At 40.3% G+C, this 57,671-nt stretch carries 50 protein-coding genes, 2 tRNA genes, 1 riboswitch and 1 other annotated feature (1 of these 54 only partly in view); of the genes, 2 read left to right on the plus strand and 50 right to left on the minus strand.

Annotated elements, in window-relative coordinates:
* From ysxE to hemA, 9 genes are all read right to left on the minus strand, one after another.
* On the minus strand, positions 1–874 hold the 5' portion of the coding sequence (gene ysxE / locus IHV09_RS16235) for a spore coat protein YsxE (RefSeq protein WP_197264969.1). It extends 200 nt beyond the left edge of the window; the window shows 874 of its 1,074 coding nt (coding positions 1–874); the start codon lies at positions 872–874; the stop codon falls past the left edge of the window.
* Entirely contained in the window at positions 871–1,788 is a 918-nt protein-coding gene (locus tag IHV09_RS16240) for a hypothetical protein (protein WP_197264970.1), read from the minus strand. The genes ysxE and IHV09_RS16240 overlap by 4 nt, the downstream gene beginning before the upstream one ends.
* Positions 1,789–1,802: 14 nt before the next feature.
* Positions 1,803–3,401 carry a LysM peptidoglycan-binding domain-containing protein gene (locus IHV09_RS16245; RefSeq protein WP_197264971.1) on the minus strand — a complete coding sequence of 533 codons (1,599 nt, stop codon included), beginning with the start codon at positions 3,399–3,401 and terminating at the stop codon, positions 1,803–1,805.
* 145 nt (positions 3,402–3,546) lie between these two features.
* The gene (gene hemL, locus IHV09_RS16250; protein ID WP_197264972.1) at positions 3,547–4,833 is read right to left on the minus strand and encodes a glutamate-1-semialdehyde 2,1-aminomutase; all 1,287 of its coding nucleotides are present in this window, start codon (positions 4,831–4,833) and stop codon (positions 3,547–3,549) included.
* A gap of 16 nt (positions 4,834–4,849) precedes the next feature.
* Entirely contained in the window at positions 4,850–5,821 is a 972-nt protein-coding gene (gene hemB / locus IHV09_RS16255; RefSeq protein WP_197131356.1) for a porphobilinogen synthase, read from the minus strand.
* Position 5,822: 1 nt separating this feature from the next.
* Positions 5,823–6,575, minus strand: a complete 753-nt coding sequence (locus IHV09_RS16260; protein ID WP_197131358.1) for a uroporphyrinogen-III synthase — start codon at positions 6,573–6,575, stop codon at positions 5,823–5,825.
* A complete protein-coding gene (gene hemC, locus IHV09_RS16265; RefSeq protein WP_197131360.1) occupies positions 6,575–7,507 on the minus strand; it encodes a hydroxymethylbilane synthase in 933 nt (310 codons plus the stop codon). Before hemC ends, IHV09_RS16260 begins: the two co-directional genes overlap by 1 nt.
* Positions 7,508–7,526: 19 nt before the next feature.
* Positions 7,527–8,345, minus strand: a complete 819-nt coding sequence (locus IHV09_RS16270; RefSeq protein ID WP_197131374.1) for a cytochrome C assembly family protein — start codon at positions 8,343–8,345, stop codon at positions 7,527–7,529.
* Positions 8,346–8,383: 38 nt separating this feature from the next.
* Entirely contained in the window at positions 8,384–9,751 is a 1,368-nt protein-coding gene (gene hemA / locus IHV09_RS16275) for a glutamyl-tRNA reductase (RefSeq protein WP_197264973.1), read from the minus strand.
* Positions 9,752–9,985: 234 nt separating this feature from the next.
* On the opposite strand from hemA, the gene IHV09_RS16280 reads away from it, so the two are divergent.
* Positions 9,986–10,462: a LiaI-LiaF-like domain-containing protein gene (locus IHV09_RS16280; RefSeq protein ID WP_197131380.1), complete on the plus strand. Its 477-nt coding sequence runs from the start codon at positions 9,986–9,988 to the stop codon at positions 10,460–10,462.
* Between the two features lie 299 nt (positions 10,463–10,761).
* Here IHV09_RS16280 and yihA read toward each other — a convergent pair whose 3' ends face one another.
* The 32 genes from yihA to IHV09_RS16440 all read right to left on the minus strand — a co-directional run bounded on the left by yihA (position 10,762) and on the right by IHV09_RS16440 (position 46,575).
* Positions 10,762–11,349: a ribosome biogenesis GTP-binding protein YihA/YsxC gene (gene yihA, locus IHV09_RS16285; protein ID WP_197131383.1), complete on the minus strand. Its 588-nt coding sequence runs from the start codon at positions 11,347–11,349 to the stop codon at positions 10,762–10,764.
* On the minus strand, positions 11,346–13,664 hold the full coding sequence (lon, locus tag IHV09_RS16290; RefSeq protein WP_197189533.1) for an endopeptidase La: 2,319 nt from the start codon (positions 13,662–13,664) through the stop codon (positions 11,346–11,348). Before lon ends, yihA begins: the two co-directional genes overlap by 4 nt.
* Positions 13,665–13,858: 194 nt before the next feature.
* Positions 13,859–15,526 carry an ATP-dependent protease LonB gene (gene lonB / locus IHV09_RS16295; RefSeq protein ID WP_197131389.1) on the minus strand — a complete coding sequence of 556 codons (1,668 nt, stop codon included), beginning with the start codon at positions 15,524–15,526 and terminating at the stop codon, positions 13,859–13,861.
* Between the two features lie 452 nt (positions 15,527–15,978).
* Positions 15,979–16,125 carry a hypothetical protein gene (locus IHV09_RS16300; protein ID WP_197131392.1) on the minus strand — a complete coding sequence of 49 codons (147 nt, stop codon included), beginning with the start codon at positions 16,123–16,125 and terminating at the stop codon, positions 15,979–15,981.
* A gap of 366 nt (positions 16,126–16,491) precedes the next feature.
* The gene (gene clpX / locus IHV09_RS16305; protein ID WP_191751861.1) at positions 16,492–17,766 is read right to left on the minus strand and encodes an ATP-dependent protease ATP-binding subunit ClpX; all 1,275 of its coding nucleotides are present in this window, start codon (positions 17,764–17,766) and stop codon (positions 16,492–16,494) included.
* 331 nt (positions 17,767–18,097) lie between these two features.
* Positions 18,098–19,390: a trigger factor gene (gene tig / locus IHV09_RS16310; RefSeq protein ID WP_197264974.1), complete on the minus strand. Its 1,293-nt coding sequence runs from the start codon at positions 19,388–19,390 to the stop codon at positions 18,098–18,100.
* A 106-nt stretch (positions 19,391–19,496) separates the two neighbouring features.
* Positions 19,497–20,516, minus strand: coding sequence for a tetratricopeptide repeat protein (locus IHV09_RS16315; protein WP_197131397.1), 1,020 nt, complete (start codon positions 20,514–20,516; stop codon positions 19,497–19,499).
* 235 nt (positions 20,517–20,751) lie between these two features.
* A complete protein-coding gene (gene ilvA, locus IHV09_RS16320; RefSeq protein ID WP_197131401.1) occupies positions 20,752–21,705 on the minus strand; it encodes a threonine ammonia-lyase in 954 nt (317 codons plus the stop codon).
* A gap of 43 nt (positions 21,706–21,748) precedes the next feature.
* Positions 21,749–22,342, minus strand: coding sequence for a 3-isopropylmalate dehydratase small subunit (leuD, locus tag IHV09_RS16325; RefSeq protein WP_197131404.1), 594 nt, complete (start codon positions 22,340–22,342; stop codon positions 21,749–21,751).
* Entirely contained in the window at positions 22,329–23,765 is a 1,437-nt protein-coding gene (gene leuC, locus IHV09_RS16330) for a 3-isopropylmalate dehydratase large subunit (protein ID WP_197264975.1), read from the minus strand. Before leuC ends, leuD begins: the two co-directional genes overlap by 14 nt.
* A 14-nt stretch (positions 23,766–23,779) precedes the next feature.
* Entirely contained in the window at positions 23,780–24,874 is a 1,095-nt protein-coding gene (gene leuB / locus IHV09_RS16335; RefSeq protein WP_197264976.1) for a 3-isopropylmalate dehydrogenase, read from the minus strand.
* Positions 24,875–24,892: 18 nt separating this feature from the next.
* Positions 24,893–26,434, minus strand: a complete 1,542-nt coding sequence (locus IHV09_RS16340; protein WP_197131413.1) for a 2-isopropylmalate synthase — start codon at positions 26,432–26,434, stop codon at positions 24,893–24,895.
* Positions 26,421–27,446, minus strand: coding sequence for a ketol-acid reductoisomerase (gene ilvC, locus IHV09_RS16345; protein ID WP_197264977.1), 1,026 nt, complete (start codon positions 27,444–27,446; stop codon positions 26,421–26,423). Before ilvC ends, IHV09_RS16340 begins: the two co-directional genes overlap by 14 nt.
* Before the next feature lie 15 nt (positions 27,447–27,461).
* The gene (gene ilvN / locus IHV09_RS16350; protein WP_066396617.1) at positions 27,462–27,980 is read right to left on the minus strand and encodes an acetolactate synthase small subunit; all 519 of its coding nucleotides are present in this window, start codon (positions 27,978–27,980) and stop codon (positions 27,462–27,464) included.
* Positions 27,977–29,695, minus strand: a complete 1,719-nt coding sequence (gene ilvB / locus IHV09_RS16355; protein ID WP_197131420.1) for an acetolactate synthase large subunit — start codon at positions 29,693–29,695, stop codon at positions 27,977–27,979. The genes ilvN and ilvB overlap by 4 nt, the downstream gene beginning before the upstream one ends.
* Positions 29,696–29,844: 149 nt before the next feature.
* Positions 29,845–30,109, minus strand: a binding site (T-box leader).
* Positions 30,110–30,112: 3 nt separating this feature from the next.
* Positions 30,113–31,780, minus strand: a complete 1,668-nt coding sequence (gene ilvD / locus IHV09_RS16360) for a dihydroxy-acid dehydratase (RefSeq protein ID WP_197264978.1) — start codon at positions 31,778–31,780, stop codon at positions 30,113–30,115.
* 24 nt (positions 31,781–31,804) lie between these two features.
* Complete coding sequence (ilvE, locus tag IHV09_RS16365; protein ID WP_153237714.1) at positions 31,805–32,707, minus strand: branched-chain-amino-acid transaminase; 903 nt, start codon at positions 32,705–32,707, stop codon at positions 31,805–31,807.
* Positions 32,708–33,011: 304 nt separating this feature from the next.
* Positions 33,012–33,088: transfer RNA gene (locus tag IHV09_RS16370), tRNA-Arg, on the minus strand.
* Between the two features lie 188 nt (positions 33,089–33,276).
* Positions 33,277–33,350, minus strand: a tRNA-Gly gene (locus tag IHV09_RS16375).
* Positions 33,351–33,431: 81 nt separating this feature from the next.
* Positions 33,432–33,962 carry a metallophosphoesterase family protein gene (locus tag IHV09_RS16380; protein ID WP_197189543.1) on the minus strand — a complete coding sequence of 177 codons (531 nt, stop codon included), beginning with the start codon at positions 33,960–33,962 and terminating at the stop codon, positions 33,432–33,434.
* Positions 33,947–34,555 carry an XTP/dITP diphosphatase gene (locus IHV09_RS16385; RefSeq protein WP_231618363.1) on the minus strand — a complete coding sequence of 203 codons (609 nt, stop codon included), beginning with the start codon at positions 34,553–34,555 and terminating at the stop codon, positions 33,947–33,949. Before IHV09_RS16385 ends, IHV09_RS16380 begins: the two co-directional genes overlap by 16 nt.
* A 422-nt stretch (positions 34,556–34,977) precedes the next feature.
* Positions 34,978–36,015 carry a GerMN domain-containing protein gene (locus IHV09_RS16390; RefSeq protein WP_137790655.1) on the minus strand — a complete coding sequence of 346 codons (1,038 nt, stop codon included), beginning with the start codon at positions 36,013–36,015 and terminating at the stop codon, positions 34,978–34,980.
* 196 nt (positions 36,016–36,211) lie between these two features.
* Positions 36,212–37,006: a glutamate racemase gene (gene racE, locus IHV09_RS16395; protein WP_305069432.1), complete on the minus strand. Its 795-nt coding sequence runs from the start codon at positions 37,004–37,006 to the stop codon at positions 36,212–36,214.
* 212 nt (positions 37,007–37,218) lie between these two features.
* Positions 37,219–38,931: a phosphoenolpyruvate--protein phosphotransferase gene (gene ptsP, locus IHV09_RS16400; protein WP_197131435.1), complete on the minus strand. Its 1,713-nt coding sequence runs from the start codon at positions 38,929–38,931 to the stop codon at positions 37,219–37,221.
* Positions 38,931–39,197 (minus strand): phosphocarrier protein HPr, encoded by a 267-nt coding sequence (locus tag IHV09_RS16405; RefSeq protein ID WP_066396644.1) that lies wholly within the window; start codon positions 39,195–39,197, stop codon positions 38,931–38,933. The genes ptsP and IHV09_RS16405 overlap by 1 nt, the downstream gene beginning before the upstream one ends.
* Positions 39,198–39,210: 13 nt before the next feature.
* A complete protein-coding gene (gene ptsG, locus IHV09_RS16410; RefSeq protein ID WP_197131438.1) occupies positions 39,211–41,283 on the minus strand; it encodes a glucose-specific PTS transporter subunit IIBC in 2,073 nt (690 codons plus the stop codon).
* Positions 41,284–41,478: 195 nt separating this feature from the next.
* Positions 41,479–42,333, minus strand: a complete 855-nt coding sequence (glcT, locus tag IHV09_RS16415) for a glucose PTS transporter transcription antiterminator GlcT (protein WP_197264980.1) — start codon at positions 42,331–42,333, stop codon at positions 41,479–41,481.
* Between the two features lie 149 nt (positions 42,334–42,482).
* Complete coding sequence (locus IHV09_RS16420; RefSeq protein ID WP_066243534.1) at positions 42,483–42,707, minus strand: helix-turn-helix domain-containing protein; 225 nt, start codon at positions 42,705–42,707, stop codon at positions 42,483–42,485.
* 155 nt (positions 42,708–42,862) lie between these two features.
* Positions 42,863–43,330 carry an acyl-CoA thioesterase gene (locus tag IHV09_RS16425; RefSeq protein WP_197131454.1) on the minus strand — a complete coding sequence of 156 codons (468 nt, stop codon included), beginning with the start codon at positions 43,328–43,330 and terminating at the stop codon, positions 42,863–42,865.
* 102 nt (positions 43,331–43,432) lie between these two features.
* The gene (sdhB, locus tag IHV09_RS16430) at positions 43,433–44,188 is read right to left on the minus strand and encodes a succinate dehydrogenase iron-sulfur subunit (RefSeq protein ID WP_144698733.1); all 756 of its coding nucleotides are present in this window, start codon (positions 44,186–44,188) and stop codon (positions 43,433–43,435) included.
* 2 nt (positions 44,189–44,190) lie between these two features.
* Positions 44,191–45,951: a succinate dehydrogenase flavoprotein subunit gene (gene sdhA / locus IHV09_RS16435; protein WP_066396656.1), complete on the minus strand. Its 1,761-nt coding sequence runs from the start codon at positions 45,949–45,951 to the stop codon at positions 44,191–44,193.
* Between the two features lie 15 nt (positions 45,952–45,966).
* On the minus strand, positions 45,967–46,575 hold the full coding sequence (locus IHV09_RS16440; RefSeq protein WP_197131456.1) for a succinate dehydrogenase cytochrome b558 subunit: 609 nt from the start codon (positions 46,573–46,575) through the stop codon (positions 45,967–45,969).
* Between the two features lie 304 nt (positions 46,576–46,879).
* Here IHV09_RS16440 and IHV09_RS16445 point away from each other — a divergent pair, with 304 nt between their 5' ends.
* Positions 46,880–47,326 carry a YslB family protein gene (locus IHV09_RS16445; RefSeq protein ID WP_197131458.1) on the plus strand — a complete coding sequence of 149 codons (447 nt, stop codon included), beginning with the start codon at positions 46,880–46,882 and terminating at the stop codon, positions 47,324–47,326.
* A gap of 40 nt (positions 47,327–47,366) precedes the next feature.
* Here IHV09_RS16445 and IHV09_RS16450 read toward each other — a convergent pair whose 3' ends face one another.
* From IHV09_RS16450 to IHV09_RS16490, 9 genes are all read right to left on the minus strand, one after another.
* Positions 47,367–48,605, minus strand: coding sequence for an aspartate kinase (locus IHV09_RS16450; protein WP_197132112.1), 1,239 nt, complete (start codon positions 48,603–48,605; stop codon positions 47,367–47,369).
* A 162-nt stretch (positions 48,606–48,767) separates the two neighbouring features.
* Positions 48,768–48,956: riboswitch (Lysine riboswitch) on the minus strand.
* Positions 48,957–49,021: 65 nt separating this feature from the next.
* The gene (gene uvrC / locus IHV09_RS16455) at positions 49,022–50,773 is read right to left on the minus strand and encodes an excinuclease ABC subunit UvrC (protein WP_231618375.1); all 1,752 of its coding nucleotides are present in this window, start codon (positions 50,771–50,773) and stop codon (positions 49,022–49,024) included.
* Positions 50,774–50,987: 214 nt separating this feature from the next.
* Positions 50,988–51,299 (minus strand): thioredoxin, encoded by a 312-nt coding sequence (trxA, locus tag IHV09_RS16460; RefSeq protein ID WP_137788705.1) that lies wholly within the window; start codon positions 51,297–51,299, stop codon positions 50,988–50,990.
* Between the two features lie 114 nt (positions 51,300–51,413).
* Positions 51,414–52,010, minus strand: a complete 597-nt coding sequence (locus IHV09_RS16465; protein ID WP_231618364.1) for a histidine phosphatase family protein — start codon at positions 52,008–52,010, stop codon at positions 51,414–51,416.
* A 68-nt stretch (positions 52,011–52,078) separates the two neighbouring features.
* The gene (locus IHV09_RS16470; protein ID WP_197189547.1) at positions 52,079–53,050 is read right to left on the minus strand and encodes an electron transfer flavoprotein subunit alpha/FixB family protein; all 972 of its coding nucleotides are present in this window, start codon (positions 53,048–53,050) and stop codon (positions 52,079–52,081) included.
* A 12-nt stretch (positions 53,051–53,062) separates the two neighbouring features.
* Entirely contained in the window at positions 53,063–53,833 is a 771-nt protein-coding gene (locus tag IHV09_RS16475) for an electron transfer flavoprotein subunit beta/FixA family protein (RefSeq protein ID WP_197131463.1), read from the minus strand.
* A 14-nt stretch (positions 53,834–53,847) separates the two neighbouring features.
* Positions 53,848–54,621, minus strand: a complete 774-nt coding sequence (locus tag IHV09_RS16480) for an enoyl-CoA hydratase (RefSeq protein WP_197131465.1) — start codon at positions 54,619–54,621, stop codon at positions 53,848–53,850.
* A 26-nt stretch (positions 54,622–54,647) separates the two neighbouring features.
* Positions 54,648–55,250 (minus strand): TetR/AcrR family transcriptional regulator, encoded by a 603-nt coding sequence (locus IHV09_RS16485; protein WP_197131467.1) that lies wholly within the window; start codon positions 55,248–55,250, stop codon positions 54,648–54,650.
* Positions 55,251–55,454: 204 nt separating this feature from the next.
* Positions 55,455–57,146, minus strand: a complete 1,692-nt coding sequence (locus tag IHV09_RS16490) for a long-chain-fatty-acid--CoA ligase (protein ID WP_197131469.1) — start codon at positions 57,144–57,146, stop codon at positions 55,455–55,457.
* Positions 57,147–57,671 lie beyond the last annotated feature (525 nt).

Genomic DNA, 57,671 nt, shown 5'->3' on the forward strand with positions numbered 1-57,671 from the left:
CATTAAAAACAGGTTCAGGATAAGATAAATAACTAATTAATAATCCTCTTTCTTCGTTTAGCAAGGGTACGTGTTTTTCATAAAGGTCTAATAATGATTTTCCTTCTTCTGCAGACCATTCCTTTTGATGAGCTGCTCTTCTAAAATAAACGGCTAAGTCTCTGATTGGTGTATCCAGAACGGCCTTTTCAAAATTGAGTAGATGGCCTTCACCTGTTGGGTTAAAGATCAAGTGATTCCTTGAAACCTTACCGTGACAAAGTACGCTCCGGTAGCGTTTTTCTCTTTGACACGTTTCATACCATTCTTTCAATCTTCTTTTCGCTTCTTCTGTCATTCTCATGATCTGATGAAAGTGACTAAGGTACGTTAGTTCAAAGGGAGACATATACGTTTTCTGTTCTGCTTCTTCCGTAAATCTCTCCATTTCATATTGCCGATTTTCCCATCTGTTCATGAGATACTGATACGAATGTTCTACCACTTCATTTGAAAAGTCTTGCTCCTTCAGTGTTAACGCATGAATCTTTCCTAAGTGATCGATAAGAACTTCATCTTTCGCTCTCTCATTTCTTTCATCAGACGCAAACCATGGCATTAAATAATACGTTCTTGATCCTAATTGAACCGTATAATCACCAAACTTTGTAGGATACAGAGGAACGACCTGATGAAAACCTATCTCAGAAAGACGTTGGATCACATGCGTAAACCAGCTTCTTTCATCCTCTGACATCTCTGCTTCTTTCAGTGCAAATGTACCCCTTTTCGTTACGACCTTCTTAACTCTCCCATGCTGCTCTAACTTCTCGGGAAATAGATCATAATGAAAAAGGACGGGCCCGTAATTTAATGTATCTTTTTCCGTTGTCATAGGGCCACCTTCCTTCTTTTTTCATCAAACCATTCGGTTACTGTTTTGACCAATGTTCGATTTTTTTCCCAGCAATCTTCATATCTTTTCAAGCCATCTATCATTCTTTCTAAGGAGCTGTTATCTAATTGATCTAAGCAATCATACAGTTCCCAAGGCATAACGACCTCAGCTAAAAGTAACAACCCATGCTCTTGTTCCAAAGAAAAATGCTTATTCACCTCCGTTAACAGCCGTTTTAAAGAAGAAGGTGAGGTTTGTTCCAGCCACTCTACCATAAACTTACGAAGTGGCAGATACCCCTTTACTGGTAAAGATTCACCACCCTGATAAAATAAGAAGTGAAAGATTTTCTTCCCATTTTTTACGCTTAGCTCTTTATCAAGAACAGGTAATGCATGATTTCTCATTCTATTTTTTATAGCACGAGAAAATTCCAATCTTTGCTTACTCTCTTTTATACTCGTAACCATACATTGAAAGTTAGCTTCTAAATACTTTTGAGCAAGCGTCATACAATGATTCAAATCAAAGACAGGAGGTTCGATCTGTTTCATGAACACCTCTTGATTTTTCACAGACACTGCCGCATTTAGTAATGTGCCGATGAACTGCCCCCAACGTTCAACATCTTCACATCCATACAATGTTTCTGTATGATCATGAACAGTGAGCCACCTGTTTCCATATTTTATGGCAGGTTCACCCGATTTAGTACGAATCATACGATCTGGCACAGCGCCTGAGCCCTTAGAGGACTCATCGCGCCAACTTATGTGCCACCTCATACTCTCGCTCTCACTCCAATAACGGATACGCTTCTCTCCATAATCAGTCAGGATGATATGAGGTTTCTCTTTCCATCGCATCCCATAAAGTTCATATTCCTTTTCTAAGGCGTTGATCAGCTCCATAATAGCACCTCGACCTAACGTGAACTTACTGGGATATATATGATCTGTCCTTCGGTTACTTCCCCTTGCTGCAGTTGGTTCATACGCATGAGAGTGTTCAATGAAATATCATATCTCTCACAAATGTGTTCTAGTGAATCTCCACGCTGAAGAATGTACATTTTCATTTTAGAGAAACGATCTTCTTTAGCAGAAAGCATCTTCGTTAAATAAAGAGCGTTCTCGTCTCTAGGCTCTTCACGTTCTTTATGCATTTCCATAGACTCTGCTTCTGACTCATATTCATCGTAACTCGTATCGTAGGATTCATAAGCTGCTTCCTGTTCTTCTGCTCCGTTGTAACTTGCATTCTCGTATTCTTGTTCAGCTTCATAAGATTGTTCACCATACTCGTATGAAGGACGCTGTGAAGCATTCTGCTGATATTGATAATTTCCGTATTGATTGGATTGCTGTTGATAAGCATCATACTGTTGATACGTTTCTTGCTGCTGGTAAGCATCATGTTGTTGATTTGTTTCTTCTTGCTGGTAAGCATCTTCCTGCTGCTGATACCCACCTTGATTTTGGTACGAAGCTTGTTGCTGATATTCTTCCTGCTGCTGATATGGGTTGTATGAATAAGGTCTATTCGCATCTTGTTGGTAAGATTGCTCATATTGAGGATGGTTTGTTTGGGTGCTAGCTTCATCTTCTTGATATGAAGCATCATAGCTCTCATAGTCACCTTCTACGTGATCATAGGCATCTGAGTTATTATTTTCTTCCATCTCCTCTACCTCTCCATAAAGCTGTGAATTCTCTTCATCAGAATCCGCCAGTTCATCCATAGATGCAGCATCATTGTTTCTTGTATCGTTCATCGAGAACGCAATAGCTTTTAACGAATCGAATGTAGCTTCCATCGTCCGATCATCTTGTGCTTCAAAATGCGGTTTAAATTCAAACGGTGTTGTCTTTTCAGCACGAGCGTCAGCTTCGTTCTCATTAAACCTAGCTGCAAATTCATTAAGGTGTGAAGATTGTGAAGGTACGCCGCCACTTTGACGTGCTTCAAACTGAAAAGGAGTAAAAATATCTTGTTTTTCTTCTTTTTGTACAGACCTTTCTTCTGTGGCACTCGTTCTAACCGCTTCTTTCGGAAGATCGTATGATTGACTTTCCTGACGCTGTTTCTCATCTTTAATCCCGTAAATACAGATCGATGCCGAAAGTTCAAAGCATGTAGAGTTCGGAAGTTCATATTCAAACGATTCGACTTCCACTTTTACCTCATTAGAATCCTCTACACGATAAGATGGGATGGTAATATCGACTGGAAAACGATGCACAAGATCTGTCATCCCATCTTCTGCAACGTTCAGTTGTGTAAGAGAGCGGTAAGACATACTCTCAGAGAGCGTATTATGATCTGATACTCCCTCAGTCTGTTCTTGTTTCTCTGACCGGTATCTGCCATTTAAAATTAGGGCTCCCTTGATATAAACCTGTCCGGCTTCCTCTGTAATACGAATCTCAGGATCTAGTGACATCGACAAAACTTCAGCTACTTCCTGTCCCTTCTTTAGCCAAACAGACTCCTCAATGGAGAAACGCAGCTTCGATTGACTCATGCCCTTCTCCTCCTTTCAGGTTGCATATAGTTATACAATATAGGTGTATGAGGGAACAGGACGAAATATGATTTTTATTAGGTAACAGCTTTCTTAAAAAACAAAAATAGCGTCCGCTGAAGTTAGCGGACGCTACAAAAAATGACTATTTTAATTGTGAGAAAGCCTTTCTGAACGCTGCAACTGTTTTATCAATATCTTCTTCTGTATGAGCTGTAGATAAGAATAATCCTTCAAATTGTGAAGGAGGCAACGAGATACCTTCTTGTAGCATCGTTTTGAAGCAAGCGTTAAAGTGATCCAAATTGGATTGCTTAGCAGTGTCGTAGTTAATCACATCTTGATTCGTGAAGAAAAAGCCGATCATGCTGCCTGCACGGTTAATCGTATGTGCCACACCATAATGTTCAGCGGCTTCAGAAATTCCGGAAGCTAGTCGATCTCCTAGTTTTTGAAAATATGTGTAACTTTCTTTCGTAAGTTGAGAAAGGGTAGCATACCCGGCAGCCATCGCAAGAGGATTTCCTGATAACGTTCCTGCTTGATAGATCGGCCCGCTCGGCGCGATTTGTTCCATGATCTCTCGTTTTCCACCATAGGCTCCAACAGGTAGACCCCCACCAATTACTTTACCTAGACATGTTAGGTCTGGTGTTACTCCAAAATAACCTTGTGCACATTCATAATCCACTCGGAAGCCTGTCATTACTTCGTCAAAGATTAATAAAGAGCCGTGTTGTTCAGTTATTTTACGAATACCTTCTAAAAATCCTTTTTGTGGAGGGACTACACCCATGTTACCTGCGACTGGTTCTACAATCACACAAGCAATATCTTCTCCAAATTGATTAAATGCAACTTGCAAACTCTCAAGGTCATTGTATGGAACAGTGATCGTGTTCTGTGCGATACCTTCTGGAACCCCAGGAGAATCCGGCAGTCCAAGTGTTGCTACACCAGAGCCCGCTTTGATCAATAAGGAGTCACCGTGTCCGTGGTAGCAGCCTTCAAATTTAACGATCTTACTTCGTCCTGTGTATCCTCGCGCTAAACGAAGTGCACTCATCGTAGCTTCTGTACCTGAGTTAACCATACGTACAACTTCGATCGATGGAACACGATCGATTACAAGCTTCGCAAGCTTCGTTTCCATTTCATTCGGAGCACCAAAACTTGTTCCGAGCTCAGCAGTTTGCTTAAGTGCCTCCACTACTTGATCGTCAGCATGTCCAAGAATTAAGGGTCCCCATGACAATACATAATCGATATATTCGTTACCATCGATATCATAAATCTTTGATCCTTTTCCACGTTCCATAAATACAGGATCCATTTTTACAGATTTAAATGCACGTACAGGACTGTTAACGCCTCCAGGCATAACTTCTTTCGCTTCTTGAAAAGCAGCTATCGATTTTTCAAAGCTTCTCATACCAACACCTCTTTCCTTATTTTTCATTCAGCCATCTTGCAGCATCTTTGGCAAAGTACGTAATAATTAAGTCTGCTCCTGCTCGTTTCATAGAGATCAGTTTCTCAAGTACGATGCTTTTCTCATCTACCCATCCGTTCATAGCAGCTGCTTTAATCATGGAATATTCTCCACTCACGTTGTAAGCCACTAGTGGAAGAGGGTACCTGTCTTTTAACTCTCTTAGAATATCTAGGTAAGAAAGAGCTGGTTTTACCATTAAGAAGTCAGCGCCTTCAGCGACGTCTGATTCTGCCTCTCTGAGAGCTTCAAGTCGGTTCGCCGGATCCATCTGATACGTTTTTCTATCACCGAATTGTGGTGTGCTATGAGCTGCATCACGGAACGGACCATAAAAGGATGATGCATATTTAACGGCGTAAGACATGATCGGAACATCATAGAAACCTGCTTCATCAAGCCCTTGTCTGATCGCAGCAACAAAACCATCCATCATGTTTGAAGGTGCGATGATATCTGCTCCAGCTTTCGCCTGTGAGACAGCTGTTTTTGCAAGAAGCGTCAAGGTTTCATCATTCAATACTTCACCATTTTCAATCACACCGCAGTGTCCATGATCTGTAAATTGGCATAAACATGTGTCTGCTATCACAGTAAGTGATGGGGCAACTTCTTTAATTTGTGAGATTGCTTTCTGTACAATTCCATTATGATCATAAGCTGAGCTTCCGCATTCGTCTTTTTCAGCAGGTACTCCAAAAACGATAATAGACTGAATACCAAGACTTTCAATTTCTTTTACCTCTTCTTGAAGAAGGTCCAATGATAGATGATACACACCTGGCATGGAAGGGACTTCTTTTTTGACGTTCTCTCCTTCAACAAAGAACAATGGATAGATAAAGTCAGAGACATGAAGATGCGTTTCACGCACTAGTGAACGCATGGATGCTGATTTTCTTAAACGGCGATGACGCTGAAAATTCATATTAACTTCCTCCTTGAAAATAAGAGATGGCACAGTTCACCATATCTTCTGCGGTAAATTGTTTAGGCATTAATACTTGATGAAACCCGCATTTTTCTGCAGCACTTTTCGTTGTCGGCCCAACACAGATCACAGGCTTCTTATAGACTTCCTCTGTGTTTAACCCTTTACTTAAGAAGGTTACGGCAGAAGGGCTCATAAAAAACAGGCAATCAGCTTGATACACGAGCGACCAATCTAAATGGTCTTCTGATTCAGTTTTGTAAACAACTAATTCTTCAACAAATGCTGTTTCTTTCAACTCTTCTTTAATAAAAGATGGAGCTAGATTTCCTTTTGGAAATAGAACTCTTTCATGAGCTAAGACGTGGTTTTTTAACGTCTTCACTAAGCTTTCTGCATGATAATGTTCAGGCACAAGAATAGTTGTGATTCCTCTGTCTCTTAATGATTCAGCTGTTTTTTCACCAACTGCTGCAAACTTAACACTATTTAGTGAAACGTTATAATCATGAATCAATTGAAAAAAGTAGTCTACTCCATTTTTGCTCGTAAAAACAATCCATTGAAAAGACGACAGATTTTTCAACGTAGACTGTGAATCATCGTTTCTTACACCATTAATAGATACAATAGGAAAAGAAAGAGGGACGCCAGCGTTCTCTTGAATAAGTGAGATTAATGGCTCTGCCTGCTCTTTCGGCCGTGTAACAAGTATTCGCTTACCTGCTAATGGTCCTATAGAAGTATTCATTACGTATTTAAATCCTTTTTCACTGCATCTAGTATTGTTTTCGCACCTAATACCTTTAATTCTTCGGCTAACTCTACACCCACACGGTGCGGGTCCTTGCCTGATTTCATTTCTTTTAACACCGTTTTTCCTTCAGGATCTGCAACAAGACCCGTTAAAGAAACTTCTTGGTTCTCATCCATCGTAGCAAATGCCGCGATTGGAACTTGGCAACCGCCTTCTAACGTGTTCAGGAAAGAGCGTTCTGCTAAAACTGTGTCAAACGTATAAGCATCGTTCAGTGTAGCTAATAATTCTTTTACTTCAAGATCTTCACTTCTGCACTCAATAGCTAATGAGCCTTGTCCTACAGCAGGGAGACACAGGTCGATGTCCAAGTATTCGGTTACAACATCTGTAGACCAACCCATTCTTTCAAGTCCTGCAGCTGCTAGGATGATCGCATCGAACTCACCGGACTTTAATTTGTTAAGACGAGTATCAATATTACCTCGAATAGATTTAATCGTTAGATCTGGACGTCTGTTTAAAACCTGTGCAGCTCTTCTTAGTGAGCTTGTCCCAACAATTGCACCTGCAGGGAGCTCTCTTAACGACGAATACTTTTCAGATATTAGAGCATCTCTCGGATCAACACGTTTAGGAGTACAGCCGATCTCGAGCCCCTCAGGAAGTTCAGAAGGCATATCTTTCATGCTGTGAACGGCAATATCAATCTCTTTATCTAACATCGCTTGTTCGATTTCTTTGACGAATAAACCTTTTCCGCCTACTTTTGAGAGCGTAACATCAAGAATGATATCCCCTTTTGTTACGATCTCTTTTACTTCAAATTCAAAAGGCATTCCTGATTTTTTTAATTGATCGATCACCCAATTTGTTTGTGTGATCGCTAATTTACTTCTTCTTGAACCTACTATAATTTTTCTCATGATATGAATCTCCTATTCTTTACTTATACCAAAGGTGAAATTCAGTGAAAGTCGACGCTAAAAAGTAGTTGATCAAAACGACTAGGAAGGCAGCAGCGTTCCAAAGCGCTAACGTTTTACCTTGCACACCTCTTCCAACCTTTTGATAGAGGTAAGTACTGTAAACCAAAAGGACAATAAATGACGAGATGACTTTGGCATCAAGAAGTGTAAAGTCACTTATTTTCCAGAATGCCCATACGACTCCCAATATTAGACTAAGCAAGAGCAGCGGCACTCCGATCGTATTCAATCGAAAAGAAAGTTTCTCTAAGTATGATAGACTCCCAAAACGCTGCAGCCTTTTGCTCCATTTCTTTCGCTTCAACATGCCATGCTGTAGCAGGTACATGAACGAGAATATGAAGGAGAGTGAGAATGCTCCATAAGAGATAAAAGCCATCGTTATATGAATGATTAATAATTCTGAGATCAGCTGCTTCTCAATCACTGCACTAGCTTGCCCTGTTGGAGCAAACAAGTGGATCGAGACGAGCAAGAAACCAAGAATGTTCGTAAAAAACACGAGAAAATCAACACGGAAAAACCTGCTCATGACAACTGAGAACGTCACGAGGATCCATGCATAAAAAAACAGGCCTTCCGAGGGTGTTAATATTGGAAACCGTTGATCTTTCAGCATCCTTAACACAAAAAAGACCGTTTGAAGTACCCAGACAATAGAAAGCAACCAGAAAGCAAATCGGTTCGCTTTCCGGTTGTTTTGAAGAAAATCTATAAAATAGCCTATGATGCTAAGTGCATATAGAACGATAGTAAGATCATATATCCAATTCATTTTTGCTCACACTCCATGAGCTCGAGGGAAACGAGAGCTTAAGTTCTTACTACAGCCGAAGGAACCACTTCATCTGTTAGTGAAGACTTCTCTTCGACGTTTGCAGCAAATGCTGTTTCCAACTGCTTCTGTTTATCCAAGTATTCTTCGAGTCCGAAAATTTCGGTAAATAATTGCAACTGTTCTTCAGCTCCTGGTTCACCAGCCATCTCTTTGGCTCTAGTCACAGGATCACGAAGCAATTGATTCACGATACTCTTCGTATGTTTGCTTAAAATTTTTCTTTCCCGATCTGTAAGATCCGGCAGCTTGCGCTCGATGCTTTGCATGGTTTCAGCTTGAATGTTTAATGCCTTTTCTCGTAGTGCAGAAATTAACGGTACTACACCCAGCATTGAAATCCAAGATTGGAAAGCTACAATTTCAGCTTCGATCATAATCTCAATCTTTTCCGCTTCTTTCATTCGTTCAGCAAGATTAGACTCTACGATCCCTTCTAAGTCATCGATATCATAAAGAAAAACACTTTCTAAATCATGAAGCTCAGGATCTAGGTCACGAGGTACTGCAATATCTACCATGAACAATGGAAGACCTTTGCGTTTCTTAACTGCTGGTGCAGCCATTTTCTTTGTAATGACAAATTCACTAGCACCAGTGGAAGAAATCACGATATCTGCCTTAATGAGCAAACTTTCAAGATCTTCAAAAGGATGTGCTGTACCATGAAACTTTTTAGCTACCTCTTGTGCCTTTTCAAAAGTTCGGTTAATAACAAGTACTTCATTTCCTCCACTCGCATGCAGATGTTTCGCTGTAAGCTCACCCATCTTACCCGCACCAACGATCAAGATGGTTTTATTTTGCAAACCACCAAAGATTTTTTTAGCGAGTTCGACAGCTGCATAGCTAACCGATACCGCATTTTCACCGATATCCGTCTCTGAATGACATCTCTTCGCAAATGTGATCGCTTGTTTCATGAGTTTATTAAATATGGTCCCTGTTGCATCAAGTTTTTGTGATTCTAAGAACCCATCCCTTACTTGACCAAGGATTTGTGTTTCACCGATCACCATAGAATCCAAGCCAGCAGCTACACGAAAAAGATGCTCGACAGCTGCTTCTCCGTCTCTGATGCTCAAGAATGGTGAAAGTTCTTCTTTATCAATTGAAAACCAGTCCGCCAAAAAAGATTTGATGTAGTATCTTCCGGTATGAAGCTGATCGGCAACAGCATAGATCTCAGTACGGTTGCACGTTGAAACGATTACACATTCAAGTATACTTTTTTGTTTTCGGAGTGTAGAGATCGCATCCGTTAATTCAGCGGGCTGAAAAGAAACTTTTTCCCGAATTTCTACGGGTGCCGTTTTGTAATTAAGTCCAACCACTAGAATATGCATGCGCTCACCTCCCTTAATTATGTATGTTCTTTACTAATTATAACATGTCCCAAAATACGGAATATCCAATAATGTGAACAGAATTTAAACGTTTATGCTATGATGTATTTATTATCTTTTTGGTGCGTGTATAGCAGTTTTAGGATAACCATAATTACTAAAACTTAGCACCAATATTAAAAATAACAAAAATCGACCAATTTAGCAAAGGTTTACGTTTAAGATGGAGGCATTATGAAACAAAGAAACACATTCAGCGGCATCATTTTACTCGGAATTGGATTATTCTATTTTGCTAATAGAATGAACATTGAACTGCTACAACCGTATCTCACATGGCCAAGTATACTAATCATCATTGGGTTAGCTCTTCTTTTCCAATCTGGATCCGGAAAAGATTCTTCAAGTATGTTCTCAGGTGTATTCTTGACTGGGCTAGGCGTACATTTTCATGCTGCTACAAAAGTTGCGACATGGCCTGAACCACTTCCTGTTATCGTTTTACTAGCAGGTGTATCATTTCTGATTCAGTATCGAAAAACAAAAGAAGGGCTTATCCCCGGGTTATTGTTATCGCTTTTAGCTCTATGGTTGCTCTTCTTTAAGAGTAATACCCCTTCTGTAGAAAATATATTTGTTAAAGCTGAAGATTTTTGGCCGATTATTTTAATGGTCATCGGGGCTTATCTTATGTTCTTTAAAAAGAAATAGAAACACAAAACCCTCTATGTTTAAAAAACATAGAGGGTTTTGTGTTATGGCTGTTTTCGTAACACCGATGCTCGCCTGAAGTAGTTGATTTCCATTCCAGGTTGCTCGCTTTCCGCGGGGCAGGCGGTGAGCCACATTCGTACGCTACACGTTTAAGTGTCTCACCTGCCGGCCTGTCCCGCAGGAGTCTCGCACCTTCCACTCCAATCAACAATCAAAGAAGTAAATAAAAAGATTTAAAACCCTAAAACTATAATCTATTAGCAAAGAGACGTCATGCTAAAATTTTATAACAGTCATTATTTAGATAGATAAGAATTCAGTACGCCCCACGCTTCATCTTTTCCTTGTCCGGTTTCAGATGAGAAGAGTACGATCTTATCGCTCTTGTCCATGTTTAATGTTTCCTTGACTACTTTTTTATGCTTATCCCATTTTCCTTTTGGGATCTTGTCACTTTTCGTAGCGACTACAATAACTGGAAGCTCATGATATTTTAACCAATCGTACATTAAAACATCATCTTTTGATGGAGCATGTCTAAGGTCAACAAGTTGAACAACTGCTTTTAACTGATCGCGTTCAACGAGATACTGCTCGATCATCTTGCCCCAAGCTTCTCTTTCTGTTTTTGACACTTTAGCAAAACCATAGCCAGGTACATCTACAAAATAAAAACTTTCATTTAGGATATAAAAGTTTAACGTCTGAGTTTTCCCAGGTTTTGAAGACGTACGTGCTAAATTTTTTCTGTGAATCATCTTATTAATAAAAGACGATTTCCCTACATTCGAGCGTCCTGCCAAAGCAATCTCCGGAAGATTGCCTTCCGGATATTGTTTTGGTCCGACTGCCGATATTACGATTTCCGCTGTATTTACTTTCACTTTCTATCACCTGCTAATGCAACTTTTAATACCTCATCTAAATGAGATACGGTTATAAAAGATAATCCCTCTTTAACCGATTGTGGAATATCTTCAATGTCTTTCTCGTTTTCTTTCGGAAGGATGATGGTTTTGATTCCTGCTCGATGCGCACTTAATGATTTTTCTTTCAAACCACCAATAGGCAACACACGTCCTCTGAGCGTAATCTCCCCGGTCATCCCCACATCTTTTCTAACTGGCTTTTTGGTTAGTGCTGATACTAACGCTGTAGCAATGGTTATTCCTGCCGAAGGACCATCCTTTGGTGTTGCTCCTTCAGGAACATGTATATGAATATCTGTTTTTTCATAGAAATCATGGTCGATTCCCAGCTCTTCCACTTTCGTGCGAACGTAGCTTAACGCAGCTTGAGCAGATTCTTTCATAACATCACCTAACTTACCCGTTAAGATCAGTTTGCCCTTACCAGGTGATAGTGCTACCTCGATGGAGAGAGTATCTCCGCCTGCTGTCGTATAAGCTAATCCCGTCGCTGCACCAATTTGGTCTTCAAGTTCTGCTTGACCATATCGGAAACGGGGTTTACCAAGATAATCTTCAAGGTTTTTAGCAGAAAGTACAACCTTTTTCTTTTCAGATGATACAATTTGCTTCGCTGCTTTTCTGCATAATCCTGCAATTTGCCGTTCAAGATTACGCACACCCGCTTCACGTGTATAATTACGAACCAGCTTTAGAATAGAATCATCCTTGAACTGAATCTGGCTTTTCTTTAATCCATGTTCTTTCAACTGTTTTGGAATCAAGTGATTTTTAGAAATATGCAGCTTTTCAACCTCTGTATAACCAGCGATCGAAATAACTTCCATTCTATCTAATAACGGACCTGGAATTGTTGAAAGCGAGTTTGCTGTCGTAACGAACATGACTTTAGATAGATCGTACGGCTCTTCGATATAATGATCGCTGAAGGTACTATTCTGTTCAGGATCCAGCACTTCGAGCATCGCAGAGGAAGGATCTCCTCTAAAATCACTCGACATCTTATCGATCTCATCAAGCAAGAACACAGGATTGATCGTTCCCGCTTTCTTCATACCTTGAATCAATCGGCCTGGCATCGCACCAACATATGTTCTTCGATGTCCTCTAATCTCAGCTTCGTCTCTTACACCGCCAAGAGAAATTCTTACAAAATTCCTGCCGATTGCACGTGCGATCGACCTTGCTAACGATGTCTTACCAACCCCTGGAGGTCCAACTAAACAAAGGATCGGCCCTTTTAGTGAATTTGTCAGCTTCTGAACAGCAAGATATTCTAAGACTCTATCCTTCACTTTTTCAAGACCATAATGATCTTCATTAAGAACTGTTTCCGCATGTGGAATATCCAGATTATCAATCGTTTCTTGTTTCCAAGGTAGATTAACAAGCCACTCGATATATGTTCTGATAACAGAGCTCTCAGCTGAAGAATTAGGCATCTTTTCATAGCGGTCAAGTTCTTTTTTTGCAAGTTCCATGACCGTCTCAGGCATATCAGAAGATTCAATACGTTCTTTGAGCGTACTCACTTCACCAACTTTGCCTTCTTTATCACCTAGCTCTTTTTGGATCGCTTTCATCTGTTCGCGCAAATAATATTCTTTTTGCGTTTTTTCCATCGCCTTTTTAACGCGTTGACCGATTTTCTTTTCTAGACCTAGCACTTCTTTTTCATTGTTTAAAAGGTCCAGTAAGTGTTCAAGTCTTTCTTTCACATCAAAGATCTCTAGGATTTTTTGCTTTTCTTTGATCTTTAAAGAAAGATGTGAAGAAATAACATCAGCCAAGCGTCCAGGTTCGGTAATATCTTGAACTGAGGCAAGGGTTTCAGGCGTTACTTTTTTCGATAGGTTTATGTATTGTTCGAATTGAGCCAGAACAGCTCTCATAAGAGCTTCCGTTTCGGCTTCTTTCACTTCAATATCATCTGTTAGTTCAACTTCTACTTCTACATGGGTCTTCTCGTCCGTGAACGAAGTAATTTCTCCGCGTTTAATACCTTCAACAAGTACTCTGATCGTGCCATTAGGCAGTTTGAGCATCTGATTTACTTTTGACAACGTTCCTACATGATAAATTTCCTCTTGTGCTGGATCTTCAATAGAAACTTCTTTTTGAGTAGATAGAAAGATCATCTGATCATCAAGCATCACTTTTTCAAGTGCTTGAATAGATTTTTCTCTTCCTACATCTAAATGAAGTACCATTGTTGGATAGACCAACAATCCGCGAAGAGGGAGGAGCGGAAGAACTCGTTTTTCCCCCATTAAAAACACCTCCGAAAACTGCTATGTAATCATTAATTATATGCTTAGTCTTTGTACAATTCTACCGATAATGCTTAACTTTGTCTAATGTAAGCTTCGGATTGTTAGAAAACTCCTAATAAAACGTTCTCCTAGCCTGATAGAAATTTTTTATCATCCTATTTTCCGAATAAAAAGAAACTCCCTACTTCTCCTTATACAGAAGAAGGAGGGGAGTTTAAGGCAGCAGACGCAGGAATAGATTGCTCTTCACCGTCATCTAAAAATGCGTGTTGAAATACTTCTGAAAGTTTTTTTACTGGAATGATCTCTACGTCTTCAATCGTATCGAAAATCTTTTGGTTATTCTCAAACGGGATAAGAACACGTTTTGCACCTGCATCTTTCGCAGCTAGTATCTTTGCCATCACTCCACCGACTGGTTTCACTTTACCATGTATGCTGATCTCACCTGTCATTGCGATTTCATGATCTATTTTAATGTTATGAATAGCTGAGTAGATGGAAGATGCGATCGCTATACCTGCTGATGGACCGTCTACCGGGCCACCACCTGGAAAGTTCACGTGGATATCATACATGGATGCATCTACTCCCATGTAACGAAGTACTGTAATAACGTTCTCCACTGAACCTTTTGCCATACTTTTTCTTCGAATAGACTTCGATTGATTACCGATACTCTCTTCTTCTGCTATTCCTGTTATCGTTATGGAACCTTGTTTCTTTGCAGGAAGTACGGTTGTTTCAATCTCAAGCAACGCTCCGCTTGTTGGACCGTATACAGCAAGACCATTCACTAAGCCAATCTTTGGTTTGACTCCAATTTTCCTTTCTGGTCTTGGAGCCATTCTACTTGAGTGAGTTACCCACTCTACATCGCTCTTTGTGATGTTTTTTCGTTGTTCGGTGATCGCTAACCCTGCTGCAATTTGAATCATATTAACTGCTTCTCGACCGTTTCTAGCATATTGGGCCATGTATGATAATGATTCATCATCAATCCCTAACTGAATCTTATCAGCTGCTCTTTTAGCGATCTGTTCAATTTCAGCTGGCTGCAATTCTCTAAAGAACACTTCTAGACACCTAGAACGAATTGCAGGAGGTATTTCTTCCGGCATACGAGTAGTAGCACCAATCATTCGGAAATCTGCAGGCAGACCATTTTGGAAGATATCATGAATATGATGAGGTATGTTCGCATTCTCTTCCGAATAATAAGCACTTTCTAAAAAAACCTTACGATCCTCTAGAACTTTGAGTAACTTGTTCATTTGTATAGGATGAAGTTCACCGATCTCATCTATAAAAAGAACACCGCCATGCGCATTCGTAACAGCCCCTTGCTTCGGCTGAGGAATTCCCGCCTGTCCCATAGCTCCAGCACCTTGGTAGATCGGATCATGCACAGAGCCAATCAATGGATCCGCAATGCCTCGCTCGTCAAAACGAGCAGTTGTAGCATCCAATTCTACAAAAACTGCTGTAGAACGAAAAGGAGATGACTGATTTCGCTTCGCTTCTTCTAATACTAATCGTGCTGCTGCTGTCTTCCCCACTCCTGGAGGGCCGTAAACGATAACATGCTGAGGATTCGGTCCACATAAAGCAGCTTTCAACGCTTTTATTCCATCTTCTTGTCCGATGATATCTTCAAACTTTCCAGGTCGAACACGTTCAGACAGAGGTTCTGATAGGGAGATCGAACGCATTCTTCTAAGCTGCTCCATCTCTTTTCTCGATTCTTTATCCACACTTACTTTTTGAGAACGCTGGTTACGCAGCAAGTTCCAAAAATATAGCCCGATAACAATCCCAAAGAATAATTGAATAAGTAATGCTATGCCAGTCCAGTTCATTGTTTTTCCTCCCGGTACCTATGTAGTGATAATCATAGTATCTCCGAGGAGGTGGTGAACTAAACGGTCAACCTTTTAAAAAGACAATTTTCACATAGGTCACAATATGTAATGAAGATCTGTTTACATTATTGAACATGACAAATCAGAAATTCTGATTTTAATCCTATTGGATATCACCGCTTCATTTACTTTTATTGCTGTTTGACCCAAAGGGTGTCCATTTTGACCCATAGATCTATGAATTTGACCCATAGATTATGGTTTGACTCATAGACCTCTCTTTTTGACCCATAGAAGTCTTCGTTTGACTCATAGGTGTCTAGTTACGACCCATAGAGATCATACTTTGACTCATAGGGATCGGCTCACTCGCAATCAGGCTATAAAATGAAATAGGGCTTACCCTCCAAAGATCAGGTGAAGTGCTTTTTGGGGTCAGCCCTATCTTTTTAATAACTTAACTTCATCAATACGCTCTTAATCTCTTCATCATTCATAATCAGTTCGGAATTTTTCTCCGTAATTTTAGCCAGTGCGACCACATCATAAAAGAACTCAATAAAAACTTTAATAAATGGCCGCGGTTTCGCCTTCAACGCTTGCCAGCTTTATCTTTCCATCCCTGCAAAGATGACTTCCGTATCATCGACGACCACTAAACGAAAGCGCCTAGCGAGTGATGTTCTTGTGCAGGAATCAACGATGTGCGCATGAGAAAGCGCGGACTCCAATGCATCCACTCCCTGCTTTTCCTTTTCCCGCAGAATCAGTATGATCTCTTAAATATCGTCTTGCCAGCCAGATACGCGAATGGATTTGAATTTATTTAATAACACTACTTTTGTACTTTTTTTAGTCATACTGTTCCCCCAAAAATGATACGAACATTTTACCGAACAACTATCACAGGTCTAGTTTTTAATTTCCCAAACAAAAAAGACCAGCATAAGCTGGTCTCAAAATTAAGCACTCTCTTTTGGAGTCTCTTTTGATTGTTCAATAACCGTACCGTCTTCTAACTCAAGAGTTGGTGGTACTTTATCAGAGATCGTTTCTTTCGTCACGATACATTTAACAACATCTTCACGAGAAGGCAACTCAAACATTACGTCAAGCATAACTCCTTCAATGATCGAACGAAGTCCACGCGCACCTGTTTTACGTTCAATGGCTTGAGCAGAAATTTCTCGAAGAGCTTCATCGGTAAATTCTAGCTCGACACCGTCAATATCCAATAACTTTTGATATTGTTTTACAAGTGCGTTTTTAGGTTTTGTTAAGATTTCAATCAACGCTTCTTCATCAAGAGGGTTTAAGTTTGAAATAACCGGTAAACGACCGATAAATTCAGGAATTAAACCAAAGCGAAGTAAATCTTCAGGAAGAACTTTAGACAAGTATTCTCCCGCTTTTAAATCAGCTTGTTTCGTTTCAGAACTGAAACCGATCACTTTCTTACCAAGTCGGCGTTTGATGATTTGTTCGATACCATCAAAGGCTCCACCACAAATGAACAGAATGTTTGTAGTGTCAATTTGGATGAACTCTTGGTGAGGATGCTTTCTTCCTCCTTGTGGCGGTACACTAGCTACTGTACCTTCAAGGATTTTAAGAAGAGCCTGCTGAACGCCTTCACCAGAAACATCTCTTGTGATAGAAGGATTTTCAGATTTACGTGCAATCTTATCGATTTCATCAATATAGATGATTCCCTTTTCTGCTTTTTCTACATCGTAGTCAGCAGACTGGATTAATTTGAGTAGAATGTTCTCTACATCCTCACCAACATATCCAGCTTCTGTTAAAGATGTAGCATCGGCAATAGCAAAAGGTACGTTTAAGATACGAGCCAACGTTTGAGCAAGTAGTGTCTTACCACTTCCTGTTGGTCCGATCATTGCGATATTACTTTTCGCCAATTCTACTTCATCTGATTTTTGAGTTGAATTGATACGTTTGTAATGATTGTAAACGGCTACAGAAAGAGATTTCTTAGCCTGACCTTGACCGATTACGTACTCGTCAAGAATTTTACGAATTTCTACTGGTTTTGGTACTTCTTTTAGTTCTACATCCTCTTCTGTACCTAATTCTTCTTCTACGATTTCTGTACAGAGTTCGATACATTCATCACAAATATATACACCTGGTCCAGCAACCAGTTTTCTTACTTGATCTTGTGTTTTACCACAGAAAGAACATTTTAATTGCCCTTTTTCATCATTAAACTTAAACAATGATATCACCCCTAAAACGAGAATATGGATGAAACGCTTGACTAAAATTCAGATATGTTCTGAAGGAAAGTCTGATTATCTTTTCTACTACTTAAGCATTCCGTTGATTATAATGGATTGTATCACACTTCCATATTAAAACGGAAATAATAACGCTTAATAAATATGTATGGTAACGCTCTATATAAGTATGAACAATACCGTAAGATTTAAAACCTATTTTTCAAATAGGATGTGTATTTTAATAGAAATTTAATATGTATGGCAAAACAAGGCACGATACATAAGGATCGCGCCTTGCTTAAGTTTTATGAACTTATTTAATTAATGATTAAACAGTCTTGCTGTTTTCCAAAAGGAAATCAATTGCTTTACGTACTTTCAAGTCAGCTGCTACTGCATCATTTCCACCTTGCATAGCAAGCATTTGCTTGATTTGTTCTACTTCCATTTGGTACATTTCAGCCATCTTGCTAAGTTCAGCATCGATTTCTTCTTCAGAAACTTCGATGTTTTCAGCTTCAACGATTGCTTCAAGTACTAGGTTAGTACGAACACGCTTCCCAGCATCTTCTTTCATTTGCTCACGAAGTGCTTCTTCGCTTGTACCAGAGAACTGGTAGTAAAGCTCAAGGTTCATACCTTGCATTTGAAGACGTTGGCCAAATTCTTGAACCATACGGTCAAGCTCTGTGTTTACCATTGCTCCAGGGATATCGATTTCTGCATTCTCAGAAGCTTTTTCGATAACTGTTTCACGAGTTTTGTTTTCAGCTTCTTGCTTTTTGCTCTCTTCAAGCTTTGTGCGAAGTTCTTTTTTAAGATCTTCTAAAGTTTCAGCATCGCCTTCAGCTTCTTTAGCGAACTCGTCATTAAGCTCTGGAAGTTGTTTAGCTTTGATATCGTGGATATTTACTTTGAAAACAGCAGGCTTACCAGCTAGTTCTTCAGCATGGTATTCTTCAGGGAAGTTTACGTTAACTTCTTTTTCAGCACCAGCTTTTTCACCAACTAATTGCTCTTCAAAACCTGGGATGAAAGATCCAGATCCGATTTCAAGAGAATAGTTTTCAGCTTTTCCACCTTCGAAAGCTTCGCCATCAACGAATCCTTCGAAATCGATGTTTACAGTGTCGCCATTCTCAACTGTTCCATCTTCTTTAACAACAAGTTCAGCTTGTTGTTCTTGTAAAGAAGTAAGTTCGTTTTGAACATCCTCATCTGTAACTTCAGTTTCAGTCTTTTCAACCTCAAGACCTTTGTAATCACCAAGTTTAACTTCTGGTTTTACGATTACTTTAGCTGTGAAAACAAGGTTGCTTCCTTGTTCCATTTTTTCGATGTCAACTTCTGGACGATCGACTGGCTCGATACCAGCTTCTTGTACAGCGTCTCCGTATGCTTTTGGCAATAGGATATCTAGAGCGTCTTGGTAAAGAGACTCTACTCCAAAACGTTGTTCAAAAAGTCTACGTGGCATTTTCCCTTTACGGAATCCTGGTACGTTAACTTGCTTTACAACTTTTTTGAACGCTTGATCAAGCGCTGTATCTACTTCAGTTGCCTCAACTTCTACCGTTAAGACACCTTGATTACCTTCTAACTTTTCCCATTTAGCAGTCATTAAATGTTCCCTCCAACATCGGTATTTCCATAACTATCATATAGATTACAACCATTCCATTATAGCATAGACGTTCTGTATTTCAACAAGTTACATCACTTTCTCATTAAGTCTGCATATAAAATCTTTCCAATTCGACGAGAACCTTTACTGCTCTTTGTAATTCTTCATCTTCTTGATCCGTTTCTTCTTCCATCCCACATAGAATATTCGCTGCCATAACAGCAGCCTCAAACCAAAGTACCTTATTCTCTGGAGTTGGTGAGAAAGGATATAATGCGAGTGAATAATCCTTCCAAACGGCAAGCGCGATCTCGAGCAGTGATGGATTCTCTTGTTCGAGTTCGTCTTTAATCAAAGATTTTACTTCCTTATAAAAGAAATGATCATTTAAATCAGTGAGCTTCGCGATGTCAACTTCAGTGAATTGTCCATATTTCTCTATCCTTACGATTTTGTCTACTTGATTTTCTTTAAGATATTGCAGAATTAAGCTTTTAACAGCCGGATGCTTTTTTTCATCTATTAAAAATGACTCAAACATCGGTACGATCATGTCAGGACCAAGCCGCTTCAACTGTTGTACAGCCATCCACTGCGAGTCTGCCTGATCGCTTGCAAGCATCTCTTTCAATACTTGAAAGTCAGGATTAGCTGGAGGTGCTGTTGGAAGTTCAGGATCTTTCTTTACTTCAGGAACACCTTCCTGCTCAATTACTTTACGACTGAACTGTAGAAGCTGATAAAACGTTTCAGCTTTGTCTGCAGGAATCTTCTGCTCTTCAAGAACTGCTTCGATCACTGAAACAACGGTTATGTATTCTGATAACTGAACTAATATGCTTAAGTAGATTTGAAGTACATCATAATATTCGCCGATCCCTTCTTTAAGCATACGATCACATCTCTGTTTTGCTTCATGTAATCGACCTAATTCAACCAAACTTAAAACAAGCCCAAGATTACCTTGTGCATGCATTGGGTCTGCATAAAGCAATTGTTCAAAACAGGATAAAGATTCATCGTATTTTTTACTTTTTAAAGAATCCATTCCTTTTTCTAAAAGACGTCCATTTAAGTTAGGAAACCGAACGATATTGTTTTTGTTGTTCTTTTCGTTAGTCATCACAACTCTCCGCTTCCATTAATATTTGACTAAAGAATAGCAGTTTCGCGAGGTGAACTCAAGATAACTAAGAAGATACAAACCTGAATTCCACTTTAACACGCAGTGAGAAAATGCTAAACTTCTTCATTAACGGCTTTTATCGTACCCTTTGTTGCTTTTGTAAGTAGTTTGTTAAGCATAACCAAACCAAAAGGCTTACTCAAAAGATATCTCTTCTAAGCAAGCCTCTTTATTAACTAATTCTTTTCAAGTTCACCTTATCGGCCATCCCTTTATATAATGACCATTTAACCGGGTCTACATTACCGCCACTGATGATGAGCCCAACTTTTTGATCGAGAGCAAGACGGCTGTGAAACATAACTGCCGCCAAACTAGCCGCGCCTGCACCCTCTACGACCACCTTTTCACGTTCAAGCATAAACATCATCGCATATGCAATTTGCTCTTCCGTCACGGTGACCATTTCGTCAACATATTTTGAGATCACAGGAACAGTAATATCTCCAGGCTTAACAACCGCGATTCCATCCGCGATCGATGTACAGCGAGTTAACGTTTTTCTAGAAGCGCCTGTGAAGGCTTGATATACCGCACTGGCATTCGCCGATTGCACGCCAACTACTCGCACATCTGGTCTGATTGACTTTACGGCGAGAGCGATTCCAGCCAATAGCCCTCCGCCTCCTACTGGTACAACAATCGTTTTTAGTTCTGGTTTTTGTTGCAGCATCTCTAGAGCTACGGTACTTTGTCCAGCGATCACATCGTAATCATCAAAAGGGTGAACAAAGACTCCTCCGTTGTTCTCTTCTTCCCTTTTTGCTGCTTCATATGCCGCCTGATAATTATCACCTTCTAAAACGATATCTGCTCCATACGATTTTACGGCGTCTATCTTGGAAAGCGGTGCGTTTTCAGGCATGAAGATCTTAGAGTTTATTCCACGCAGTGAACAGGAAAGCGCCAATCCTTGTGCATGGTTGCCAGCTGATGCTGCGATCACACCCCTCGCGCAGTCTAGTTCGTTTAGGGTTGAAACTTTGTAATAAGCTCCTCTTAATTTAAATGAACCCGTTTTCTGTAGGTTCTCTAGCTTCATATACACGTTTCCACCGGTCCATTTGTTAAGCGTTGTGGATTGTTTGAGCGGAGTACGGTGGGCGATTTTTGAGACTTCCTCCAATGCGTGAAATAAACGTTCCGCTGTGATTGTTAAATCCCCATTGTCAGTTCACAATCCTTTCATCTTCATATTTTTTTATGAATGCTTCCTGTTGAAGAGTTACAGATATTTCGTCCCATCCGTTGAGAAGCATCTTTTTCCAGTACGGATCAAATTCAAAGCGGAATACCTCTCCCGTTTCGTTTTCTACCTGTTGTTGCTCAAGGTCTACTCTCAACGTTCGTACAAGGTTTCCATCTCTTTCGCTCTGTAAGTTTCGAATCTCTGCTTTCGAGAGTCGAATCGGTAAGATACCATTTTTCACACAATTGTTAAAGAAGATATCAGCAAAGCTTTCAGCGATAATCACTTGAAATCCATAATCTTTTAAGGCCCAAGGTGCATGTTCTCTAGAGGAACCACAACCAAAATTTTTACCGGTAACTAATATGGATGCTTCTTTTGTTTCGGGTGAGTTAAGTTCAAAGTCTTCGTTTTCTTGTCCATTAGAATGATATCTCCAATCAAAGAACAAAAACTCTCCATAACCTGCTTTATCAATTTTTTTCAAAAATTGCTTTGGAATGATCTGATCTGTATCCACATGATCTCTGTCTAATACTGCAGCACTGCCTAGATGCGTTTTAAACCCCGGCATATCGATCTACCTCCTGTTCTTTTTTAGGAAGTATGGAACGAACATCGGTGAATTTCCCATTTAAAGCTGCAGCTGCAGCCATGATTGGACTGACAAGGTGTGTCCTCGCACCCTTTCCTTGCCTCCCAGCAAAATTACGATTTGAGGTAGATGCACATCTTTCTCCTTCTGGAACAACGTCATCATTCATACCTAAACACATCGAACATCCCGACTCACGCCATTCGAATCCAGCATCTATAAAAATCTGATGAAGCCCAAGATTCTCCGCTTCTTTTTTTACTGCTTGTGATCCAGGAACTACGATCGCCCGGACTTCTGGGTGTACATTCCTACCTTCAACAACTTTAGAAGCTTGAAGTAGGTCACTAAGTCTTGAATTTGTACAAGATCCAATAAACACGTGTTGCACAGGTATATGCTCTATTTTTTCATTTCCTTTGAAGCCCATGTAATGGAGTGCATTTCGTAACGATTGCTTCTCTTCTATAGAAGAAGAATTTTCCTCTACAGGAATCACTCCGCTGATCGGCAAGCACATCGATGGAGTCGTTCCCCAAGTGACCATTGGTTCGATCTCTGAAGCATCAATCTCAATCGTTTGATCAAATCTAGCATTCTCATCACTTGCAAGCTGTCTCCATCTTTTACAACTTTCAAGAAAGTCTTGACTCTTTGGAGCATAGCGCTTACCTGAAATATATGAAAAGGTAACTTCATCAGGAGAAACGATCGATGCTTTTGCTCCAGCTTCAATAGACATATTACAAAGAGTCATTCGTTCTTCCATCGAAAATTTCCTAACGGTGCTACCAGAAAACTCAATGATATAACCTGTACCGACATTCGTTCCATATTTCGCGATGAACCATAAGATGACGTCTTTGGCTGTAACACCAAAACCTAACTCTCCTTCAATCTTAACGTTCATCTGTTTTGGTTTGTTCTGCCACAACGTTTGTGTAGCAAGAACATGTTCAACTTCGCTCGTGCCAATTCCGAAAGAGAGCGCTCCGAATGCACCGTGTGTTGATGTATGACTATCTCCACATACAATTGTTTTCCCAGGCAGCGTCAGACCCAGCTCTGGCCCTATAACATGAACAATACCTTGTAGTTCAGAGTTCAATCCCTCGAGTTGAATACCGAATTCCGCACAGTTTTTTTCAAGAGTTTGCACTTGCAAGCGTGATGTTTCGTCTTTTATATTGAATCGATCGACCGTCGGGATATTATGATCCATCGTCGCAAAGCAAAGCTCCGGCTTTCTGACAGTTCTATTTTTTTCTCTTAAACCCGCAAATGCCTGAGGTGATGTCACTTCATGAATGAGGTGCAGATCAATGTAGAGCAGGTCTGGTTTATTTTCCTCTTCTACGACAATATGGCTCTCCCAAAGTTTATCTATTATTGTTTTACTCACAGAAATCTACCTCCCTACACATAAACCTCTAGAAGAGTTGCACTCGTTGAATCTTCCAACATTCTAAAATGTATTTGATTGACCATTTCTTTTGTCGTTACTAGCGTTCCGCTTTCTCCAAAGATATCTTGTGTTCGATACCCTGCCTGCAGCGTTTCGAAGACAGCAAGTTCAACAGCCTCCGCTTCTTTCTCAAGTTGGAACGAATGACGAAGCATCATCGCAACACTAAGGATCATACCGATCGGATTTGCTTTCCCGCTTCCTGCGATATCAGGTGCTGATCCATGTATAGGCTCATATAGTCCAGGACCGTTCTCACTAAGAGAAGCAGAAGACATCATTCCTAACGAACCTGTAAGAACAGAGGCTTCATCAGACAGAATATCCCCGAACATATTTTCAGTAACGACCACATCAAAGCTCGTAGGATTACTAATCATCCGCATGGCAGCATAATCTACCAGCAAGTGTTCTGTTTCGATGTTTGGATACTTTTTAGCTACATCCTCCACGACTTCTCTCCACAACTTGCTCGTTTCAAGAACGTTCGCTTTATCAACAGATGTTACTTTTCTTCTGCGAGAAGAAGCTAACTCATAAGCCTTTTCAACGATTCTCGTTATTTCCTCTCGCGTATAGGACAATGTATCTACCGCACATTTCTCATTCCGTTCTTTCGGCTCTGAAAAATAAATCCCACCGGTCAGTTCGCGAACAAATACAAAGTCAGCACCTTTTACCTTATTCGATTTAAGAGGTGATAGATGTTCAAGACCAGGATAAACGTGAACAGGTCTTACGTTTGCATACACGTTCATCGCTTTTCGTAAAGCGAGTAACCCTTGTTCTGGCCGAACACTCCCTTGATCCCATTTTGGACCACCAACCGCTCCGAGCAGAACAGCATCGCTGTCATGGCAAGCTTTTAGTGTGGTATCAGGGAGAGGATTACCTTCCTGGTCAATAGCAGCACCTCCAAATACTTGTTCAATCGTCTCAAATTCATGACCAAACCGCGTCGCTACACCATCTAAAACTTGCAAAGCACCCTTGATCACTTCCGGACCGATCCCGTCTCCTGGCAAAACTGCTATTCTCTTTTTCATCTAACATCCCTCCTAAATTTAGATACTCATCGCTTCATAACTTTTCTTTTCATCTTGAAGCTGAAGCTTATTATAGGCGTGAACATAAGCTTTAGCTGAAGCTTCTAAAACATCTTGCGCCGTTCCGCTTCCGTTTATCTCATGACCATCACTGACGATCTGAACAAATACTTGAGCAAGAGCGTCACGCCCTGCTCCTACTGATTGAATTCTATAATCATTCAGCTTGATTGAAGAAGGAAGCATTTTTCCAAGTGTATTGTAGATCGCTTCGACACTACCTGAACCTGTTGCAGCATCTTGAATCAGTTTTCCGTCTGGAGTCAACAGTCTTAACGTTGCAGTAGGAATCTGATTCGTACCATAGTTTACTTGAATATCTTTTAATTGATATAACGGCACTTCAGGTTGTATTTTATGATCGATGAGTAGAGCGAAAATATCTTCTTCTGTCATCTCTTTTTTCTTGTCAGCAAGTTGTTTAAAATCTTCAAATAGAACCTTAACCTTGTTCTCATCTGGATGAAAACCTAATTTATGCAAATAATCTTTAAACGCGTGACGCCCTGAGTGTTTTCCGAGTACGAGTTGATTGGAAGGAACACCAACAAGCTCAGGTGTGATGATCTCATATGTTGATTTTTCTTTTAACACACCATCTTGATGGATTCCTGACTCGTGAGCAAAAGCATTCTTTCCAACTACAGCCTTATTCGGTGGGACAGCAATTCCCGTCAGCCTGCTTACAAGCTGACTCGTACGGCTGATCTCATTTAACTTAAGGTCAGTTCTTGCCTGATAAAAGTCTTCACGGATCGCTAATGCTACTGCAATCTCTTCTAATGAAGCGTTTCCTGCTCTTTCACCAATCCCATTAATCGTGCATTCCACTTGATTCGCACCATACTCGATCGCCGATAAAGAATTGGCAACAGCCATTCCTAAATCATCGTGGCAGTGAGCAGATAAAATAGCTTTCTCTATGTTCGGAACATTATTTAATAGATAACGAAAGATCTTTCCGTATTCCTCCGGATTCGTAAATCCTACTGTATCCGGTATGTTAATCACCGTTGCACCAGCATCGATCACTTTCTCAACAATACGCGATAAAAATACAAGATCTGACCGACATGCATCTTCTGCTGACCATTGCACGACAGGGAACTTTTGCCGTGCATATTTGACTGCACCAACCGCCGTCTCAACGACTTGGTCAGGTGTTTTCTTTAACTTGTATGTCATATGAATGGGCGATGTTGCCAGAAAAACGTGCAACCTTGGTTCAGCTGAATCTTTTAGAGCTTCCCATGCATAATCAATATCTGAGGTGTTCGATCTTGCCAAAGCAGTAACCGTTGAATTCTTTACAATAGAAGCTACTTTTTTTACGGCATCTAGATCGCCTTTGGATGCAGCAGGAAAGCCTGCTTCCATAACATCCACACCTAGCAGTTCTAGTCTTTTGGCGATCTCAATTTTTTCAGCCGTGTTTAGATTGACCCCTGCTGTTTGTTCTCCATCACGCAAAGTCGTGTCAAAGATCTCAATTTTTCGCACTAGCAACGGCCTCCTTTTTTTGTTTTGATTTTACGAACGGCATCATTGCTCGAAGTTCCCTCCCTACTTTTTCAATAGGATGGTTCTTCTCTTGATTGTTCACAACATGGAACACAGGTCGATTCGCTTGATTCTCTAAGATCCAACCCTTAGCAAACTCTCCGGATTGAACATCTTTCAGAACGGATTTCATTGATTCTTTTACTCTTTCATCAATGACACGTGGTCCTGATTGAAAATCTCCCCACTGAGCAGTATCTGAGATTGAATATCTCATCCCCTCTAGACCACCTTCGTACATGAGGTCAACGATCAACTTCAATTCGTGTAAGCATTCAAAATAGGCAACCTCTGGCTGATATCCAGCTTCTGTTAGTGTTTCAAATCCTGCTTTGACCAGTGAAGATAACCCACCACACAACACGGCCTGTTCACCAAAAAGGTCTGTTTCCGTTTCTTCTTGGAATGTCGTTTCGAGCACTCCAGCTCTAGCAGAACCAATTCCTTTAGAATAACTAAGTGCAGTTTCACGGGCAGTGCCTGTAGCATCTTGATATACCGCGAAAAGCGCTGGAACTCCTTCACCTGATTCAAATGTACGTCTAACAAGATGACCAGGACCTTTAGGAGCAACTAAAAATACATCCACATCTTGAGGTGGTACCACTTGGTGATAGTGAACGTTGAACCCGTGAGCAAAAACGAGTGCATTGCCCGGAGACAGTTCAGGTAAAATTTCATTTTTGTAAACTTCAGGTTGCCTTTCATCTGGTAATAGAACCATTACGACTTCCGCTAGCCTAGCCGCTTCCCGAACAGGATATACCTCAAATCCATCTTTAACTGCTTCGTCAAATGAACGACCCTCCCGCACACCAACTACAACATCATAGCCGCTATCCTTTAGGTTCAATGCATGAGCATGCCCTTGAGAACCATAACCTACTACCGCTACCTTCTTATTCTTTAATACATCGTTAGAAAGATCGTTTTCGTAATATACTTTTGCCATTATCATCATTCTCCTTTACATAATAGAATAGGGGTGAAGCTCAAGTACTTTCTTTTGTGTTCCGCGAGGTATAGCTGTAACACCGGTCCTTGAAATCTCTTTGATTCCATATGGACGCAGCAGTTCGATCAACGCATCTATCTTTTCTCCATCCCCCGTAACTTCAAGCGTTACGTTTTCGAGTGATACATCAAGGACGGTTGCTCGAAACGGCTCGATCAGCATTTTGATCTCGCTGCGCGTATCAGGTGTTGTTAGAACTTTGATGAGCGCAAGTTCTCTAGAAACGAGCGCCATGTTTGTCAGATCACGAACTTTTAGAATATTAATCTGCTTATGAAGCTGTTTAACAAGTTGTTCAGCTTTACGATCATCTTCTACCCAAACCGTTAATGTTACTTTTGAAACGGCTGGATCTTCTGTATGTCCAACCGTAATGTTCTCTATGTTGAACTGGCGTTTTGTCAGCAATCCGGTCAAACGATTCAATACACCACTTTCGTTTAGAACCGTTGCTGAAATGATACGTCTCATCCTCTCACTCCAATCATTTCATGTAGTCCTTTTCCTGGAGCGATCATCGGATATACATTCTCATCAGCAGTAACAACACAATCGAGAACAAATGGTTTTTTGGACGCAAGAGCGAACGTCAAAGCTTCTCTTACATCCTTTTCTGTTTCAGCACGTTTGCCATCAATTCCGTAAGCAGATGCTAGCTTGATAAAGTCAGGTTGAATATCAAGCAAAGAGTGAGAGAATCTTTTTTCATAAAAAATTTCTTGCCACTGTCTTACCATTCCGAGAGATTTATTGTTCACAATAACTACGATGACAGGAAGTTCCCAATCTTGAAGAACTCCAAGTTCTTGAAGCGTCATCTGAAAACCACCATCTCCAACAACTGCTATTACCGGGAGCTCCGGCTTTCCAACTTTTGCTCCAATCGCTGCAGGAAATCCGAATCCCATCGTTCCAAGTCCTCCAGACGTTATCCATCTGTTCGATTCTAAAAATGTATAATATTGAGCTGCCCACATCTGGTGCTGTCCTACATCAGTAGCTACGATGGCTTCTCCTTTCGTAACTTCATGAAGAACCTGCATTAACTTTTGTGGTTTCAATTCTGATTCATCTGTCTTATACGTAAGAGGAAATTCAGTCTTGTGCTTCGTGAGTTGAATTACCCACTCGTTATAATCTCCTTTATCGACTCTCGTCTGGTTTAATGCTGAAAGTGTTTCTTTCGCACACCCCACAATGGGAATTTCAGTTGGAACATTTTTTCCGATTTCAGCTGGATCAATATCGATATGAGCAACCACTGCTTTTTTAGCAAAATGATCCAAGTTTCCAGTTAACCTGTCATCAAACCTAGCCCCAACACCAATTAATAGATCGCAGTCATAAAGTGCCATGTTGCTCGCGTATGTTCCATGCATTCCTGCCATCCCTAAGCAAAGCGGGTGTTCAGCTGGAAATCCACCTAGGCCTAAAAGGGTCTGAGCAACCGGTATCTGGTGATATTCCGCGAACGCGACCAACTCTTTTTCAGCACCTGCTGCCAGTACCCCCGCACCTGTTAAGAGGACAGGTCTTTTCGCTTGCAACAAGGCTTCATTCAATCTTTTCACTTGAAGAATATTGGGTTTTAATGTTGGTTGGTAACCCGGAAGATGAATACCAGCAACCTCTTTAACTTCAGCTGTTTTAACCGCAACATCTTTCGGTACATCGATTAAAACAGGTCCTTTTCTTCCAGTGTTGGCTATATGAAAAGCCTCTTTCATAATTCTCGGTAGATCTTCTGCCCGCTGAACTTGATAGTTATGTTTTGTGATCGGCATTGTGATCCCGACGATGTCCGCTTCTTGAAAAGCATCCGTACCGATCACAGTCGTCGCTACCTGCCCCGTGAAGATAACAAGAGGAATAGAATCGATCATCGCATCCGCTATACCTGTAACAAGGTTTGTAGCACCTGGCCCTGATGTTGCTAACACAACGCCTGGCTTCCCCGTTACTCTTGCATAGCCTTGCGCGGCATGAATAGCTCCTTGTTCATGCCTCGTTAGAACATGTTTCATCTCTGATTTGTAGAGGGCATCATAGATTGGAAGTACAGCACCTCCGGGATAACCAAACAGAACTTCAACTTTCTCATCCTGCAACCCTTGAATAAATAGTTCAGCACCAGAGACTAATGAAGTTTCGACTGATTTTTTTTCAGCCACCCAACTGGCCTTCATTTTCATTCCTCCTTTAACTTCGAACCTTTACTTGGTAAAAGATGTTTCGGGAATCAGTTGTTGCTCTTGGAAAATAACCAAAAGGGCAACAACGTCTAAAAAAAAAAATAAAAAAACTTCTCCACCCAAATGGACAGGTTAATCCTATCCAAAGGGGTGAAAAAGTTTTCTTTTCCACGGTACCACCCTTATTCACAGTTCATGCTCACATACGCAAGAACTGCCTCAAGACGAAATAATCGTCATTTGATAACAAGCGATAAATAATGGTCTTATCGCTTGGCCCTTCCTACTAAAAAACGTTCAAAAGGACACTCAGGAGGGATGTCCTGGTATTAGGGATAACCGGTTCACAGCAACCACCGGTTCTCTGAGTACCCCACATCTACCATTGTTCTCCGTCATCGTTTTATTGTTTTAAATTTTTAAGATTCCTCCAGTATTAGCTGATGTTACGAGCGCCGCATAGCGTGCGAGGTAGCCTTTTTTGATCTTCGGCTCTGGTTTCACCCAACCTTCTTTTCGTTCTTTTAAGTCTTCTTCCGTTAATAAAACGTGAATCGTTCTATTTACTAGATCAATTAAGATTGGATCACCATTATTCACGAACGCGATAGGTCCGCCTTGTGCCGCTTCTGGCGAGATGTGACCGATAGAGATTCCCCGAGACGCTCCAGAAAATCTGCCATCCGTGATCAGTGCTACTTTCGTACTCAATCCCCTTCCAGCAATAGCTGATGTGGGAGAGAGCATCTCCGGCATACCTGGTCCACCCTTCGGTCCTTCGTATCGAATGACAACGACATGCCCTTCTCTTACTTCACCATTATTAATGCCTTCGATCGCTTCTTCTTGGGATTCATAGACGATCGCCTCGCCTTGAAATGTTTTTATTGAAGGATCAACAGCTCCCACTTTGATCACACAACCATCTGGTGCAATATTTCCATAAAGTATAGATAAACCGCCTACTGGCGAATAAGCATTATCTTTCTTACGAATAACATCATCATCCATAATTTCCGCATGCCGGACTCGGTGCTCTAACGTTTCTCCACTTATCGTTAACCGATCGTTATGGATGGCACCTTCCATTCTACAGAGTTCATTGATGATCGCACTGACACCGCCTGCTCTGTGAACATCTTGCATGGAATAATCCGATGCAGGACTGATCTTTGATAAATATGGAATTCGCTCTGCGATCTCGTTGATTGATGATAAGTCATAATCAATCTCAGCTTCATTTGCGATAGCAAGCATATGAAGAACGGTATTCGTTGAGCCACCCATCGCCATGTCTAATGCAAATGCGTCATCAATTGCTTCTTTCGTTATAATATCTCTTGGTTTTATATTGTTTTTCACAAGATCCATAAGTGACGTTGCAGCCTCTTTGATCAGTTCTCTTCTTTCGTCTGAGGTAGCTACGATCGTTCCGTTACCCGGCAGTGTAATACCTAGCATCTCCATAATGGAATTCATGCTGTTGGCTGTAAACATACCTGAGCATGATCCACAAGTCGGGCAAGCACTCGTTTCGAGTTCTAAAAGTTCTTCTCTCGTCATCTTTCCAGCTAAATGAGAACCTACTCCTTCAAATACCGAGGCAAGGGATAGGGATTTTCCTGCCATAGACTTTCCGGCTTCCATTGGACCACCTGAAACAAATACTGCCGGAACATTCGTCCTTACAGCTGCCATTAACATACCAGGCGTGATCTTGTCACAGTTAGGTATGTAGAACACACCGTCGAACCAATGGGCGTTGATAACCGTCTCTGCTGCGTCTGCGATGACCTCTCTGCTTGGAAGTGAATACCTCATACCGATATGCCCCATCGCAATTCCATCGTCTACGCCGATCGTATTAAATTCGAACGGAATTCCACCAGCTTCTCTAATGGCTTCTTTTACCCATTCACCTACTTTGTTTAGATGCATATGCCCCGGAATAATATCAACATAGGAATTACAAACACCGATAAAAGGTTTATCCATATCCTCTGGTGCAACTCCCGCTGCGTGGAGAAGACTTCTGTGCGGGGCTCTATCGATTCCTTGCTTGATCATATTACTGCGCATATCTGTAACACTCCTATACTTCTTTTATCCAGCTTGAACAGCTTGGTTCGGATACACCTTAACTCCTTCTTCAACTACTTTTTCTCTGAAGGATTTTAAAAGTTTGTTCGTATGTTCACCTGGTGCTCCGTTTCCGATTACTCTTCCATCAACTTTTACTACCGCAATAACTTCAGCTGCAGTTCCAGTTAGAAATACTTCATCTGCCACATAAACATCATGTCTCGTGAATGGCTCTTCAACCATGTTGTATCCTTGTGCTCGTGCGATCTCAACAATCGCGTTTCGAGTGATTCCTTCTAAAGCTCCTAAGTATCCTGGCGGCGTCTTGATCGTATTTCCTTTGATAATAAACACATTATCAGCAGAACCTTCCGCCACGTACCCTTGATCGTTAAGCATCAATGCTTCACTAACTCCAGCAAGACTAGCCTCGATCTTAACTAAGATATTGTTTAGGTAGTTTAGCGATTTAACTTTAGGACTTAGCACATCCGGACGGTTCCTTCTGCTTGCCACCGTTATGATTTCTAAACCTGTTTCATAAAGTTTTTTAGGAAATAGTGCAAGCTGTTCTGCAATGACAATGACTCCCGGTTGGCCGCATGTAAAAGGGTCCAACCCTAAGTTTCCTTTTCCTCGTGAGATAACTAGTCGAATATAAGCATCACGATATTTGTTTTTCTGGAGCGTTTGAACGATGATGTCTGTTAGTTCTTCTTTAGTGTGTGGAATTGTCAGCATAATGGATTGAGCTGATTCGTATAAACGCTGAAGATGTTCGTCTAGCCGATATACATTTCCGTTATAGACTCGAATACCTTCAAACACCCCATCTCCATATAAAAATCCATGATCGTAAACTGAGACTTTGGCGTCTTCCTTTAATACGTGCTCACCATTAACATAAACCCATTGCTCCTGCATCGTGATCCTCCTTTACGTGTCAATTTGAATTATTTGAATTTTTTAAAAATAATTTAATAATTGTTGACAATATTACGCCCATCTTATTAAAGAATCAACACCGAATTTTCGATATTTCACCGAATTCTGACTTTTCAGTTATTTTGTACACGCTTTCATTCCCATACCCATAAGGTTTTGAAGCTTTAACGCGTTGCATTGTAAACATTTTTAAAGCGCTTTCATCAAAAATAAAAAAACACGCTTGATATCCTTTAATAGAGGACATCAAGCGTGTCGAAAAGTTGTCATTATGTAAGTATTATGGCGTCCCAGGAGAGATTCGAACTCCCGACCGTACGCTTAGAAGGCGTATGCTCTATCCGGCTGAGCTACTGGGACATATGTATTGGAGCCCCTTTCGCATAGTAATGGCGCTTTCCGCAATTACCATGCGCTGCGGGCACACAGTGATTTGTTCCACCCGTCGACTGTGGATACAAATATATTTTTATCATGCATTTTAATTGTAAGATCTGTTAACTTCAGATGTAACTTTTCATGGACCATTTGAACGTGAGAAAAACAAATGGAGCGGGTGATGAGAATCGAACTCACGACCAGAGCTTGGAAGGCTCTTGTTTTACCACTAAACTACACCCGCAGACAATTTAGACCTTGTCGCGACGACATAACTAAATATACATGATATCTAAATTATAGTCAACCCATTTTCTCAACTTTTTTATTTTCTAACTGTTTTTTTTTCAAATGTTCTACTTAACTGATCGATACGTATACCATTGAGTGAATAAAAACTTACCGATATCCTATTATCTTCAATCTCCAACAACGCATATGTCTTTTCAAAAGAACCTCTAGGCAGCCTGATACTCCCAGGATTGATAAAGATCATTCCCTCACGTTCAAAGGCTTCAGCTACGTGTGAATGCCCAAAACAAGCAATTGCTGCACCTGTTTCCTCTGCCCTGTATGCGAGTGAAAGATAAGACATTTTTACATCGTATAAATGACCATGTGTTATATATATACAAGTATCTCCCAACAGCTCAATGGCTTCGTTAGGAAAATCATCGCCTAAATAATCCATATTACCTTTAACCGTTACAAATCCAGACATTTCTTTAGATGATGTCGAAAGCTCTGAATCACCGCAATGGATCATAAGATCTACTTCATTTTGATAGCGGCTCTTTAATGTTTCTAACTCATCTGTTAACCCGTGACTATCACTAACGATTAAGGCTTTTCCCATAAGAGATCCTCCTCATTGATCAGTTTTTTTAGTTTTTCCAAAGCTATTGCTCTATGACTAATTTTATTTTTTTCTTCTTTTGCTAACTCTGCCATCGAACGATTTAATTGAGGAAGAAAGAAAATCGGATCATACCCGAAACCTTCCGTTCCCTTCTTTTCTCTTAAAATCTGACCTTTACACTCCCCTTTTACAACTAGCGTTTCTTTTTGAGGTCTCGCAAAAGCCAAAGCACATACAAACTGAGCGTTTCTATCGTTATCTTCAACATTCTGAAGTTCTTCTAAGACTTTGTTCATGTTCTCTTCATCACTTTTATGTATACCTGCATACCTAGCTGAATAAACGCCAGGTCGTCCTTCTAAAGCATGGATCTCTAATCCTGAGTCATCCGCGATAACAGGAATATTCATCTGTTTAGAGATGGTTTCAGCTTTTAAAATAGCGTTCTCTTCAAAAGTGACTCCAGTTTCTTCAACGTCAGGACTTCCTTCAATATCGTTTAAAGTGAGGATCTCAACCCCAAAACTTCCTAACATCGATTGAAATTCTTTAGCTTTACCTCTATTTTTCGTTGCAACTAAAATTTTCATTAGGTACGCCTCCGTTTTGTAAAAAGTTTTTCTATAGGATTGTGATATTACTGTCATTTGGTGAAGCGTCTTCAACTATAAAATGTACGCCTCCCATTTGGAATGCGAGGGACATAAAGCGGAATCAAATACTTTAAAAGTACAAAGGTTGTCCAAAGCTCTTCTCATTTCGCTTGCAAAAGATTGTTACTTTTGCATGTTCATTCTCATCGTCGACAAAGTTGATTGGAGTGTAAGGTTTGAGACTCCTGCGGGACGAGCGGTCAGGTGAGACCCTTAAAGGCGCAAAGCGGCAAGGGGCTCACCGATCGCCCCGCGGAAAGCGAGACACCTGAAACGGAAATCAACTACTTTCAAAACAACAGAGCAATAAAAAAAGAGACGAATATTCGCCTCTTTACTGTATCACAACCTATTTGATTTTAAAATTCACCTGTATTCACTTCTTTAGGTCTTGAAACCGGGGCTGTAAGTTCTTTACCTTTTTCATTGAATATCTTAGACTTCCCATCAACTTTAATCGCCACTTTCTTCACTTCAGATAGCTCTGTAAGCGAAAGAACAATTGAATTTAACACTTCATCTGCAATCATGCTTTCTTCTTTATTATCCAGCAAAGCTCCATTGAAGTTTAATGTAACAACACCATCTTTGACGACAGGTGTACTTAACAGTTTCACATCTGTTCTAAAGTCTGTTAAAAGGCTGCTTTCTGCAGATGGACCATCAATTAGATGTTCGATCGTTGCTGTTACTTTATCTGTCCCCTCTTTTGCAACTCGACGCGTTACTGGTACATAATACGTTTGATCCTGTGTCTGTGCCAAGAAATAGAGAGTTACAAGTTCACTATTCGTGATATCTGCCACACTGCCATTTTCGAGATTTATCCCGTCAACACGACTCACACCGTCACCAACTGGAGTATTATTAACAGGCATTGAATTTTGGTTCTTTCCTGCGATTTGTATTTTAACTTTTTTTATGTTGTCAAACTGAGTAAGTGTGAATGTAATAGCTTGCAAGATCTTCATTTCATCCGCTGCATTATACTCTGTAAATTCCTTTGAAAAATTTGCCGTAGCTGTCCCCTTTTTGATATTTACCGATAACACTTCTGTATCAGCTGGCAGAACAGCTTGAAAACCGTTAGGAAGCAGATTGCTTACAGGGCCGTCTTTTACAAGATACTGCAATACTTGTTTAGCCGTTTCATCGTTCTTTGGAAGAGCCAGTACCTGTGGGACAACCATCCCGTTGCTGTCGAATAAAAACAGTTGCCGCTTATTCGTTTGCTCTGCACTCGCCGCTTTGTCTTTCTTATCCAGCGACTGACCTTCTTTCACGTAATTCACTTTAGGGGGATCAAGCTCATTTCCTGCTTTCTCTCCCCATAGTCCGCAACCTGATACCAGCAATGAAGCTGATAATATAATAAGCGGTGCTCCTGACTTCATCATTTTGCGCATACTTTCCCTCCTCAAGTGGTTTGTACTATTATGTATACGAGCTCTCCTCTCCCATTAGACCACTTGTACAAAAAATAAAAGAGACTGGCTTTAATTAAAAGAAAAGAGCAGAACCCCAAAAAGGATCCTACTCTTTCAATTCAATATTCTAATTATGAGGTTACCTAATTTTCATGCTCTTTGAAAACTACAACTTCATACATTCTACTTTTTCAATCTTACGGTCTAGCCAATGGTTGGCGATCTGCAGGAAATGATCGCTCTCTGCTGTCGCTAAAAATCGGTGCATCGGTTTAGCATCTTCTGTATTTAAAAGCCCACTATGGTCTAAGATGACAGAAACTTCACGCGCAGTTTCTGCACCTGAACAGATCAACGTGATATGTTCACCCATCACTTGCTGAATGATTGATCTTAACAACGGGTAATGAGTGCATCCCAGAATTAACGTATCGATGGAAAGATCCTTAAGCGGATATAGTGTTTCTGAAACTGCACTTAATGTCTCTTCACCAGATAACTTTCCTTGTTCAACAAGCGGAACGAACAACGGGCATGCTAAACTTTCTACGATTACATCGTTACGAATCTGTGTTAGCGCCTGTTTATAAGCACCACTATTAATCGTTCCGACTGTCCCAATCACACCGACATGATTATTTTTCGTCGCTTTTAAAGCGGAACGAGTACCTGGATGGATAACTCCTAAGACAGGAATGTCTAACTTTCTCTTCGCTTCTTCTAAAACTGCTGCAGTTGCTGTATTACAGGCAATAACAAGCATCTTAATCTCCTGTTCTAAAAGAAAGTCAATCATTTCCCACGTATAAGCCCTAACTTCTTCAAATGGTCTCGGGCCATACGGACACCTTTTCGTATCTCCTAAGTAGATAATCTCTTCTTTTGGTAGCTGTTTCATGATCTCTCTTGCTACCGTTAAACCTCCCACTCCTGAATCAATGACTCCAATGGGTCTATTCAAAAAACATCGCCTCATCTCTATATACATACTGGCGTTAAATCACTGTTTTCTATTCTGCTAATATTTTTATGAAATTGCAAGACAATTCGTTAATGGAATGTTTTAAATCCGAGCAACCTGGAGCGGAAATCAACCACTCCCGTGTCCAACCCTATTAACTCAACATCTATAGAAAAAGACTATGGAAATTTCCCCATAGTCTTTTTTCCACTTTAGAAATTTTCTTCTGCAAACTTCACAACGTCTTCCATTGTTTCCATTTGTAGAATTTCATCCATGTGTGCACTGATCTTTTCTTTAGACAGACCGAGAATCTGACTACGAGCAGGAAGTACAGATGTAGCACTCATTGAGAATTCATCGAGACCAAGGCCAAGAAGAATTGGAATTGCGATCGGATCGCCTGCCATCTCTCCACACATACCAGCCCATTTGCCTTCTTTATGTGCTGCATCGATAACCATTTTTACTAATCTTAAGATTGCTGGATTGTACGGCTGATACAAGTAAGAAACTTGTTCGTTCATACGATCTGCAGCCATCGTATATTGAATCAAATCGTTAGTGCCGATGCTGAAGAAATCAACTTCTTTAGCAAAAGTATCTGCCATTACGGCTGTTGATGGAATTTCCACCATGATACCTACTTCAATGGATTCTGAAACTTCAATTCCCTCAGAAACGAGCTTTTCTTTTTCTTCTAATAAGATTCCTTTAGCAGCACGGAATTCTCCAAGTGTTGCAATCATCGGGAACATGATCTTCAAGTTCCCATATTGGCTAGCGCGAAGAAGTGCTCTAAGTTGCGTACGGAAAATGTCTTGCTCTTCTAAGCAAAGGCGAATCGCTCGGAATCCTAAGAAAGGATTTAACTCTTTCGGAAGATTTAAATAAGGAAGTTCCTTATCTCCACCAATATCGAGTGTACGGATGACTACTGGTTTACCTTCCATCTTTTGAAGCACTTCACTATATGCCTTGAACTGCTCTTCTTCAGTAGGAAGTTGATCACGGCCCATGTAAAGGAACTCTGTACGGTATAAACCAACGCCTTCTGCACCGTTCTCTAGAACACCTTTTACATCAGCTGGTGTTCCAATATTAGCCGCAAGCTCAACTTGAACAGAATCGCTTGAGAATGTTTTTTCATTCACTAGCTTTGCCCATTCCGCTTTTTGCTTTTGATATTGTTTTTGTTTTTCTTCATACGTAGCGATTTCATCTTCAGTAGGATTCACGATTACATGTCCATCCAGACCGTCGATGATTACCATTACGCCGTTCTCAACGTTTTCTGTAATTGTTTTAGTCCCTACTACTGCAGGAATTTCCATTGAACGAGACATGATTGCTGAGTGAGAAGTTCTCCCTCCAATGTCAGTTGCAAAACCTTTAACAAAATTACGGTTTAATTGAGCCGTGTCAGAAGGAGTTAAATCTTCTGCTAAGATGACAACCTCTTCTGTGATACTTGCAGGTGTAGTAAACGTCACATTTAACAAGTGTGCTAAAACTCGTTTTGAAACGTCACGAATATCTGCCGCACGCTCTTTCATGTATTCGTTATCCATGGATTCAAACATATTGATGAACATGGATGAAACATCGTCCATTGCTGCTTCAGCGTTAACTTTTTCATTTTCAATCTTTTGTTTTACAGCATCAACTAGTTCTGGATCGCTCAAAACAAGAAGATGGGCAGCAAAAATCGCTGCCTTATCTTCGCCTAACTCTTTGTTCGCTTTTTCTTTTATAACAGAAAGTTCCTCTTTGGAAACGTTAAGCGCTGCTTCAAAACGATCGATTTCACTCGCTGAATCTGAAATCGATTTTCTTTCGATCGTTAATTCAGGGTTTTGAAGAACAAACGCTTTTGCGATTGCGATGCCGGCTGATGCTGCAATACCTGAAATTTTTTCAGACATTACTCACCAAGCCCTTCCTTTTTCATTACGTTTTCTAGTGCAGCGATTGCTTCATCTGCATCTGAACCTTCTGCTTTGATCACGATTGAAGATCCTTGTTGGATCCCTAGGCTCATTACGCCCATGATTGATTTTAAGTTAACGCTCTTTCCGTTGTAGTCAAGTGTAATATCTGAGCTGAACTGACCTGCTTGGTTAACTAAAGTTGTTGCTGGACGTGCGTGAATTCCTGATTCGCTAGTTACTTTGAATGTTTTTTCTGCCATGATAATTACCCCTTTATTTTTTGAATGTAATAATATTTTCTTCCTCTATAGCCACAGTTCCTGTTTTTTCGACTGAAACTGTTTCATCCGATAGATTCGTGAAAACAATCGGTGTGATTACGGATGGTGCGTTTTCCTTAACAAAGTTCAGGTCAACCTTTAAAATCTTTTGACCGATCTTAACTCTGTCGCCTTCAGAAACAAAGCTCTCAAAACCTTCACCTTTCAGTTTCACTGTATCGATACCAAAGTGGATGAGAATTTCTTTGCCTGAATCTGACTCAATACCGATAGCATGTTTTGTCGGGAAGATATTCATTATCTTACCATTAACAGGTGAAACCACCAAACCTTCTGCTGGTTCGATCGCAAATCCATCACCCATCATTTTACCTGAGAAAACTTGGTCAGGAACTTCAGTGATCGGAAGTATTTTCCCTTTAATCGGAGAAACAAAACGATCATCATCTGTAGAAATCGATGAAGTTGGTGTAGCACCAGGATTGTTTGTTTCAACAACTTTTCCTTGTTCAGGCGTTTTCTCTGAATTCTTCGGTTTAGCTACAGTCTTACCACTGATAATATCTTGAATTTCACTCTTAATCGTATCTGAACGAGTTCCAAAGATCGCTTGAATGTTATTACCCATTTCAAGAACGCCGGAAGCTCCGAGTTTTTTCAATCGATCCTTGTCCACTTCCTTAGGATCATTTACAGAAACTCTTAATCGAGTGATACAAGCGTCAAGGTTAGAGATATTGGACTCTCCGCCTAATCCCTCTAAAATATTCGCTGCTAGTGAATCTTTATTGGACGGTCCAACATTCGTTTCAACTTCGTCATCCACGATTTCTCGTCCTGGTGTCTTAAGGTTCCATTTACGGATCGCAAAACGGAAACCAAAGTAATAGATCACTGCAAATACGAGACCTACAGGAATTACTAGCCACCAGTCTGTACGGTTAGGAAGTACTCCGAACAGTAAGTAGTCGATTACACCACCAGAGAAAGTCATACCTATTTTAACATTTAACAAGTGCATAACCATAAAAGAAAGACCTGCGAAAATAGCATGAATTCCAAATAATACTGGAGCAACAAATAAGAAAGTAAACTCAAGCGGCTCCGTGATTCCTGTTAAGAAAGAAGTCAACGCAGCAGAACCCATGATACCCGCAACTATTTTCTTTTGTTCAGGTCGTGCTTCGTGATACATAGCTAATGCTGCAGCCGGAAGGCCGAACATCATGAACGGGAACTTACCAGTCATAAAAGTACCTGCTGTTAATTCAACGTTATCTTTTAGTTGTGCAAAGAAGATCGCTTGGTCACCACGAACAAGTCCTTCTGCTGCAGATTTATAAGAGCCGAACTCAAACCAGAACGGCGAGTAGAAAATATGATGTAGTCCAAAAGGAATCAATGAACGTTCGATCACACCAAAGATAAATGCTGCGACCGTCAAGTTCGAATTGATCATGCTTTCAGAGAACGTATTAAGTCCATGCTGTACAGGTGGCCAGATGAACGTCATAACAATACCCAGTGCTAAAGCAGAAACTGCAGTAACAATTGGAACGAAACGTTTTCCAGCAAAGAATCCTAAGTATTGAGGAAGTTCGATGTTATAGAACCTCTTATAAAGATAGGAGGCTAAGATACCGACGATGATACCTCCAAACACTCCCGTCTGAAGTGTCGGAATACCCAGTACGTTCGCAAAAGAAGGATCTTTTCCGATCATATCAGGCGTTACACCTTCAATAACGCTCATGGTTACGTTCATGATCAAGTAACCAATAATTGCTGCTAATCCTGCTACACCTTCACCGCCTGCAAGACCGACGGCAACACCAACGGCAAACAGTAAGGATAGATTAGCAAAAACAATGTCTCCCGATTTCTCCATTACGTCTGCAACAAGCTGGAACCATGCTGCATCTAATGCAGGTATTCTTTCAATCAACGCTGGGTTTTTAAACGCATTACCAAAGGCAAGCAATAGACCTGCAGCTGGCAAGATCGCAACCGGCAGCATAAGCGCTTTACCTACGCGTTGAAGAACACCAAATAATTTTTTCCACATAGGAAGTCCTCCTTTTATTATGATAACCCTTCCATTTACTTTCGCATCAAACAAAAAAAGACATAAATAAGAAACATGAGTAAATCCCTAATCAGAATTAATATATCCTAATTAAGCATCTGCTACACTTTTGTTTCTTACTTATGCCTGATCGAATCAGTAACACGTAAAAACGAGTTGTTCTATATTCATTTATCATTTGTCTTCATTGTCATAACGCGAAAGCCTTTGCAAATGCATTGTCAAATATACTGCTTCTGCATGGGGCACGGGTTTTTGTAAGGTATTTTGCATAACCTTAATCAACTTCCACGCCAAATTGTAGCATAAAGGATATTCTTCTTTCAACACTTTTGCTAACTTTTCTTGCTCTTCCATGATATCACCCATAGAGACCCGTTCTATCGCATGCCTTAGATGACGAACAAGACGTAAATAATTGATGCTTTTCGTATCGATCGTAAGGTCTAATGAATGTTGGATCATCTGCATCAAGGTGTTGATGAGCTCTGAGTGTTTCTTTATATCAGTTACACTTTTATTCGTAATAGCACTGTGAATATGAAGTGCAACAAAACCGATCTCCCCTTCAGGAAGATGAATCCCTAACGATTTATTGATGATTTCGATCGCTTCTTCAGCGACAGTATACTCTTTCGGATACAGTGTTTGAGTTTCTGTTAGAAATGGGTTTTTAATATCCATATTCTGTTCTAATCGTTTGATCGCAAATGTAATATGGTCGGTTAACGCGACATGTATATGTTCGTTTAACTCATTCTCAAAACGAGTTCGTATGTGAACAATTACATCATTGATCAATTCTACAATCTTTTCATCTATCGAATTTAATAACGTTTTATATTGTTCTTGTTCGTTTTCATCTTTTAATACAAATAACTTGTCCACTTGCTTAGGAAGAATCTCTTCACCTGGTTTCTTGCCGAAGCCGATTCCTTTGCCAATAACAATTCTTTCTTCATCGAAGGAATCAATGGCAATAACCACATTATTATTAAGAACTTTTTTTACTTGCAGGCTTTTGTTCATGAATTTTTTCACCTTTTTCATTTAGGTCCATAAACCAATAACATCATAACTTTCATCATAGCGGAAAACTGTTAGAAAAATCAATTACACTTTTTACCTGCTGCATAATCAAACTGAAAACGGCTTTCACAATGAAAGCCGCTTTCTGACTAAATCTCGAGTTCTCCAAGCCTCAATAACTCTACAACGGCTTGAGAGCGTCCTTTAACCCCAAGCTTTTGCATGGTATTCGAAATATGGTTACGAACTGTTTTCTCACTAATGAATAATTGTTCCGCAATTTCTTTTGTGGTCTTATCTTGAACTAGTAGTTCGAAAACTTCTCTCTCTCTTTTTGTAAGTAGAGGCTTCGGTCGGTAGTGTTTATCTTTCAATGAATTCACCCCTCCTTGCTAGGGTTTAGGAACCGCCAACGAATATTGGAAGTATTTAGTCAACATATAGTATGTAAAGAATCAGATGGGAGTGACTTGGTTCATTTAAAAAGTATGAAGAATATTACGGATAAACCATAAAAAAAAGCCCATTTTCATACATGGGCTTCTTTAGAAAAATTATTTAGTTGGTTTTTCAACTCTTCATTCCACTTTACGGGACGTCCATTTCTTCTAGAAATCTGTACGATAGCACCTCTCCCTGTAAATACAGGAATCTTCTTCTCATTTATGCCTAAGTAATGGATGTCTATAGAAGATGAACCTACTTCATTTATTTTCACATACACTTTTAATTTTTCGTCGTACATGATCTGGGCCAAATAGTCACATTGAAGGTCTGCCACAACTGGAATCTCTTCTGAATCTGGAGCACCCCAGTCAGTCATCAAACCCAGTTCTTTAAACATCGCGATTCGTGATTCTTCCATATAAGTAAAGATATTCGTATTGTTCACGTGGCCAAATCCGTCAATCTCACCAAAACGTACTTGCAATTCGTGATAAAAAGAAAAGCCCTTCTGCCAATCATCCATATTTGATATGTAATCTTGCCTAGCCAAATTCTTTACCGCCTTTCTTATACAGATATTTAATGAATCGCTATTCAGTTATTTGTTTTTAAAAAAAGCTTCTCCCTGATGAGAGAAGCTCTGTATGATACTTTAACGATCACTGCCAAAGAAGTTCTTGAAAGCTTGGAAGCTTGTATCACGGTTAAGTGCAGCGATTGATGTTGTCAAAGGAATTCCTTTAGGACAAGACTGCACACAGTTTTGAGAGTTACCGCACTCTGCAAGCCCTCCGTCATCCATGATCGCGTTCAAGCGCTCTTCTTTATTCATCTCACCAGTTGGGTGAGCATTAAATAAACGAACTTGAGATAAAGGCGCCGGTCCGATAAAGTCCGAGTTCGTATTTACGTTCGGACATGCTTCTAAACAAACACCGCAAGTCATACATTTTGAAAGTTCATATGCCCACTGACGCTTAGTCTCAGGCATACGAGGTCCTGGTCCAAGGTCGTACGTGCCATCGATTGGAATCCAAGCTTTAACTCGTTTAAGTGCATCAAACATTCTACTTCTATCGATCGCCAAATCACGGACAACCGGAAATGTTTTCATTGGTTCAAGACGGATCGGCTGTTCTAACTGATCAACAAGAGCCGTACAAGATTGTCTAGGCTTGCCGTTGATCACCATGGAACAAGCTCCACAAACTTCTTCTAAACAACCCATCTCCCAAGTAACGGGAGTCGTAGCTTCCCCTTTAGCGTTAACAGGGTTTCTACGAATTTCCATAAGAGCAGATATTACGTTCATGTTTGGACGATGAGGAATCTCAAACTCTTCTAAATATGGGGCAGTTTCTGGGTTATCCTGTCTTGAGATGACGAATTTCACCATTTTTGTGCTCATTCTTACACCCCTGCCTTCTTCTTAGAATAGTCACGTTTACGTGGCTGGATTAGCGAAACATCTACTTCTTCATACTCGAATTCTGGTCCGTTCGTTGTTGGATTGAATTTCGCTTTTGTTGTTTTTAACCATTGCTCATCATTACGTTCAGGGAAGTCCGGTTTATAATGGGCTCCACGACTTTCATCACGGTTAAGAGCACCGAGTGTAATAACACGAGCTAGCTGAAGCATGTGCCATAGCTGACGCGTAAATGATGCACCTTGATTGCTCCACTTGGAAGTATCGTTAATATTGATGTTTTTATAACGCTGCATCAATTCTTGAATCTTTTCATCTGTTTGTTTTAACTTATCGTTGTATCTTACAACCGTTACGTTGTCTGTCATCCATTCTCCAAGTTCTTTATGGATCACATAAGCGTTCTCAGTTCCATCCATAGATAGAATATTGTTGTATACTTCTTGGTCTTTTTTCACTTGGTTATCAAACACAGTCGAAGGTACATCCTCAACTGTTTTTTCTAATCCTCTAATATATCGAACAGCCGACGGACCAGCTTCCATGCCGCCAAAAATAGCTGATAGCAGCGAGTTAGCTCCTAATCTATTAGCACCATGATACTGATATTCACACTCACCAGCTGCAAAGAGACCTGGAATGTTCGTCATCTGATCATAATCAACCCACATGCCACCCATTGAATAGTGAACAGCAGGGAAGATTTTCATAGGAACTTTACGTGGGTCATCTCCCATGAACTTTTCGTAGATCTCAATGATTCCACCAAGTTTGATATCAAGCTCTTTAGGATCTTTGTGTGAAAGATCAAGATATACCATGTTCTCACCATTGATTCCTAGCTTCAGATCAACACACACGTGGAAGATTTCACGTGTAGCGATGTCACGAGGAACAAGGTTACCGTATGCTGGATACTTCTCTTCTAGGAAGTACCAAGGCTTTCCGTCTTTATAAGTCCAAACACGTCCACCTTCACCACGTGCAGATTCACTCATTAAACGAAGCTTGTCATCACCAGGTATGGCCGTCGGGTGAATTTGAATGAACTCACCATTCGCATAATAAACACCTTGCTGATAAAGAGCTGATGCTGCTCCACCTGTGTTAATAACAGAGTTAGTCGACTTACCGAAAATGATTCCAGGTCCGCCAGTCGCCATAATAACTGCATCTGCAGGAAAACTTACGATTTCCATCGTTTTCAAGTTTTGTGCGGTGATTCCTCTACATTGTCCTTCGTCATCAATAATGGCAGATAAGAATTCCCATCCTTCATATTTCGTTACTAGACCTGCAACCTCATGACGACGAACTTGCTCATCAAGTGCATACAATAACTGCTGACCCGTTGTAGCACCAGCAAATGCAGTACGATGATGCTGTGTTCCTCCGAAACGACGGAAGTCAAGTAATCCTTCAGGCGTTCTGTTAAACATTACACCCATACGGTCCATTAAATGAATGATTCCTGGCGCTGCGTCACACATTGCTTTAACTGGAGGTTGGTTTGCTAAGAAGTCTCCACCGTATACAGAGTCATCAAAATGCTCCCACGGTGAATCTCCTTCACCTTTTGTATTTACAGCACCGTTTATACCACCTTGAGCACAAACAGAATGCGAACGTTTTACTGGAACAACTGAAAAGAGGTCAACGTTCACACCAGCTTCAGCTGCTTTGATCGTAGCCATTAAACCGGCGAGACCTCCGCCAACAACAATTATTTTCTGATTACTCAATTTGTCTCACCCCTTTTAAATGAATGCAAAGATTGTTCTTACGCTAACAATAGCAAGTGCAACAAATACACCCATTGTTACGTATGTTGAAATTTTCTGTGAACGAGGCGAAACTGTAAGGCCCCAGCTGACAAAGAACGACCATAATCCGTTAGCAAAATGGAATACTGCTGATAAAACACCAACAAGATAGAAGACAACCATGAATGGAGAGCTTAAGATGTCTGCCATCATATCAAAGTTTACTTCTTGTCCCAACGCAGCCTGTACACGTGTTTCCCATACATGCCAAGCGATAAAGACTAATGTGATAACGCCTGTTACACGCTGAACGAGGAACATCATATTGCGGAAATAGCCATAGCGGGTAACGTTGTTTTTTGCTTGGAACGTAATGTAAAGCCCATACACGGCATGAAACAAAATAGGTAAGTAGATGACAAACGTTTCTAGGAAAATACGAAAAGGTAAACTTTCCATAAAATGCGCCGCTTTGTTAAATGCTTCAGCATCCCTCGTTGCAAAATGGTTTACAACTAGATGCTGTACGAGAAAAATCCCGATCGGAATTACTCCTAATAATGAATGAATCCTTCTGTTAATAAAATCTCTACTGCCAGCCATTCTCTTGCCCCCTTCAAATTTAGCCTCTCTCTGGCTGCTAATCTTTGTTCCTCTCCACATGTAAGCGTTTTAAGTTTCCTCTTTTAGAGGATGAGTGTTAAACAATTAGCTTAATTAACTAGCAACATGTCCATTTTACTCCCATCGTTTGACACCGTCAAGAAAACGCTAACAACTAAATACGTAAATTTTCTTGATACATCAACGCTTTTGGAGGTTTAAGATTTTCGACAAATACCGATAGTTGCTATAGAGTTTAAACCGCTTTCCCGTTATAATAAAAATTAGAAAGAAGGGATGCAGAATGTTTAAACAAAAGACAAAGGATGATAATACCCCTGTAGAACAGCTTTCTGTTTCAGCTTTTGGGTATGAGATCCTTCGAAGCGATTTGTTGCCTGAACTTCTTGGCAAACAAGAACGAAATATTCTCTATTGGGCAGGAAGACACTTGGCTAGAAAATATCCTTTACATACGATGGAAGAAGTTCACGCTTTTTTTGTTGAAGCAGGTTGGGGCACTCTTGAAATGATCGAAGCTTCGAAAACTGAGATGAATTTCTCTTTAAACTCTCAACTGATCTTGCAGCGAATGGAAAACTTCAATCATCAAACGTTCAGCCTAGAAGCAGGCTTCCTCGCTGAACAAGTTCAGCTGCAAAAAAAATGCACAACAGAAGCTTTAGAATCTACAAAACGAAACAAAGTTTTTATTACTGTTCAATGGGACAAAAAAGATATGATTGAATAACAAAAGCCGGCGTATTGCCGGCTTTTTTCAATGTTTGGTCTTATGTGTTCTGAACGGGAACACGAGCATCTAGCTCAAACACATCATGCAGCGTTTCTATCGACTTAATCATATCTTCTTGTTTCACGACGGTTGATACTTTAATCTCAGAAGTGCTTACCATTTTTATCATAATATCTTCGTCTGAGAGAGCTTTAAACATTTTAGCGGCAACGCCAGGATTTGAGATCATGCCTGAGCCAACGATTGACACTTTTGCAAGACCTTGTTCATAACTGATCGATTCGAATCCTAATTTCCCTTGATGCGCAGCAAGTACTTCTTGTGTAGCAGATAATGAGTTTGATTCAATCGAGAACGAAATATTCGTTTTTTCTTCATTTAGGACATTCTGAATGATGATGTCTACATTGATGCCGTTCGATGCCAAAATAGTAAACAGTTCCGCTAACGCGTGTATTTCATTGGGAACTGAAGAGACCGTAATTTTTGTTATGTTTCCTTCAAACGCAAGACCTCTAACCATTAAATTTTGTTCCATAGACACTTCCTCCTCAACTAATGTTCCACGTTCTTCACTCATGCTAGATCTTACTTCTAATGTAATACTATAGTTTTTAGCAAACTCAACCGCTCTCGGATGTAAAACGCCAGCACCAAGGTTCGCCATCTCTAACATCTCATCATAAGAGATCGAAGGTAGTTTTCTAGCTGAATCCACTACACGCGGATCCGTCGTATATACACCCGTCACATCGGTATAGATGTCACATCGATCGGCTTTTAAAGCTGCCGCTAGCGCAACGGCTGTTGTATCAGATCCACCTCTGCCAAGCGTTGCAATATCCTTTGTTTCAGGAATCAGCCCTTGAAAACCTGCGACAACCACGATATGGCCATCTTTTAATAGAGAAGACACGCGCTCTGAATCGATGTCTAGTATTCTTGCATTTGAAAAGGCATCTTCGGTTTGAATACCCGCTTGCCATCCTGTTAATGATTGAGCTTTATATCCTTCTTGATGCAGAGCCATCGTCAATAGGGCGATCGTAATCTGTTCACCCGTCGTAAGTAGCATATCCATTTCCCGTTTAGAAGGGTTCTGACTGATATCTGTAGCAAGCTTTACGAGTTCATCCGTTGTTTTGCCCATCGCTGAAACCACAACCACGACTTCATTTCCTGCATCTACTTCATGGATGATTCGTTTTGCAACATTTTGTATTCGCTCAACTGAGCCTACACTAGTTCCACCAAATTTTTGAACGATTCTCCCCATATACTCCAATCCCTTCTTGTTGTAAGATTCTATCTCTTTTATTAGAAGACTTTGTTGACGGTGCACGTATACCTTCTTTTTTTGAAAGTAAATACAAAAAAGCAACAATAAGGAAAAACCCTATTGTTGCTATAATCCGTAGCAAGCCAAGTTTGTTCCCCCTCGTGAGATAGTCCTCCACACAAACCCTGGGGGGACTTGTGTGACAGCTCTGTATTTCTTCAATACAGGTCCAGCATAAAAGGCTAGAAGTCCTTTTACACTTCGGCAAGAATCCCCTTTCCACCATCATCACTAGAGCTTCTTCTCTTCAGATGGGTTACTATTGGTTCTTGCTCCTCTACCATCACTTCATACGAAGCATGGCATATTTATAAAGTTGGATTTATTTTAACAAAGTTACTCAATAGCTGCAACTACTCATTTGATAAAAATGCTTTTTCAATAAGCTCGGCTACTGGTTTAGGCACACCTGCTGCTTGAATCTCATCAACAGAAGCTTCTTTTAACTTTTTTAACGATCCAAAGTGGCGAAGCAGCATCTTTTTGCGTTTGTCACCGATTCCAGCGATGCTGTCTAATGTTGATTCGAACATGCTTTTAGAGCGAACTTTTCGATGGAAGGAGATCGCGAACCTGTGAACTTCATCTTGAATTCGTTGCAGAAGATAGAATTCCTGACTGTTTCTAGGCAAGTGTATCATTTCAGGAGGATCCCCAATCCAAAGCTGTGAGGTTCTATGCTTTTCATCTTTTGATAGACCTGCTACTGGAATAAATAAGTTAAGCTCGTTCTCTAATACATCTTGAGCCGCAGATATTTGCCCTTTTCCGCCATCGATCAGAATAAGACTAGGAAGCTCTCCTTCTTCTCTCAATAGTCTTGTATATCTTCTGCGAACAACTTCCTTCATGGAAGCATAATCATCTGGACCTTCCACAGATTTGATCTTATATTTTCGATAATCCTTTTTGTACGGTTTTCCGTCAACAAAAACAACCATGGCAGAAACAGGGTCTGTTCCATGAATATTCGAGTTATCGAACGCTTCAATACGATAAGGTGCAGCAATCCCAATTCTCTCACCAAGGTTCTCAACGGCTTTAATCGTTCTCGCCTCATCTTGCTCGATCAGGGCAAATTTCTCGTGAAGAGCTAAAGACGCGTTTTTAGTAGCTAACTCCACAAGCTCTTTCTTTTGTCCTTTTTTTGGTTGCAACACTTTCACTTGAAGAAGTTCCGATACAAGATCTGCATCCACTTCTTGTGGAAGGAGAATCTCTTTAGGCAGAAGGTGATTTTTTTGCAGATAGAACTGACCGATAAAGGTTAGCAAGTCTTCATTCGCTTCTCCATAAAAAGGGAAGACCGAAATATCTCTAGCAATCACTTTTCCTTGTCTAATGAAAAAGACTTGTACACACATCCATCCTTTATCGAAATGATAACCAAAAACGTCTCGATCGACTAAATCTGCTGTCATCATCTTTTGCTTCTCCATAACAGCTTCAATGTGCTGTATCTGGTCTCGAAGCTCTTTTGCGCGTTCAAAGTTTAATGCTTCAGAGGCTTCGAGCATCTTTTCTGACAACTCATTTTTAACATCCTGATAGCCGCCATTAAGAAATTTCACGATGCCATCTACCATCTGTTTATTTTCTTGTTCTGTAACATCATATACGCAAGGACCTAGACATTGACCGATATGATAATACAAACACACTCTTTTAGGCATCGTATCACATTTACGAAGTGGAAAAATACGGTCTAAAAGCTTTTTCGTTTCTTGGGCAGCATAAGCATTCACAAACGGACCAAAATATTTTCCGCCATCTTTTTTTATCTTCCGTATATATAGAAGTCTTGGTTGTTTTTCAGCAGTGATTTTTAAGTATGGATAGCTCTTATCATCTTTTAGCATAACGTTATAACGAGGGTCATGCTTTTTAATTAAATTCATCTCTAGAACTAATGCTTCCATCTCAGTAGAAGTCACAATGTATTCAAAATCTCTGATCTCACTAACAAGTCTTTGCGTTTTACCATCATGTGTCCCCGAGAAATAAGATTTCACACGATTCTTCAACACTTTCGCCTTACCAACATAAATAACTTTCCCAAACTCATTCTTCATAAGATAGCAGCCAGGTTGATCTGGTAGCAACATTAATTTTTGTTTTACAGAAATAGAGGTCAATTTCTTCCCCCCTTCACTCATAGCAGTCTTTTCTATTATCATATCATGTATCATCGTGTTCATAATACTATCGTGATTTCAATACCACATATTTTCATTTATCGACAATATTTCCTAGAAAATATTGAACAGTTTGTAAAATGCACAAAAAAAAGCCCGAGCAACGGGCTTTTTTGGATAAACCTTATTTATGTTTGTTCAATAGTTCAACTAATGCTTCTTTCGGTTGGAAACCGACAACTTGATCTACCACTTGACCGTCTTTGAATACAAGTAGGGTTGGAATACTCATAACACCGAATTTTCCAGCTGTTTCTTGGTTTTCATCAACATCAAGCTTAACTACTTTTACTTCTTCCATTTCTTGATCTACTTCTTCAAGAACAGGAGCGATCATTTTACAAGGTCCGCACCATGGTGCCCAAAAGTCAGCAAGTACTAAACCTTCGTTCGTTTCTGTATTAAATGTTTGATCTGATGCATTAACAATAGCCATTTATTTGGCCCTCCTTTTAAATAACAAAGTGTAAACAAAGTATATCCCACAAATGTAACAGTTGCTAATAGTTTGCTCAACTTTATGGTACCCAAGTTTTTTATTCGACAAACGTTAGATTGTAGCACTCTTTTCTAGATGTCTCTGACAGTTGAATAATTCACAAGTCCAAGCGTTTTCTGCTTTTAGGTTAAAAATAGAAAAAGACGTATTGTTAAGTCCGTACCAGCGATCAGTATCGTCTTGCAGAAGCTCTTTGAAGATCCTTACAAGTAATGCTCCATGAGTTATGACCAGAACTTTCTCGCCCTTATGCTTTTGAACAATATCGCTTAGGGCTGCTTTCCATCTAGTATCGGCATCTTCATTTGATTCTCTACCTAGATCAAGTTCCATCCAATTTTCTCCCCAGCGTTCGACTCGTTCGCTCTCAGTGGTTCCTTCTGTCTCACCGAATGAGATCTCGCGAAGTCTATCATCAGCCAACACGTTTAGACCGGTTATTCCGCTGATAGCCTCAGCAGTTTTATATGCTCTGAGTAATGGACTGGCATATATAGCATCCCATTTTTCATCCACAAACCGTTCCGCTAAACGTTCAGCTTGATACTTCCCGTTGTCATTAAGCGGGATATCCTTACAGCCTTGAGCTCTTCTTTCAATGTTCCAATCCGTTTCACCGTGACGAATGAATGCAATCGTAGTCATCATACACCTTCCCCGTTCTCAAATTGAAAAAACGTCCAGAAAAACGGACGTTTTCATTCATTTACATTCTATTATACTAACACTTTTTTAAACTCTTCCGTTAATAAAGGAACGACTTCAAACAGGTCACCAACGATTCCATAGTCTGCTACCGAGAAGATGCTAGCTTCGGGATCTTTGTTGATCGCAACGATTACTTTAGAGTTGGACATCCCAGCTAGATGCTGAATAGCTCCCGAAATTCCACAAGCGATATACAGATCAGGCGTTACAACTTTACCGGTTTGACCGATCTGTAATGAATAATCACAATAATCAGCATCACACGCACCACGAGAGGCTCCTACAGCTGCTCCAAGTACATCTGCAAGTTCTTGAAGAGGTTTGAAGCCATCTTCAGATTTCACACCGCGACCGCCGGCAACGATGATCTTTGCTTCTGCTAGATCTACGCCTGTAGATGCTTTACGAACTACTTCTTTAACAATCGTTCTTAAGTCTTTGATGTCAACAGATACAGATGTTACATCACCAGAGCGAGATTCATCTTTCTCTAATGGTGCGATGTTATTCGGACGAATCGTAACGAATACTAGACCATCTGAGATTAATTTCTTTTCAAAGGCTTTTCCTGAATATACAGGGCGAGTAAACACCGTGTTCTCACCAGCTTGTTCAAGTCCTGTAACATCTGAAATCAGTCCAGATTCGAGACGAGCTGCAAGTCTCGGAGAAAGGTCTTTTCCTAACGATGTGTGTCCGAACACGATTGCTTCAGGGCTTTCATCATCGATAATCTGCTTTAACGTTTGGAAATAACCATCTGGAGTATAGTTCGCTAGCTTCTCATGTTCCGCTGTGAGTACACGATCAGCTCCATAGTGAATTAATTCTGCTGCTAACGACTGAACAGAGTCACCACATAATACTGCGAACACTTCTCCGCCGCCAGAAATTTCTTTTGCTGCTGCAATTGCTTCAAATGAAACATTACGTAACGCACCGTCACGGGATTCTGCAAGTACTAATACTTTTTTTGCCATGATGACTCCTCCTTATATTACCTTCGCTTCATTTCTTAACAGAGATACAAGTTCTTTTACTTGGTCTGGAGTTTCACCTGATAGGATTTTTCCAGCTTCCTTTTTTGGTGGAAGATATACTTCTACCGTTTTTGTTTTCGCTTCTACGTCGTCTTCATCAATATCAAGATCATCTAACTCCAACGTTTCAAGAGGCTTCTTCTTTGCTTTCATGATCCCTGGTAACGAAGGATATCGTGGCTCATTCAATCCTTGTTGTGCAGTCACCAATAATGGAAGAGATGTCTCAATCTTCTCAAGATCTCCTTCAACATCGCGTTCGATGTTTACAGTCGAACCGTTCACTTCAATCTTTGTGATGGTTGTTACGTGTGGAATATCTAATAATTCTGCAAGACGCGGTCCAACTTGACCAGTCCCGTTATCAATCGCAACGTTTCCGCCTAGAATAATGTCGTATTCTTTATCTTTAAAGTAAGCTGCCAAAACCGACGAAGTCGTGAATTGATCTTGGCTGTCCAAGTCTTCGTTCGAAATAAGAACCGCTTGATCTGCTCCCATAGCTAGTGCAGTACGAAGCTCTTTTTCAGAATCTTCGTCTCCAACCGTTACAACCGTAACCGTACCGCCGTGAGCATCTTTTAATGTAATCGCTTCTTCAATCGCATATTCGTCATATGGATTAATAATGAATTCTGCACTGTCTTCAGAAATCTTGTTGTTTGAAACAGAAATTTTTTCCTCTGTATCAAAAGTACGTTTTAAAATTACATAAATGTTCATGGTTACCCTCCTAGTTATCGGTCCTGAAATTCAGGCTTTCTTTTTTCAATAAATGCCGAGATTCCTTCTTGTCCGTCAAAGCTTTTAAAAGCTTTCCCAAACAGTTCTCTTTCTTTCTCTGCACCTTTTTCATAGAGTCCATGTCTCGCATAATGCAACAACTCTAAAGTGTACTTAATAGAAACAGCACTCTTCATAGAAAATTCTTCAGCCATTTTGTAAGCCTTTTCAAAAAGCTCTTCTGTAGGATAAGAACTGTTTGCTAAACCAAATGTGACAGCATCTACTCCGGAGATCGGCTTACTTGAAAGAAGCATCTCGCAAGCTTTAGGTACACCTACAAGCTGTGGCAGTCTTTGAGTTCCAGCAAATCCCGGAACTAGCCCTAGTGTTAGCTCAGGAAGACCAAGTTTCGCATCTTCAGCCACAAGCCTTACGTGGCAGCTCATCGCAAGTTCTAGTCCACCACCAAGCGCAGCTCCATGAATCGCTGCAATTACTGGTTTTGAAAATTGTTCGATTCGGCTAAAAACATCTTGTCCTTTTTTCCCAAGCTCCGCAAAACCTTTTTCATCAGGAACTTCTGTAAACTCTTTGATGTCTGCTCCAGCGGAAAAGAAGCGTCCTTCTCCTAAAATAACAACTGCTTTAACAGAGTTATCATTTTCGATCTGATCTAAAGCTTTATCGATTTCTTCAATAACTCCTGTTGATAAAGCATTAGCTGGCGCACGATTAAGTTTGATCGTTGCCACTTTATTTTGTTTTTCAATTTGTAAGAATTCCAACTTTGCATTCCCTCCTTTTTTGAATATCAATCATCTGGATGTACAGAGCGAACGGAAAGACCGTTTACAAGCATCTGATGAACCGGGCCAGCAAGAGCAGGAAGATCATATCGATGATCGTTCATTACCCAGTTTGTTGCTGTTTCGTCAATTGTTCCGAAGATCATCTGACGAGCCAATCTGTAATCCATGTTTTTAACAAAAACGCCTTCCTGCATACCATCCTTCAAGATCGAGTCGATTAAATCTAAGTACCTCTTTAATACTTCTCCGATCTTCGCACGAAGCTGCCTGTTTGTCTGCCTTAGTTCTAGCTGTGTTACGATTGATAGTTCAAAATCAGCAGTCAATTGCTTAAAATGCATCTCAACAAGAATTCTAAGCTTCTCAATCGCTGAATCATTACTTTTCAGCTCGTTTTCTGTTTTTTCGATAAAGGTCCCCATCTTCTCATTAAAAACAGAAACAAGCAGATCTTCTTTATTTTTAAAATATAGATAGATGGTGCCGTCAGCGACACCTGCTTCTTTCGCTATCTTTGAAACTTGGGATTGATGATAGCCGTGTTCTGCGATCACATTTACAGCTGCATCAATGATTTTTTCGTATTTTGGACCTTTACGCTTCATTTCTATCGCCTCTTTTTGTATTACACAATCATCTTTTCAAAAATGAATGATTGTTCATTCATAATTGTAAAACAAATCTTTCTTTTCTGTCAATTTCATTATGTCATTTTTTATATACATTTTACAAGTCTAACTTAAATCTTACGTATTTCATTCCTTGTTTGGTGACACTTTTGCATAGAAAAAGCCGCCAGATGGCAGCTTTCACGAACTTTGCTTTGCTTTTTCACGTTCTTCTTCCAAAAGAACTCTTCTTAAGATCTTACCAACCATCGTCTTTGGCAGCTCTTGTCTAAACTCATAGAGCCTAGGCACTTTAAAGGATGCAAGATGTTCTCGGCAGAATTTATTTAACTCTTCTTCCGTACATTCTGCTCCTTCCTTTAACACAACAAAAGCTTTAACTGTTTCTCCTCTGTATGCATCAGGCACACCGACTACTACAGCTTCTTTTACTTTTTCGTGTTCATATAAAACTTCTTCTACTTCACGAGGATAAATATTAAATCCTCCTGCGATGATCAAGTCTTTTTTCCGATCCACGATATAAAAGTAACCTTTTTCATCCATATAACCCATATCTCCCGTAATCAACCAATCTTCTCTGAATACAGATGCGGTTTCTTCAGGTTGGTTCCAGTACCCTTTCATTACTTGAGGTCCTCTTACAGCTAACTCTCCAATCTCACCCGGCTCCGCCCATTCGCCTGTTTCAGCTGAGATGATTGCTGCTTCTGTGTTCGGCCAAGGCAATCCTATACTCCCTCTTACCTGATCGCCATAAATGAGGTTCGCATGTGTAACGGGTGAAGCCTCCGTAAGTCCATACCCTTCAACTAATGAACCTGAGATGACTTCCTGGAATTTTTGTTGCACTTCAAGCGGAAGAGCAGCCGATCCGCTTATACATGCTTGTATGGAGGAAAGATCGTATTTCTTCAGATCTGGATGGTTCAGAAGTGCGATGTACATAGTCGGAGCGCCAGGAAATAGTGTTGGTCGTTCCTTATGAATCGTCTTCAAAACTTGCACTGGATCAAACCTCGGCAGAATGATCATCTCTGCTCTCGTGATGATGCCAAGATTCATAACACAGGTCATCCCGTAAACATGGAAGAAAGGCAGAGCGCCGAGTATCTTTTCTTTACCTTCCCTATTTTTATACATCCATGTATTGCACTGCAACGCATTCGTGACTAGATTTTTGTGAGTCAGCATCACACCTTTTGCTGGCCCTGTAGTACCTCCAGTATATTGCAGCAGTGCGAGATCCTCATCAGGATCAACCTCTACTTGTGGCTTTACTGGTTGAGAGCGTTTCTGCAGATCTCGAAACGAATGAACTTCATGATTGTACGTAATATCAACGACTACTGTTGGATTCTGCCTCTTTTGAATAAATGGATAGATCAAATTTTTAGGGAAAGGCAGATAATCCTTCACAGATGTCATGATAATGTGTTCAATGTTCGTATCCCCACGAACGGCTGAAATCCTGCCAAACAAAAGATCTAATCCTACAATGACTTTTGCCCCGCTGTCCGATAATTGATGGCGTAGCTCCCTCTCTGTGTAAAGAGGATTCGTCTGCACAACAATTCCCCCTATAAAAAGGGTGCCATAATAGGCGATGACTGCCTGCGGGCAGTTAGGCAGCATGATGGCAACACGATCACCTTTTTTTACACCAAGCGTTGTTAGAGCATGCGCAAAGCGTAAACTGCATTCATGAAGCTCACCGAATGTTAATGTCTTTCCTAAAAAGTGTACAGCAGTTTTATCTGTTTTTTCTTCTGCTGCTGATTCTAAATACGCGAATAAAGGTTTGCTGTCGTAATCAAGATGTCCCGGAATCTCACTAGGGTAACTGTTGAGCCACCGTCTTTCCACTTGCATCTCCTCCTTTAATTCACGCCTTCCTTCAAAATTTCTATATCTTTATTCCTATTATATTGAAAACGTATACAATTTTATATACTTTTTTAAAAATTATAAATAATTCAATAATACGGTTCTAAAAATAGTTTTTGAGCATATTCAATGATGCTCTCGATTGTAATTGATTTCCGCTCCAGGTTGCTCGCTTTCCGCGGGGCAGGCGGTGAGCCACATTCGTACGTTTCACGTATAAGTGTCTCACCTGCCCACCTGTCCCGCAGGAGTCGGCAACCTTGCGCTCCAATCAACCTGCACAGAAGAAATCAGAAACAATAAAAGTAACATCTTTTAAGTAATACTAAGTAAAACAATCATTAAAGATTAATAACAATTACAGAACAGTCTTAAGGAAAACAAAAAACCAGTTCTCCGAATCGAGAACTGGTTTTGAGACTTACGCAAAGAAGAATAAGTAGATAAGTCCTGCCGCAATGAATACTCCGCTTAACACAAACAACACTTTAAATAACGTTTCCATATCTT

This window comes from Fictibacillus sp. 23RED33 (assembly GCF_015903925.1).
Classification (GTDB): domain Bacteria; phylum Bacillota; class Bacilli; order Bacillales; family Fictibacillaceae; genus Fictibacillus; species Fictibacillus phosphorivorans.

What these genes read in the sequence shown, in the direction of transcription:
- leuD (WP_197131404.1), bottom strand. Translation starts at nt 22,342, where the DNA reads ATGCCGGGGTTTAAAACGCATCTAGGCAGTGCTGCAGTATTAGACAGA.
- IHV09_RS16385 (WP_231618363.1), bottom strand. Translation starts at nt 34,555, where the DNA reads ATGAAAATTTTAGTTGCAACGAAAAATAGAGGTAAAGCTAAAGAATTT.
- uvrC (WP_231618375.1), bottom strand. Translation starts at nt 50,773, where the DNA reads ATGTTGCTACCAGATCAACCTGGCTGCTATCTTATGAAGAATGAGTTT.
- IHV09_RS16240 (WP_197264970.1), bottom strand. Translation starts at nt 1,788, where the DNA reads ATGGAGCTGATCAACGCCTTAGAAAAGGAATATGAACTTTATGGGATG.
- trxA (WP_137788705.1), bottom strand. Translation starts at nt 51,299, where the DNA reads ATGGCTATTGTTAATGCATCAGATCAAACATTTAATACAGAAACGAAC.
- IHV09_RS16445 (WP_197131458.1), top strand. Translation starts at nt 46,880, where the DNA reads ATGTTTAAACAAAAGACAAAGGATGATAATACCCCTGTAGAACAGCTT.
- ptsP (WP_197131435.1), bottom strand. Translation starts at nt 38,931, where the DNA reads ATGTCTGAAAAAATTTCAGGTATTGCAGCATCAGCCGGCATCGCAATC.
- IHV09_RS16315 (WP_197131397.1), bottom strand. Translation starts at nt 20,516, where the DNA reads ATGACTAACGAAAAGAACAACAAAAACAATATCGTTCGGTTTCCTAAC.
- ilvN (WP_066396617.1), bottom strand. Translation starts at nt 27,980, where the DNA reads ATGAGACGTATCATTTCAGCAACGGTTCTAAACGAAAGTGGTGTATTG.
- IHV09_RS16475 (WP_197131463.1), bottom strand. Translation starts at nt 53,833, where the DNA reads ATGAACATTTATGTAATTTTAAAACGTACTTTTGATACAGAGGAAAAA.
- hemB (WP_197131356.1), bottom strand. Translation starts at nt 5,821, where the DNA reads ATGAATTTTCAGCGTCATCGCCGTTTAAGAAAATCAGCATCCATGCGT.
- IHV09_RS16485 (WP_197131467.1), bottom strand. Translation starts at nt 55,250, where the DNA reads ATGAAGCGTAAAGGTCCAAAATACGAAAAAATCATTGATGCAGCTGTA.
- IHV09_RS16450 (WP_197132112.1), bottom strand. Translation starts at nt 48,605, where the DNA reads ATGGGGAGAATCGTTCAAAAATTTGGTGGAACTAGTGTAGGCTCAGTT.
- IHV09_RS16270 (WP_197131374.1), bottom strand. Translation starts at nt 8,345, where the DNA reads ATGAATTGGATATATGATCTTACTATCGTTCTATATGCACTTAGCATC.
- ilvC (WP_197264977.1), bottom strand. Translation starts at nt 27,446, where the DNA reads ATGGCAAAAGTATATTACGAAAACGATCTTTCTAACGATGTATTAAAG.
- IHV09_RS16465 (WP_231618364.1), bottom strand. Translation starts at nt 52,010, where the DNA reads ATGATGACTACGATTGCATTCATTCGTCACGGTGAAACGGATTGGAAC.
- IHV09_RS16245 (WP_197264971.1), bottom strand. Translation starts at nt 3,401, where the DNA reads ATGAGTCAATCGAAGCTGCGTTTCTCCATTGAGGAGTCTGTTTGGCTA.
- ilvD (WP_197264978.1), bottom strand. Translation starts at nt 31,780, where the DNA reads ATGCGCAGTAATATGATCAAGCAAGGAATCGATAGAGCCCCGCACAGA.
- hemA (WP_197264973.1), bottom strand. Translation starts at nt 9,751, where the DNA reads ATGCATATTCTAGTGGTTGGACTTAATTACAAAACGGCACCCGTAGAA.
- IHV09_RS16380 (WP_197189543.1), bottom strand. Translation starts at nt 33,962, where the DNA reads ATGGGAAAAGCCTTAATCGTTAGTGATAGTCACGGGTTAACAGATGAG.
- lon (WP_197189533.1), bottom strand. Translation starts at nt 13,664, where the DNA reads ATGGGGGAAAAACGAGTTCTTCCGCTCCTCCCTCTTCGCGGATTGTTG.
- glcT (WP_197264980.1), bottom strand. Translation starts at nt 42,333, where the DNA reads ATGAACAAAAGCCTGCAAGTAAAAAAAGTTCTTAATAATAATGTGGTT.
- tig (WP_197264974.1), bottom strand. Translation starts at nt 19,390, where the DNA reads ATGACTGCTAAATGGGAAAAGTTAGAAGGTAATCAAGGTGTCTTAACG.
- hemC (WP_197131360.1), bottom strand. Translation starts at nt 7,507, where the DNA reads ATGAGAAAAATTATAGTAGGTTCAAGAAGAAGTAAATTAGCGATCACA.
- IHV09_RS16440 (WP_197131456.1), bottom strand. Translation starts at nt 46,575, where the DNA reads ATGGCTGGCAGTAGAGATTTTATTAACAGAAGGATTCATTCATTATTA.
- ilvB (WP_197131420.1), bottom strand. Translation starts at nt 29,695, where the DNA reads ATGAAGGCCAGTTGGGTGGCTGAAAAAAAATCAGTCGAAACTTCATTA.
- sdhB (WP_144698733.1), bottom strand. Translation starts at nt 44,188, where the DNA reads ATGAGCACAAAAATGGTGAAATTCGTCATCTCAAGACAGGATAACCCA.
- ilvE (WP_153237714.1), bottom strand. Translation starts at nt 32,707, where the DNA reads ATGCAGGAGCAATGGGTTTATGTTAATGGTGAGCACGTATTAAAGGAA.
- leuB (WP_197264976.1), bottom strand. Translation starts at nt 24,874, where the DNA reads ATGAAAAAGAGAATAGCAGTTTTGCCAGGAGACGGGATCGGTCCGGAA.
- IHV09_RS16280 (WP_197131380.1), top strand. Translation starts at nt 9,986, where the DNA reads ATGAAACAAAGAAACACATTCAGCGGCATCATTTTACTCGGAATTGGA.
- hemL (WP_197264972.1), bottom strand. Translation starts at nt 4,833, where the DNA reads ATGAGAAGCTTTGAAAAATCGATAGCTGCTTTTCAAGAAGCGAAAGAA.
- lonB (WP_197131389.1), bottom strand. Translation starts at nt 15,526, where the DNA reads ATGAACTGGACTGGCATAGCATTACTTATTCAATTATTCTTTGGGATT.
- IHV09_RS16490 (WP_197131469.1), bottom strand. Translation starts at nt 57,146, where the DNA reads ATGCAAGTGGAAAGACGGTGGCTCAACAGTTACCCTAGTGAGATTCCG.
- IHV09_RS16470 (WP_197189547.1), bottom strand. Translation starts at nt 53,050, where the DNA reads ATGGCAAAAAAAGTATTAGTACTTGCAGAATCCCGTGACGGTGCGTTA.
- IHV09_RS16390 (WP_137790655.1), bottom strand. Translation starts at nt 36,015, where the DNA reads ATGATGAAGTCAGGAGCACCGCTTATTATATTATCAGCTTCATTGCTG.
- IHV09_RS16405 (WP_066396644.1), bottom strand. Translation starts at nt 39,197, where the DNA reads ATGGCAGAAAAAACATTCAAAGTAACTAGCGAATCAGGAATTCACGCA.
- IHV09_RS16260 (WP_197131358.1), bottom strand. Translation starts at nt 6,575, where the DNA reads ATGAATACTTCTATAGGACCATTAGCAGGTAAGCGAATACTTGTTACA.
- ptsG (WP_197131438.1), bottom strand. Translation starts at nt 41,283, where the DNA reads ATGTGGAAAAAATTATTTGGTGTTCTTCAACGCGTAGGTAAAGCGCTT.